Below are 51,837 nucleotides of genomic sequence, written 5' to 3' on the forward strand. Positions count from 1 at the left end.
CTTCACGAACAGGTCGTTGTCGGGGGGCGCGGGGGCGGCAGTGGGGGCGGGGGCAGCGGCGGCCATTGGGGTTTCGTGCTGGAGCAGGGCCCGCTGCACGGCCCGGCTGAAGCGGGCGTAGTCGAAGGGCTTCACCAGGTAATCGGTCACGCGCAGGTCGAAGGCATCGACGGCAAAATCTTCGTGGGCCGTGGTGAGGATGACGATGGGCGGGTCGGGCAGGATGCGCAACAGGTCGAGGCCGTTGAGCTGGGGCATCTGCACGTCCAGAAACAGCACATCGACGCGGTTGCCGGCCCGGAAATACTCCAGGCCCTGCAGCGCGTCATCCAGCGAAGAGACGAGCGGCAGCGAGCCGGTAAGCGAAATGTAATGTTCCAGCGTCAGCCGGTTTATCTCCTCATCATCAATAATAGCACAGGTAAGCAGCTTGGACATGCGAGGGTGGGTAAAATGAAGCGGCCAGGGAGGTGCCGCACCTGCACCTCCAAAAGTGCGCCAGAAAGGCACTTGCCGGGAAATGCAGCGGACTGGCTAAGCTAACCTTTTTGCCCGTATCTGGCAACCCTAAGCCGCTGATAGTGTTCAGCTGCGGCGGGCCATTTCGGCCGCTACCAGCGCCTGCACTTCGGGCCGCTCGTAGTCGACTTCGGCCTGAATGTGGGGCATCAGACGCTGCATTACCTGCTCCTGGGCCTGGCCGTTGGCTAGGGCTTCGGCGTAGGGCAGCTGCGAAAAGGTTACCTGCGAGTACAGCGGCAGCCACTGCTGTGGGTACTGGGCGGCCAGCTTGCCTTCAATCTTTTTCTGGAGCAGGAAGCGCGGGTCGGCTACCCGGTCGCGCATTTCATAGAAGTTGTACACGGCCAGATCGGCCATGGCATCGGTGTTGGGCTTGCGCGTGGTTTCGAAGGCCCGCATGATGCGCGGCCAGTCGGCGCCGTGCTCCTCGAGCAGCTCGGCCAGCGCGGCGCAATCCTCGAAGCCTGAGTTCATGCCCTGGCCATAGAAGGGCACAATGGCGTGCGAAGCGTCGCCGAGCAGCAGCACGTCGTCGGCGTGGCTCCACGGAAAGCAGCGCACCGTTACGAGCGAACTGGTGGGGTTGGCGAAAAACTCGGTTTCCAGGTCGGGCATCAGCGGCAGCGCGTCGGCAAAATGCTCGGCGAAAAACGTGCGCACCTGGGCCGGCGTCTGCAGGGCGGCAAACGAGGCGGCGCCTTCATAAGGGAAAAACAGCGTGCAGTTGAACGAGCCGTCGAGGTTGGGCAGCGCAATCATCATGTACTGGCCGCGGGGCCAGATGTGCAGCGCGTGCTTCTCGATGGGCCAGCTGCCGTCGGGCGCCGCGGCAATGGTCAGCTCCTTGTAGCCGTAGTCGAGGTACTGCTGCGAGTAGTTGAAGCGGTCGGTGCGCTGCATGGCCCCGCGCACGGCCGAGTAGGCCCCGTCGGCCCCGAACAGGCGCTGAAACGGTTGCGTGCGCGACTCGCCGGTGGTTTCGTCGCGCATTTCCAGCTGGCGCCGGCGCAAATCCACGCGCTGGCAGTGCTGGTCGAACTGCACCCGGATGCCGGGCTGCTGCTCCACCAGATCCAGCATGCGCCGGTTCAGGCCCGCCCTGGATACCGAGTAGATGGCCTGCCCGTCGCGGCCGTAGGGCTGAAACGTGAGCTCCCCGTCCACGCCGTGCATCATGCGGCCGCGCATGGCAATGGCCACCTCGCGCACGGCCTCGGCAATGCCCACGCCCTCCAGCGCCCGCCAGCCCCGGTCGGAAAGGGCCAGGTTGATGGAGCGCGCCTCTACTTTCACGTCGCCCCGCAGGTCGGGCCGGCGCTCAAATAGCTCGACCGTGTGGCCGTGCCGGGCCAGGTACAGCGCCAGCAGGCAGCCCACCAGCCCCGCGCCCATCACGGTAAGGGTTTCGGCGGGCGGCGGCAGGGTGGCGGGGGAAGAAGTCAGCATCGGAGAAACAGTAGGCGGGAAAAGCGAAACAAGACCCCGAAGGTACTCGATTGCGCCGGGATGCGGCCGCCAGACCGGCGCTGCCGCACGTGTTGGCCGAGCTATTCCGGGTGTTGAGCGAGAAAGTTCCGCCGCGCGGCTTTTTTTGAAATCCTGACGCCTGCTTCTCCCCGTACTTTGCATTATAAATTGATTCGGTTACCCTATTGTTGAGCTCCAATGCTACATGCTCCTGCTTTCCTCTTATACGATATAGCCTCCAAATTTGCGCGGCAGCGGCGGGCCCGTCAGCGCCAGCGCCTCATGCGCCTCACGCTAGTGTACAATCCGGCCCAGCAGACCGCCCGGACGCGGTTCCAGGCCTCTTTCCCCGAAGCCGAAAAGGCCCAGGCCGGCACCGGCACAGTAGTGCGAATCGGCGGTTACGTGGTTGGCGACGAACATTGCCCGTTGTTGTACGGCCCCACCAACATGCGCTACTGATTTGGGCCGCCGGAACCCTGTTCACCCCGTAATCACGCACGTGCTTTCCCGCCTGAATACTACTTTAGAAAAGTTCCAATCCTATAGTCATCAATGACTTGAAAGTAGGATATGCGGCATGCATACTATACTTTTGCACCCCCTTCTGAACGGAGGGGGTTTTTTGTTTTTTGTACTTCTTCGTATGCGTAACCCTTACTCATTTCTTTTACTGGTGCTGCTTCTGCTGGGCCAGGGCCTGCGTGCCCGGGCACAGGAGGCCACCGTGGGCGGCACCGTGCTCACCAACGAGGGCCAGCCGCTGCCCGGCGCCACCATCTTCATTCAGGGCACCTTTATCGGCACGAGCACCGGCCGCGACGGCAACTTCACGCTGAAAGCTGACTTCGGCGGCGGGCCCGTAACGCTGGCCGTGTCGTTTGTGGGCTACGTGACCCGCGAGGTGCTGCTCAGCCAGCCCGACAACGCCATCCGGGTGGAGCTCAAGCCCAACCCCATCCAAACCACCGAGGTGATTGCCTCGGCCTCGCGCAAGGAGGAGAACATTCTGCAGGCGCCCGTAACGGTAGAGAAAGTAACCTCGCAGCAGGTGCTGCAGCTGCCGCCGCCCGATGTGCAGGTGGGCCTCAACCAGTTCAAAGGCATCGATGTGAACGGCACGAGCATGCTGATGAATTCGCTCAGCACCCGGGGCTTCAACTCGCCCAAATCCGAGCGCCTGATCCAGCTTACCGACTACTTCGACACCCAGTCGCCTTCGCTCAACATTAACTCGGGCAACCTGCAGGGCCAGCCCGAAATTGATATTGAAAGCATCGAAATCATCCACGGTCCGGCCTCAGCGCTGTACGGCGCCAACGCCTTCAACGGCGTGCTGCTCCAGAACTCGAAAGACCCCTTCGTAACCGAGGGCCTGACGCTGCGCGTGCGCGGCGGCAGCCGCAGCCTCTTTGATGGGCAGCTGCGTTACGCCCAGCGCATCGGCCAGAAGTTTGCCTTCAAGATTACGGGCGCTTATCTGACGGCCAACGACTGGCTGGCCGACGACTACTCGGCCACCGACCGGCGGGTGGAGGGCCGCAACAACGAGCAGGGCTCGGCGCTGGGCTACGAGGCCGTGAACCGCTACGGCGACGTGGCCTTCACGGTGCCGGCTTCGTACCCGATTGCCGATCTGCGGGGCAAAACGCTGTTTATGCCCGGCTTCACCGAAAAAACGCTGGTCGGAAGCGACGACCAGGCCCGGTCGCTGAAGGTGCTGCCGTCGGTTTCGTACCTGCTCACCAGCTCGATTAAGCTAACGGCCGGCGCCAGCTACAGCGGGGCACGGCCAGCTACCAGAGCTCCAGCCGCTACCGGCTCAAGAACTTCGGTTTCAACCAGTACCACGGCGAAATCAAGGGTAGCCGTTGGTTTTTGCGGGGCCAGTCGGTGCAGGACTTCGGCAAAAATTCGTACGATCTGAACCTGCTGGGCTCGTTTATTCAGAACGCGCCCATTGCCACCGGGGCCGGCACCACCTACGCCCAGCGCTATTTTGGGGCTTACCTGAACGAGTACGGCGTGTCGCGCGCCAAAGGCCAGAGCGACGAGCAGGCCCAGCAGTCGGCCCTGGCGCTGGTCAGCCAGGGCCCGTACCAGCTCGACCCCAACTCGGCCGATTTCCGCAACCTGCGCAGCCAGATCATCGGCAACGCCACGCCCGGCCGCGGCGCCCGGCTCAACCCCAGCTCGCTGCTCAACGAGGGCAACGCCCAGTACAACTTCCGGCTAGCCGAAACGGCCGACCTGATTGTGGGCGCCGCCTACCGCAAGTTCCGGCTGGGCTCGGGCGGCAACCTGTTCAGCGACACCGAAGACCGGGTGCAGAACCACGAGCTCGGCGGCTACGCCCAGCTGACCAAAAAGTGGCTTGATGAGCGCGTGAAAGTGGCGCTGGCAGGCCGGGTCGATGATTTCAAGAACTTCAAGCCGGCCTTCTCGCCGCGGGCTTCGGTGGTGTACTCGGTGGGCGATGCGCGCCAGCATAACTTCCGCGCCAGCTTCGGCCGCGCCTTCCGCTCGCCCACCCAGCTCGACCAGTACATTCAGCTCGATGTGAAGCAGGTGTTGCTGCTGGGCAACGTGGGCAACGGCTTCCAGGGCTACCGCATTACCAACGGCCGGCCCGGCGAAGAACTGGATGTGGCCACCCTGAAGCTGGAGCGCCTGAGCTCGTACGAAGTAGGCTACAAAGGCGCCCTGACCGACCAGCTGGCCTTCGATGTGAACTACTACCGCAACTACTACAACGACTTCATCGGGGCCGTGCGCTTTATCGGCAACCGCGACGGCAGCCGCCCCACCGGCCCGCAGCTGGCGGCCGAGGCCGCGCGCACCACGCCCGAGTCGCCCTTCCAGGAGGCTACTTCGCCTACCCGCGTGCTGCAGGTCTGGACCAATGCCAACCAGGAAGTGCGAACTCAGGGTGCGGCCGTCAGCCTGACCTATGCCTTCGCGCCCTTCCTGAAAGTGGCCGCCAACTACACGCTCAACGTGCAGGACCGCACCGATGTGTCGGACGCCGACTTTCAGACCTATTTCAATACGCCCAAGCACAAGTACAACGTGGGCGCCAGCGGCACCGCCCTCACCCACCTGAGCTACGCGCTGAACTACCGCTGGGCCCAGGGCCACGAGTACGGCACGCCCTTCGCCGTGGGCCAGCTCGCCGACTACAGCGTAACCGACGCTTACGTAGGCTAACTTCGCCAAAATGGGCCTCACGCTGCAGGGCGGCGGTTCCAACGTCTTCAACAGCCACAACATTCAGGTATACGGCGGCCCGCAAATCGGCCGCCTGCTCTACCTGGGCCTGCAGCTGGATGTGAAGTAGAAGTGAGAGCTTAGAATTTAGAACTTAGAGCTTAGACGAACGTCATTCAGAGCGAAGCGAAGAATCTCGCGTGAGGCCGTTGGGAACTACCCTAACGGTTCGCACGCGAGATTCTTCGCTTCGCTCTGAATGACGTTTGTCTAAGCTCTAAGTTCTAAGCTCTCACTTCACTCCTCACTCCCCCACCAGGCGGAAGGTGAGGTTGAGGCGGGGGCCGACGGGGCGGACGGTTTTGGGCAGTGCGTGCAGCCAGTTCTGCTGGGTTTCGCCGCGCATCACCAGCAGGCTGCCGGCCGGCAGGGGCAGGCTCAGGGCCTGCGCGGGCACGCCGGGGCGGGGCTTGAGGCGGAAAGTGCGGGTGGCGCCCAGCGTGAGCGAGGCAATGACGGGCGCCGGGCCCAGCTCGGGCTCGTCGTCGGCGTGGTAGCCCATGCTGTCCTGGCCCGAGCGGTAGAGGTTGAGCAGCACGCTGTTGAAGCGGGCGCCGGTAGCGGCTTCGAGCTGCGCCCGCAAATGCTGCAGCGCCGGCAGCCAGGGCAGCGGCTCCAGGTGCAGGCCCGAGTAGCGGTAAGTCGCGTTGGGGTCGCCGTACCAGGCCGTCAGGCGGGGCTGCATCACTTCGCGGCCGAACAGCTTTATTGGCTCCTGCCGCCAGGCCACGGTGGCCGTCAGCTCGGCGAGCAAAGCCGCCGCTTCGGCCGGAGCCAGGAAGTGGACGTCGAGCAGCACTTCGGCGTCGGGCAGGGACAGGGGGCGCAGGGGCATAAGCGGAGGAGTTGCGGGCCCGCTACTGCTGCTTGAACATGCCTTCCAGCTCCTTCATCTGCTGCTGCACCTCGGGCGGCTGCTGCTTTTGCAGGTAGGGCATGGCGTACTGCAGCGCCAGTGAGAGCAGGAAGCACACGATAATGGGCGGCAGCATACTGCGGCTGCGGAAGGGCTCGGTGCCCACGTAGCGGGGCCAGAACCAGCGCACGTACACCAGAATGGCCGGTACATTAAACAGGAAGTAAGCCAGAATCGGCGACACGCCCTGCGACACCACCAGCACCGCCAGGTTGGTCATCAGCACCAGGTACACCAGCACGAAGACCACCAGCATCACCAGCGCCCGGAACCGTCGCAGCCGCACCAGGTTCATCCCCAGCAGCACCCCGCCCCCCAGCATTGTGGACATGGGCAGGATGGAAAACAGCGCAATGGTGCCGGGCGAGTATAGCGCCGGGCCGGTGGGAGCCGCCAACACCGGTGGCGCCTCGCCGCGGGCCACGCGGCGGGCCTGGGCCTGCTCGGCGGCTTCGGCGCGCACCTCGGCCTCGCGGCGCTCGGTTTGCTGCTGGCCCACGCGCAGCTCGGCGGCCAGCGCCTCGGCGTTGGGCTCGGGCAAGCCGCGCCGCTCCAGCTCCGTGAGGGCGGCCAGTACGGCTTCCTCGCGGTACTGGTAGCGCTGCTCCACGTACTCGCGCAGCTCGGCCACCGTTTTGCGGCTCATTTTCGCCGGGAAATCCTCTGCCATTGTATAGTGCTTAGTGCTTAGGGAATAGTGCCTTGCTGTTGGCGCCCGGTGTTTTGTTGGCAGTGCTCAGTGTCGCCTTTGTGCCTGCTGTTGAACAGCTTATCAGCTAAGCACTAACAACTCATTTGGCCCACTCGGCCAGCACCTCGCCCACCCGGTACACATCTTCGAAGGTATTGTAGAGTGGGGTGGGGGCCAGGCGGATGACGTTGGGCTCGCGCCAGTCGCCGATAACGCCCACGGCCATCAGGTGCTCGAACAGCTCGCGGCCGCCCTGGTGCACCAGTACTGAGAGCTGGCAGCCGCGCTGGGCGGGGTCCTGGGGCGTGATGATTTCGAGCCGCTCTTTGGGCAGATTCAGCCGCCGGATAAAGAACTCCAGGTAGCCCGTCAGCAGCTCGCTTTTGCGGCGCAGTGCGGGCATGCCGCCGGCTTCGTCGTGGATTTTGAGCGCGGCCTCGTGCACCGCCAACGACAGAATGGTGCCGTTGGAAAGCTGCCAGCCGGCCGCGCCGCGCATGGGCTTAAAGCCCTTTTTCATCTGGAAGCGCTCCTGCTCGTCGTGGCCCCACCAGCCGGCCAGCCGCAGCAGCTCGGGCTGCTCGGCAAACCGCTCGTGCACATAGGCGCCGGCCACCCCGCCGGGCCCCGAGTTGAGGTATTTGTAAGAGCACCAGCAGGCGAAATCCACATCCCAGTCGTGCAGCTGCAGCTCCACGTTGCCGGCCGCGTGGGCCAGATCGAAGCCCACCATGGCCCCGGCGGCGTGGCCGGCGCGGGTAATTGCCTCCATATCGAACACCTGGCCGGTGTAGTAGTTGATGCCGCCCATGATGATGGTGCAGAGCGAATCGCCCAGCTCCTCAATTTTGGCCACAATGTCCTCGGTGCGCAGCGTGTGCTCGCCGGGGCGCGGCTCCAGCTCCACAATGGCGTCGTCGGGCGCGAAGCCGCGCAGCTTCACCTGGGTTTCCAGCGCGTATTGGTCGGACGGAAACGCGCCGCCCTCCATCAGCACCTTGTAGCGCGTGGCGGTGGGCTGGTAGAAGCTGATGAGTAGCAAGTGCAGGTTGGTACTCAGGTTGTTCATCACTACCACCTCGTGGGGCTTGGCGCCCACCACGCGGCCCGACGGCTCCTGCAGCCGCTCGTGGAACGGCATCCAGGGCGAATCGCCCTTGAAGTGGCCTTCCACGGCCAGGTTCTGCCAGTTTTCGAACTGCACTTCGGCGGCGGCGCGGGCCGTGCGCGGTTGCAGGCCCAGCGAGTTGCCGCAGAAATACAGGCACTCGCCCTGCCCGTCGGGCGCGGGCGGAATCAGGAATTGCTGGCGGAAGTCGCGCAACGGGTCCTGGGCGTCGAGCTGGCGGGCGAAATCGAGGGTGGGTTCAAACGTCATCAAGGCAAAGATACCACCCTTCCGCCCGCCCGCCTAGTCGCCCGCCCGCAGGATTTTGGCCACTTACCGGGGTTGAGGCCTTTGCCTTACAGCACCGGCGCCTCCATATAGGTGCCGCACACGGCGCAGGTGCGCTTCTCGTCGGAGGCCCAGAAGCGGTCCATAATGGGCGGCAGCTGGGCCACGATGTCCGTTATTTCGGCGTACTCCTCGTACAGCTGGTGGCCGCAATTTTCGCAGTACCACTGGAAGCCATCCAGCTCGCCGGCCGTGCGGTAGCGCTCCAGCACCAGGCCTACCGAGCCGGCCGGCCGCCGGGGCGAGTGGGGCACGCCGCCGGGCAGCAGAAACATGCTGCCGGCCTTTATTTCGATGTCCACCGGCTGGCCGTCTTCAATAATCTTCACCACGATGTCGCCTTCGAGCTGCAGAAACAGCTCCTCGCCTTCGTCCACGTGGTAGTCTTTGCGGGCGTTGGGGCCGCCCACCACCATCACAATGAAATCCTTGTTGTCCTTGAACACCTGCTGGTTGCCCACGGGCGGGCGCAGCAGGTGGCGGTGGTCATCAATCCACTGCTGAAAATTAAAGGGCCGGGCGACGGGCATACGGTGAAATAGTGAGATGGTGAAGTGTGAGTTGGTATGCAGGAGGACTGCCAGCGTAAATAACGGGATTCCGGCTGGCTGGGCTGCCCGGAACTCGTGCTTCGATTACTAAGCGAGATAAAAACGACCGTGCTTTTAGCTGCCCCCGCTATCTTTGGCTGATTAGCCACCTGCCCGCCCTGCTTTGGTCCAGTTCCGTACGCTTTCTATCGTTATTCCGGTTTATAACGAGGCCCGCACCATTCACCAGATTCTGGATTTGCTCCGGGGCCTGCAGCTGGTCAACGACATTGCCAAAGAAGTAATTCTGGTTGATGATTGCTCCTCGGACCAGTCGATAGCCACGATTGAAGCCTACGCGGCCAGCTACCCCGAAATGGGGTTGCGGCTGCTGCGTCATGATGTAAACAAAGGCAAAGGTGCGGCGCTGCACACCGGCATCCGTGAGGCTACCGGCGACTACGTTATCATTCAGGATGCCGACCTGGAATACGACCCCGAGGAATACAACCTGCTCATCAAGCCCGTGCTCAAGGGCTTTGCCGATGTGGTGTACGGCTCGCGTTTCATGGGCGGCAACCCGCATCGCATCCTGTTCTTCTGGCACAGCATCGGCAACGCCGTGCTCACGTTCCTCTCTAACGCCTGCACCGACCTGAACCTGACGGACATGGAAACGTGCTACAAGCTGTTCCGGCGCGAAATCGTGCAGGGCCTGAAGCTGGAGGAGCAGCGCTTCGGCTTCGAGCCCGAAGTGACAGCCAAAATTGCCCGCGTGCCCAACATCCGCATCTACGAGGTGGGCATCAGCTACTATGGCCGCACCTACGCCGAGGGCAAGAAAATCGGGTGGCGCGACGGGTTCCGGGCCATCTACTGCATTCTTAAGTACGGTTTGCTGGGCGCCTAGCGACTAGTCAGCCTACTTGTAAAAACCATATTTATAATCCGCCGCCACAGGCCAGGTGGATTATGTTGTTGCTTGCCATAATATGCTACTGTCTAAACGCTATACCACGCGCATTCCCCTGTATCTGGCTATTGCCACCATGCTCGTGTTGCTCGTGCTTGCCTGGCACTTTTATGTGGAGCGAGTCGCTTATTACGACCTGGCTTACCATCTGTTTATTTATCTTGAATCCAAGAGCTTATTTATTCAGAATCGGCGCTTTGTAGCAATTGTCACGCAACTACCCACGCTGCTGGCTATAAAGGGGGGGCTGCCGCTGGACGCGGTTATGCGGCTGTATTCAGTGGTATTTGTTTTGTATTATTTTGGCATACTATTAATCTGTGCTTATTGGCTGCGGAATGAGCAAGTGGCCTTGGTGGTGGCCTTGGCCTTCGTGCTGCTATCGGCACGGGCATTCTATTGGGCGCAATCAGAGATGCCCCAGGGCCTGGTAATCCTGCTGCTGTTCTACGCCGGTATCTCCCGACAAGCCCCTTTACAGCGCCGGTTTAGCACCCTGGCGCTGGCCGCGCTGGTGCCCGTATTCATCTTCGCCCACCCGCTGCTGCTGTTGGCTTTCCTCTTTTTGTGGGCTTACGACTGGCTGCTGAACCGGCGCTTCGGCGATTGGGCTTACTATGGCATGTTGTTCTGGGGGCTGGCCATGTACGCGTTGCGCAGTAAGCTGATTCCGCCGGGTTCGTACGAAGAAAACCAGATGACCTTCGTGCCCAACCTGATCCGGTATTTCCCTACCTACCTGTCCCTACCCACTTTTGAGCGGTTCTGGCAGCTATGTCTACGTGACTACTTTACCCTGCCCTTGTTTTTGGGGGTGCTCACCGTATTTTATCTCAGGCAGCGCAACTGGTTGTCTACTTTGCGTTTAGCTTTGGTGTGGGTGTCGGCCGCCGGGTACATATTCATTGTCTGCGTGTCGTATCCCGAATACGTAGAGCCCACTTACCTCGACAACCTTTGCCTGCCGATAGCCCTGTTTGTGGCGGTGCCACTGGCGCTGGAAGTGTTACCGGCGCTGGAGCGAGCCTGGCCCCGCCGGGGAGGTATGGTGGTAGCCGGGCTCCTGGCCGTGCTGCTAGTGGGTCGGGTTGGTATATTGTGGTACCGTCACATTCCGTATACGGCCTATCAGCAATGGGTTAAGCAGTTGCTAACCTATACCCGCCAGTTTCCGGAGCGCAAGTTCCTCATGTACCCCGACAACATCGACCCTTACAAGCTACGGGCGGGCTGGCCGTGGTGGGCCATGGCCAGCGAAACCACGCTAATCAGTGCCCGCCACAGTCCCGATTCGGCGCAGACTGTTCATGTGGGCTGGAACATCGATGAGCTAGCCCAGGTGGGCTCCAAGCCCGGCGTACTGTTCGGCCCTTTCCAGACCCTGGCAACCACCGATATGCCAGCGGCCTACGTCCGTTTCCCCGCCACTACGGTATACCGCGTCCTTAACACGGCGCCGCCGCTCGACACAGCGGCGCTGCGCCCTTACATCGAGGCGCGCCAGCAGGTCCGGCTTCAATTGCTCGATTCGTTGCCCGCAACCTGGCGTACGGGCCGGCAGTACAGCGTGCGGGTGCGCATCAGCGTGCCCCTCGCGGCCCGGCCGCTGCATTCGAGCACGCGCCTGCCCCACCCCACGCAACTCCGGACGGCCTTCCTTAAACTGCACGATTGGCCTACCGACGTTGCCCCGGTAAGTACGCCGCTGGAGGTAGATGTATGGGAACCCTGGAACCAAACGCTCATGGTGGCCACTCCCCAGATTCCGGGCCGCTATACGTTCGAAGTCCGGTTGGTAAGCCGAGATTACCGCGACTGGCCCGTACAACTGCGAATGCCAATTGAAGTCCGGTAGCGGGCGCTGGGCGCTTACTTGGCCAGCCGGATGGTTACATCGTCCATAAAAGCCGAACCCGAGCCCTCACTCCGCCACAGATAGACCACCAGGCGGTTATCGGGCCGGGCGGCCTCGGGCAGAGTGATGGTATGCTCTATGTAGCGCCACTTACCATACTCGCGCACCTTGTCCGGCACGTCCACGGCTTCCCAAAGCAGGCCGTCGGTATTCGCGGTCGGCTGCTTGATTTCAACTACAAACTTGGGCGCCGACTGGCTGCTGGTAAGCAATACCCAGGCCCCCACGGTTAGCCGGCCGGGCCAGTCGGGAGCCAGCCTGCTAAGAGCATTGCTGTACCCCAGGCTGTACTCGTTGTTGGGCCCTACCATGGTGCTGAATTTCCCCGAGTGAGCCTGTTCGCGAGAAAGGGCAGCGGGCGTGGGGGTTGCCGGCAGCCAGCCATCCAGATTCTCAAAATCGGTGGAGGCCAGCACCTCGGAAGCCGGCGGTACGGGCGGATTGGAGGAGCAAGCCGTGAATAATCCTACGGACAGGAACAGCTGGCTGAGCAAGGAATATTTCAGCATACAAATGAGTTAGTTAGCAAGCAAAATGGAGGGATTGAACAGGTAGCCGCTACCAGGGTCCGGGAAAGCCTGGGCAATGGCCCACCAATCTCTCAGCGCACTACCCGACGAACTAGGATTCAGCGTTTCTGATAGAAGACGGGCTTGGAAGTCACACCCCAGTACTGGAGCATTTTACCTTGTAGTTCGGCTTGGTGATAATCGTAGAAAGGCTCCCAGCCCAGTACCGGACAGCTAGGCGACACGTACACTACCGGCTCGGTCGACTCGGCCAGCTGTTCCAGCGCCCACCGCTCGCAGGCATTGTTGCGAATCATGGGTCCCGGCCAATCTGCCTGCACAAATAAAAAGCTAAACCAGGCAATGCCCACCGCGTAGCCCACGCGCAGCCCTAAGCGCAACTCCCGCAACAGGAAGCCGGTAGATAATCCGTACGCGAACAGCAGCCCCAGCAGAATGGGCAGAATGGAGTCGCCGCGCACCAGAAAGGGCCGGTAGGGGCGGTAGCCGCCCAGGGGCAGCAGCAGCAGAAACAGCCCGCCAAACAGCGCTACCCACCCCAACGCGTGCAACACTTTGGTCCGGGTTCTGGAGGCCGGTGTTACAAACAGGACCAGCGAACAGTTGAGCAGCAACAACCACAGCAGCCATGGCAGGCCTTGCTGCAAGTCGAGCTCCTTCTCGATACCCTGCGGCAGGAGTTTGTACAACTCTTTCAGCGTGTGGGTATGCGTATTTTCGGAATTAAACTGCCCAATGTACAGAGAGTAAAGCACCAGCAGCCCCAAAATTACCAGCAGGCTCAGAGCCTGCCCCGACAGCCACTCGGGGCCGGTGAGCATAGCCCATTGAAAAGTACGGGACGCTTGCAGCCACCGGCGGCTCACGTGCCAGGCCCAGTGCAGGCCGATACAGAACAGAATCACCGCGACCGCCGCCAGACAGATGGGACTGTTAAACGCTACGACGGGCATTAGTAGCAGCAACAAGGCCACCTGCCAGGCGGGCAGGCGCATAGGCCGCTGCTGGCAGGCGGCCCGGTAGAAAGGCCAGAAAAGCAGCAGCACCCACACCAAAGGAAAAGCGTAGAAAAAAGTGTACGTAATGGCCCAGTTGGTAATGCCCATCTGCTCCGAAAAGCCAGCGGTTTGAAACAACGGAAACAGGAGTGCCATCGCCAGCCACCAGGTCGGGCTGTTTCGCTCCTTATCACCAACTCCCAGCTTTATGTAGGCCACCAGCGCCCCCAGTAGCAACAGCTGGGTGAGAGTGGTGAATAGCGCACTAGCAGCGTACAGACTACTGATGGACGAAACGCCTACGGCCTGCAACAGCCGCGGCATCTGTTTCCAGTACAACGTTAAGCTGGCGTGGGCAAAAAACCGGTTGGTACCCGCGTAAGACGCCTGCTGAAACAGGGCTGAGAAGCCAAATGGGTCGTGCATCACCTGGCTGTACCACGGAGCTGGAAAAATGGTGGGTACCAGGTCGCCATCAAGCGGAAAATGGTAGTTCTGCCAATAAGTTGCGAGGGAATCTACCAGTACTAGCAGCACTACCAATCCCGCCCAATAGCGCTTATTCATTAGCGGAAAACGGTGTTCTTAAACAGTGAGCCGCAGGTTTCGTGTGGTTGTCTGAAGCTTGGTAACCAGATAATTGACACACTTAAACAAAAGCTGCTACACCAGGCACAGTTAAGCAGCAGGCATCGTCATGCGGCAACTGCCAGCAATGGTGTCTTGCCGGACCTTAATCCGTTAGGGCAGTTAGCTCAATATCGTCCACATAAGCGGGGGTGGTAGCCTCGGCCCGCGATACGTACATGAAGATCTGCGAAGAATAGGTGGCCTCTTTGGGAAACTCAATTTCCTCCTCCAGCTTCACCCATTTGCCGTAACCGCCAACCTCTGTCAGCCGGAACTGCTTGCGGAACTGCTCCTGTCCCTCAACGGCATCTTTGAGCACAAATTCCAACTTGCCGCCCGATTGCGCATCGGTGGCGTACACCCAGGCACTCAGCTTTACCCCGCGCGGCCTAGTGCTGAGTACATTGCCCAGCATGGCCGTGTAGCCTGGGCTGAATTCGTGGTTTTGGTCAACGCCCAAGCTGTATTCTCCCGAATGAGCTTTTGCTTTGCTGAATGTATTAGGTCCGGCTACCCATCCTACCAGGCTATCAATATCGGAACGCATCAATACTTTGGCGTCAGTAGCAGCATCCTGCTTTTGGCACGCGACGAGTCCGGTTAGCGTCAGCAAGAGGAAAGTACGTTTCATAAAATGGCTTACAAAGAGGAGAGGGCTGGTTCGACGTGAAGCCATCTGCCGGTAAAAATAGCAGATGCCCCACCATTTTTGCGAAGAATGGAGCTGATTTTCAATTTCACCTGTGGCAAGCAGGTAGCAACGCCCTTGGTTGCTAAGTGGTAGCCCGGTTTTCACCCGGTCGTAACCACTTATATTCGTCCGATTTTATAGCCATCCACTTTCCTGATACCAGTCTGCCCGCACCACTTTTCTGCTGGCTGTTTGTCATTTATGCTAAATTCGGCCACCGCCCCACTCTGGGCGTCTTCGCTGGTCAGCCGCTTCCGCCGGTGGTTTTCTCGTCCCGAAAGCTACTTGCTGCTCCTGCTGCTGCTAGCCACATTTCCCCTCTATTACGAGTTGGGCCGCAACCCAGTCCAGCTCTACGACGAGTCGCGCGTGGCCGTTAACGCGGTAGAGATGACCCGTAACGGCCACTGGCTGACAACCTATTACGACGGCAGCCCCGATCATTGGAATACCAAGCCGCCGTTGCTGATCTGGCTGCAAGCACTGAGCTTTACAGCGTTCGGCTACTCGACGTGGGCGCTACGACTGCCCACGCTACTCGCGTCGATGGGAACGGTGCTACTGGTGTTTTTCTTTGCTGCCAGGGTGCTGAAGCGCCCGGTGGGCGGGTTGCTGGCCGGTATGGTGCTGGCAACATCCGCCGGGTACGTGCGGCTGCATGTCGCTCGCACCGGCGACTATGATGCGCTACTCACTTTCTGGCAGGTGCTGCTCTGGATCAGCTTTTTCTGCTATTTGGAAACCGAACATCGGCGCTACCTGGGGTGGCTGACGGTGGCTTTACTGGCGGCCGCCCTAACCAAGGGCCCAGCGGCCCTGCTCGGCCTGCCGGGGTTGGCCGCCTACGCTATCTGGCACCGCAAGCTGGGCTGGCTGCTCCGGCGTCCTGACTTATATATGGCCGCCGGATTGTGGCTTCTGGTTATGAGTGCCTACTTTCTGTTGCGCGAGCCCCTCGACCCGGGGTATTGGCAGGCGGTACAGGCCAATGACTTGGGTGGTCGTCTGGTTACGACGCTCGATAACCATCGTTATCCCTGGGACTATTATATACAGAACATCCGGGGGCATTATTTCACTGCCTGGCTATGGGCGATCTTCCCGGCTATCATTATCAGCCTGATCCAGCCCGAAGCTAGACTGAGGCGAATTACGGTGCTATTAGTCGCCTTCGTAAGTAGTTGGCTGCTGGTCATCAGCTACGCCCAAACCAAGCTTGACTGGTATGATGCACCCATTTACCCGGCCCTGGCACTGCTCATCGGCCTCGGGCTCAACACCCTCTACAAGCTGGTCCACAATTTAGGTGCGACTCACTTGTCGCGGGGCACTAGGTGGCTCTCTATGGTTGCACTCGCATGCGCAGTCTTCTACCTACCGTATCAGGCCATTACGCAGCAACTAATTACGGAGCGGCACAGCAATTTTGGCATTGGTGCTAACAGCGACTTGGGCCGCTACGTAACCCGGATAGCGCGTCAGCAGCCTCAGTACCCCGATGTAACGCTGCTAACCGACGGAATGGCTAACAGCATGATGCTGTATTACAAGGCTGAATTTGAGCAGCACCCCAAGCACCACTTAACGATACTGTCTGAAAATGAAATTGCTAAGCTTACACCCGGCACAGTGGTAGTGCTGTGTAACCCGGCCTTGCATGCGGCCCTTGGTCAGGTGTTCAATCTTGTAGAAATTGGCCAAAACGAGTCTTGCCAAACAGTACTACTGTTGCCGAAGTAGATACCCTAACCCTGGTTGTGTGCGTTAGCAAACCAGGAGCTGTTGTGCCTCGATTGGGTTGTGACTTCAACCAAGGTCCCTGTTAGTCAATCAGTAGCAATGGCGCGGGCCATCAGGTGGTCAGTTTCAGAACGTGTACCCGCACGATTGTATAGACCCCGACAAATTCTACTAGTTTTGCATCCTATGGATCTGATGTATGAAGGCAAGTATCACCAATTAGAAGAACAACACTGGTGGTTTGCCAGCCGCCGCGATGTGGTGTACGACCTTATCAAGAGCCTGCAACTAGCTCCTACGGCCGCTATTCTGGAAATTGGCTGTTCGGGTGGGCCCCTTATGCAACGCTTGCGGGCCACTGGCTACTCCGATGTGACGGGTATCGACGTCAGCGAATCAGCCATTGCCATGGCGCACCAACGGGGCGTACCCAATGCCAGCGTTATGGACGGCGCGGCCCTCACGTTCGCGGATTCCCGCTTCGACCTGGTCATTGCCTCCGATGTGCTCGAACACATCGAAAATGAAGCTACTGCCCTGCACGAGTGGAACCGGGTACTAAAGCCGAATGGACAGCTAATAGTGTTCGTGCCGGCTCATGCCTACTTGTGGAGCCATCATGATGTCGTGAATCATCATTTCCGGCGCTATTCGCGGGCCGGACTGGTAGCGGCGCTCGAACGGAGTGATTTCCGGGTAAATCGTAGCTCGTTTTGGAATTCGGCGTTGTATTTTCCAACGGCGGCGCTGCGCTTGGGTCGGCGGTTGCTTGCCTCAGCTACCACCATCACGCAGCCTCCCAACGGCGACCTGCATCACTTTAAAGGTCCAACCAATTCTCTGCTGTTGCACTGGGTGAAATTTGAAAACCGCTTGCTGCGTCATCTTAATCTGCCCATCGGCGTGAGCGTATTCGCCTTGGCCCGCAAGCCTGGCCCATAGTTACTCCACTTTCCCGTTTGCCAGCTTCCCGTGGACCTTTCCGTTATCATTCCCATTTATAATGAAGAGGCTAACATCGCCGCCTTGTACGAGCGACTGTGCGGGGTGCTTGATCCCATGGCGCTGCCTGGCGGCTACGAGTTCATCTTCATTAACGATGGTTCGCGTGATCAGTCGCTGGCGCTAATTCAACTGCTGGCCGCCCGCGATGAACGGGTGCATTACGTGGATTTCAGCCGTAACTTTGGCCACCAGATTGCCGTGACAGCCGGCTTCGACCGGGCCCAAGGCGAGGCGGTAGTCATTATTGATGCCGATTTGCAGGACCCGCCCGAACTGATTCCGGCACTCTACCAAAAGTTGGGCGAAGGCTACGAGGTAGTGTACGCCAAGCGCCGAAACCGCCAGGGCGAAAGTGCCGCCAAAAAGCTTACGGCCCGGGTGTTTTATCGGCTGCTGGCCAGTATCACCCATATTTCCATTCCTGTCGATACCGGCGACTTCCGGGTGGTTTCCCACAAAGTGGTGGAGGCATTACGCCGGATGCCGGAGCAAAATAAGTTTATCCGGGGGCAGATTTCGTGGATTGGCTACCGCCAGACGTTTCTGGAGTACGACCGGGCCGAGCGGGCCGGGGGCGAAACCGGCTATACCTACCGCAAAATGTTTAGGTTCGCCCTCGACGGCATTACGGCCTTCTCCGATGTGCCTCTAAAGATGGCCACCGTCAGCGGTTTCGTTGTATCGGGTTTGGCATTTGTTGTGATGCTATACACGCTCTACGCCCGCCTCGTCAGCCACGATTACCAGCCAGGTTGGGCCTCGTTGATGGTAAGCATCCTGTTTCTGGGCGGCGTGCAGCTGATTGCCGTGGGCATCATCGGCGAGTATATTTCGCGCCTCTCGGCCAACGTTCGTCAACGCCCGCTCTACATCGTGTCGGAGGAAAAGTAGAATAGGAAGCCGCGCCCAAAAGAAGCCAATGAGAAAAGTAGAAAGTCAAAGCCGTTGAACGTCCACGCGGGGTTTGCTCAACGGCTTTGACTTTCTCCTTTTCCCATTGGATTCAGTCCAGCCGGGCCAGTGTGCTTTCCAGGTCGGCCAGGGTGGTTTCCTGGAAGCGTAGCGTGTCGGGTGGGGCGCCGGCGGGCGTGGGCTGGCGGGCCAGGAAGGGCGCGCCGTTTTCGTAGCGCAGGCCCACCACGGTGGCCCCGGCCGGCGCGTTCATAAACTGGTAGCCACCCGACTGTGGGGCGGCGGCCAGCACCATGCGGCGGCCCGGCACGAGCAGACGCACGGCCGTTTCGGCGTTGGCCACGAAGGCGGGCACGAACAGCGGGGCGGCTTTGCCTACCCAGGCCCGGCCGGCAGCCAGCCAGCCCAGCCGGCTGGGCTGCAGGGCGTTGGGTGCATCGGCTAGTCCGGTGTCGTCGGTTGGCTCATCGGCGGCTTCGGCTACGGTGTTGTCGTCGGTCGTCGGCACAACGCCATCGGAGGCAGTGGCCTGGCCGGGGTCAAACGTGAAGCGGATGGGCAGCATCATCTTCACCTTCACGAAGCGGCCGTCCTGCTGGCCCGGAATCCAGCGGCCCGAGGTCTGGCGCAGCACCCGCAGCACCTCTTCGTCGCAGCCGTCGCCGAGGCCCCGCAGGATGTGCGGGCGCTGCACCCGGCCGTTTTCGTCCACCACAAACGAGGCAAACACCACGCCTTGGGTCTGGTTCTGCTGGGCCTGGCGGGGGTAGCGGATGAGCTTGTTGATGTCGGCCGGGCCCTGGCCGTAGCGGGGCATGCGCTGGGCGGTGGTCAGTACCTGGCTGGCGGCCGGGGCCGCCTCGCCCGCGGCCCAGCGCACGGCGCCGTCGGGGCCGGGCTGGCCGTAGAACAGCGGCGTTTCGCGGGTGCGGCCCTTCAGCTCCAGCTGAAAGTTGCGGCCCGTGGCCAGTTCCAGCGGCCGGCCCTGGGCCGAAGCGCGCACCAGTACGGCCCCACTAAGCTCCAGCGGCCGCCCCGATTCGGTTTCCGTCAGCAAATTCGACAGCAAAATCGAGGGGCCCGAGTAGCACTCCTTCAGCTCGACCCACACGGTGCCCGTGACGGGCTGCTGCCTGGCATCGACCAGCGCTCCGGCCGGAAACCGCACCACGGTGCCCTCCTGCCCGCGCACCTCGGCGGCCTTGCTGGGGTCAATTTTGAAATACTCGCTGGGGCGCAGCGTCAGGTCCTGGAGGCGGGGTTCGGCGGGCGGGGGCGGGGTTTCGTCCTGGGGCGGGCGCGAGGCGCGGTACACCACCAGTGGGGCGTGGCGGGCGGTGGGCCGGGCCACCCGGTGCCAGTCGCGCTGCACGGGCGCGGCGGCCAGCGGCGTGTCGGGCGAGTCATAATCCAGCGAATCGGCCAGGGCAGGGGCGGCAGTCGGGGCGGCGGGCGTTTCGGCCGGGGTATCGGGCTGGCAGGCCAGCAGGCCCGTACTTAGCGCGGGCAACAGGAAAAAGCAGCGTAGGAGGCGAGAGGACATGGGCAGCAGTACGCGGCAAAAGGGGGAAGGTGGCCGAAATTGGCATTTTTTCGCCACATTTTGCAGCTAACCCAGATTTAATTTCCGACTGCCCTACGGCCCGCTTCGGCCCGAACGCAAAACCCCGGCGCCGGCGCCCGGCCTGCTACGGGCGGCCCGAAAGCCGTTCAGCAAGCCGGCCGCCAACGCCGGGGTAGTAGCCCAAGGTGCCTGGCTTACAGGTTGTCGAGCACGAAGTTGGTCATCTGCCGGTACAGGTGCAGGCGGGTGTTGCCGCCGTAGATGCCGTGGTTGCGGTTGGGGTAGTACAGCGTCTGGAAGTCCTTGTTGGCCCGCACCATCGCGTCAACGAAGGCAATGGAGTTCTGGAAATGCACGTTGTCGTCGCCGGTGCCGTGCACCAGCAGCAGCTTGCCCTTCAGCTGGTCGGCAAACTGCACGGGCGAGTTCTCGTCGTAGCCGCCGGGGTTTTCCTGGGGCGTTTTCAAAAACCGCTCGGTGTACACCGAGTCGTAGTAGCGCCAGTTGGTAACGGGGGCCACCGAAATGCCCATCTTAAACACATCGGCGTTTTTGGTGAGGGCCAGCGCTGTCATGTAGCCCCCGAAGCTCCAGCCCCAGATGCCGATGCGCGACTTATCCACGTAGGGCAACGTGGCGAAGTAGCGGGCCGCGGCGGCCTGGTCCTGGGTTTCGAGCTTGCCCAGGTTGGCGTAGGTGCTCTTCTTGAAGGCCGAACCTCGCGCGCCAGTGCCGCGGTTGTCCACGCTCACAATGATGTAGCCTTTTTCGGCCAGCAGCTGGTGCCAGAGGTAGTTGGTGAGGGCAATGCCGCCACCCACGTCGTCCTTCACCGTCTGCGAGCCGGGCCCGCCGTACACGTACATCAGCACGGGGTACTTTTTGGCCGGGTCGAAGTTGGTGGGCTTGATAACCGAGGCGTTCAAATCCACGCCGTCGGCGGTTTTAAAGTTGATAAACTCCAGCTTGCTCAGGTTGTATTGGGCCATTTTCTGGCGTAGCGCGGCGTTGTCTTCCAGCACCTTCACCAGCTTGCCGCTTTGCCCGTCGCGCAGGCTCACCACGGTTGGGTCGCCGGCCGACGAGTGGTAATTGAGGTAGTACTTGGTGTCGGGGCTCAGGTTCACGGCATCCACGCCGCCGCCGGCCTCGCCGAGGCGGGTTTTGCCCTTGCCCTTCAGGTTGATGCGGTACAGGTGGCGCTGCAGCGGCGACTCCTCGGTGCTCGTGAAATACACCTCGCCCTTGGGCTCGTTGAAGCCTTCGATGCTGGCAATTTCCCAGTTGCCTTTGGTCAGCTGGCGCACCAGCTTGCCGTTCATGTCATACAGATACAGGTGGCGGTAGCCGTCCTTCTCGCTTGTAAACAGGAACTGCTTGCCGCCGGCCAGGTAGCGCAAATCGTCGTTCACCTCCACGTAGGCCGGGTCGCGGTCGGTGAGCACCACGGTGGCCTGGCCGGTGCGGGCGTCGGCGTGCAGGATTTCGAGCTGGTTTTGCAGCCGGTTCATGCGCCGGATGCTGAGCAGGTTGGGCGTCTGGGTCCAGAGGATGCGCGGGATGTACTGGTCGGCCACCGGGCCCACGTCCATCTTCATGGTCTGGCCGCCGGCCACGTCGTACACGCTCACGCCTACGGTCGAGTTCTTCTCGCCGGCTTTGGGGTACTTGAACCGGTAATCCTGCGGATAGAGCGGGCCCCACTCCTGCATGTTGTACTCGGGCACGGCGCTTTCATCGAAGCGGTAAAACGCCACCTGCCGCGAATCGGGCGACCATTGAAAGCCCTGGGCAAACTCAAATTCCTCCTCGTACACCCAGTCGGTGCCGCCGTTGATGATTTTGTTCAGCGCCCCGTCGGTCGTCACGGCCGTTTCGCGCATCGTGGCCAGATCGGTTGCGAACAGGTTGTTGTCGCGCACGAAGGCCACGCGCTTGCCGTCGGGCGAAAACGTGGCGTACAGCTGCTTGCCTTCGCCCTGGCTCAGCGGCACCAGCTGCTTGCCGGCGCGGTCGTACACAAAGAAGTACGACTTGCTGCTGCGCCGGTAAATGGGCTCGGTGGCAGTGCTGAACAGGATTTTGGTTTCGTCGGCGTTGAAGCTGTAGCCGTCTACGGGCAGCGCTTTTTCCTGGCCGGGCAGCTTCAGGTCGGTGCCGGCCACCAGCGTCTGCACGGGCTGGCCGGTCGTTACGTCGTGCTGCACCAGGTTGCCCTGCTTGAGCGAGGAGTAGTAGCGGCCGTCCTTCATCCAGTTGAAGCCGGGCACCGATTTGGCGCTGAACGTGCCCTTCTGCCAGATGTCTTCGAGCGTGATGTTCTGCTTTTGCTGGGCGTAGGCGGCCGGGGCGGTGGCGGGCAGCAGCACGGGGCTGGCGGCATTCAGCAGCAGGGCCAGGCCCAGAAATCGTAGGTTCATGCAGGTAGAGTTGATTATAAGAAAGAGAGCTGCAAGCTACAAGCCGCAAGCTACAAGCTCTAAGTCGGAAGCTATAAACCGAGACACACTTATCGGCCAGGAGTTGCGTTCAATGACTTGTAGCTTTCCTCTTGTGGCTTGCAGCTTGTAGCTTGCGGCTTGTAGCTCAAAAAAACTATGTGTTTTCGCCCCTTACTTCTGCTGGCCCTGCCCGTGCTGGCCGCTGCCTGCGAGCCGGCGCTGGAGGCCGGCCCGCGGGTGCAGTTCGTGGGCGACTCGCGCCTGACCACCAACTCCCGCCGCCTCACCACGCCCGCCGACACCTTCACCACCCGCCTCTACGCCAAGCAGGATGACAGCCCGCTGGAGCACCTGCGCATCACGGTGCTCTACACCCCCCGGCTGGAGTCGCTGAACTACAACGACTATCCGCCCGGCGGGCTGCCCAAAGACACGCTGGTGTACCTCGACTCTACGGGTTTTTCGCTCCCGGAGCTGGCCTTCCAGAGCACCCAGTCGGCGCGCACCACGGGCGGAACGGAAGACTGGCGCTACGAGGTGCTCGATGCCCAGGGCCGCACCGGCGCCCGCAGCCTGCACCTGTACCTGTTCCGCGCCGACTCGGCCACGGCCAGCTACCACAGCTACACCACCACGCTCACCTACACCACCGTGGCCGCCACCAAGGCCGCCGACGGCACCCTGCTCAGCCCCGCCACCACCAACGGCCGCCGGTTTCTGGCCCTGCGCGGGGGCCTCGCGCTGCCCGGCTACTCGGTGCGCCGCCAGCCCCTCAACCAGCAGCGCATCGACCTGATTTACCAGTTCGATAACGCCACCAGCACCGCCTCGCTGTCGTTGCCCACCGATAAAACCCTGAAGCTGAACTGGCCGCAACCCCGGGCCACCGAAATCCGCAACACCACCCTCGACAGCCTGGCTTTCCAGAACGCCAGCACGCCGGAATTGCTGCGCGCGGCCTTCAACGGCGGCAGCACCTTCGCCCGGCCCGAAAGCACCGGCCCGCTGCGCCGGGGCCAGGTGCTGGCCTTCCGCACGCCCGACGACAGGCCCGGCCTGCTGCGGGTGCAGCGCATCGGCACCACCACCGCCCACCAGCTGCAGGTGCAGGTGCGCGTGAGCCGCTAGTTCGTTGTCTTTATGAGTTCAGCAAAAAGCCCGGTCTCCTCGCAAGGAAACCGGGCTTTTGAGCCAATGGGCGGCGGGCTACTGACTAGAATAGGAAGCCGACCGTGGCAGTGATGGTAGTCTGCTTGTTGGTAACCTCCACAACGGGCGTATCGGTGCCGGAAGGGCGGTTATCGGCCCCGTAGATGGTGTAGGGCGTGTAGAGCGAGCGGCCCCGGCCATGTACGCCGGCCACATCGACGAAGAAGTTGTTCTGACGCACCCCCAGGCCGGCGGTAACGTATTGGCGGCTCTGGTCGATGGGGCTGTCCTGGTACGGGTCGCCGTAGTAAGCGTAGCCCAGCCGCGCCCGGAAAACATCAAATCGGGCCTCACCGCCCACCCGCAGGTTCACGGCGCTGCCCTGCAGGCGCTTGATGTCGTCGTTGTCGTAGCTGAAGTCGTAGTTATTGTTGTTGTAGTTGCTCAGGCGGGCCGAGGAGTAGTCGAGGTATTCCACGTCGCCGCTCACAAAGCCATACTTGCCCACTACCACGGCCACGCCGCCGGTGGCCTTAAACGGCGTCGTCAGGGCATATTCGGCCAGGTTGGGGTCGAGGTAAGAGCTGGCCGACTGCACGTTCTGGCCGTCCACGGCAATCGGCCGGTTGAAGCGGGCCTGCAGCGAGCTGTTGTAGGTTTCGTTGAACTGCATGTAAGTCGGCGTCTGCACCGAGGCCCCAATCCGCACCACGTCGGTGGGGCGGTAAATCAGCCCCAGCCGGAAGTTGATACCCCCGCCCGTCGTTTTCAGGTCGTCGCGCAGCGTTAGCGACTGAAAGGCGCTTTGCGGGTCGTTGGGGTCCACGGCAGAAGCTGTCAGCACGTTTTCGCTGGTGTAGCGGATGCTCGTCAGGCCGATGCCGGCGCCCACGTACAGCTTGTCGAGGTAGCTGGCGCCGTAGGCAAAATCGAACTGGGTGGTAGCGCCGCTGGTGCGCACGCTTTCGCCCTGGTCCAGGTCGCCGGTAAAGTAGAAATCCCCCGGAATAAAGGTGCCGAGCGAGTCGCGCTCAGTCAGGTAAGTATCGTAGGCCAGATCATCGAAGCCTGAGTCCTGGTCCTGGCCCAGGCGCTGGAAAATATCCTGGTTGCGGGCGGGCCGGCCGTTGTAGCGGAAGCTCTGGTTGTAGCTGGCCGTGCGCGTAATGCCAAAGCCAAACGAGCCGGCCCGCCATGCGCTGCCGTCGCCATCGGGCCGCCGCCGGGTCATCACCAGGCCCGCGCTGGCCACGTTCAGGTTGCTGCGCGAATCGGTCGAGGTATTGCCGAACGCCTTCGCATCGCTGTCGAGCAGGCTGAAGCCCGGCGAAAAGCTGAATTCGGAACGCTGGAACATGCCCAGGCCGGCCGGGTTCACGAGCACCGAGCCGTAGTCGCCGCCCACGGCGGCGCTGGCCCCGCCAATGCCCAGCGTGCGGGCCGTACCCACGGGCTGCGACTGTGAAAAGCGCAGGGCATCGGCCTGATATTGGGCAAAGGCGTGGCTGGCCGTTCCCATCAGGGCAACAGCAAGCCCGTATTTCAGGGTTTTCATACAGAAGAGAAAGTTAGGAGCCCCCGGCGGTCCGGCCCAAGCCGGACCGCTTCATATAGGGCAGATAAATATAGAATACCGGCAGTACGGCAGGTACTTAGCGCACCCGGCCGCGGCCACCGCCACCGCTATTGGATGGGCTGCTGCTGGGTGAAGGCGAGGAGGAAGGCGCCGAGTACGAGCGGCTCGGCTCGGAGTAGGAGCGCGAAGGCTGAGAAGGCTGCGAATACGACCGGCTCGGCTCGGAGTACGAGCGGGTGGGCGCTGAGCGGCGCTCAAAGCTGCGGCGCGGCTGTTCCGTGCCGCCCGAGCTGCTGTTGTTGTCGCCGCTGTAATACGTGGCGCGGCGGCTCCGGCCCGATTGCGGCTGGTCGGCGGCAGAGCGCTGCATTACCCGGCCACCAGTGGCCGGCGCGGCATTACTTGGGGCCGAGTTGTCGAGCACGCGCCAGCGGCGGGTGCTGTTTTCGGGCTGGCTGGCCGTAGTGGCCCCCGCTGCCTGCTGGCTGCCCATGTAGCGGCCCGTACGCGTTTCGGTAGTCGAATTAGCGGCCGGCTGCCCGGTGGCCGAGCTGCTGCCGTTGCCCACCGTTACGTCGCGTACCCGGCCGCGGCCATTGTACTGGCTGGCAGCGGGGTTGCCGGTACTGCCGGTAGCCGGCGTAGCAAAACGGCCTTCCTGCACCACGCGGCTCTGCTGCGCTGCCCGGTTACGGCCGGGGCTGGCCACGTTGCCCGAGCCGGCGGCCGAAGAATTGACCAGCCCGGCACCGTTGCCGGTGCGCGAGCGGCGCGGCCCGTAGGTATAGTTGCGGGCCGGGCGGTCGGCGCCCACGCCGTAGTAGCCGTTGCCGTAGTATCCACCACCGTAGTAGCCGTTGCCATAATAGCCGCCGCGGTAGCCGTATCCATAGCTATAGTATGGGTCGTAGCCATAGCCATAGGGCCGGTAGTAGGGGCGACCGAAGCCGTAGCCAAAACCGATGTTGATGGTCAGGCCCCCGTAGCCGTAGTAAGGGCGGTAGAAGGGGTCGTAGAACGAGTAGCCGAAGGGCGAGTACGGCGAGTAGGCAATGATGGGCGCCCCGTAATAAAACGGGTCGGCGTAGGGGAAGCTGTAGTAGCCCAGGCTGCCGCCGCGGTAGGTGCTGTAGCGGGGCGGGGAGGAAGCGTAGTAGTCATCGTCGTAATACTCGCTGTTGGTGCTCCGGGTGGCGCTGCCGCTGTAGTCGGGGTTGGGCACGTCGCCGGGGGTGCCGGTTACCTGCCGGGAAACCGGCACGGCCACGGCCGTTACCTTGTCGGCCGACGAGTAATACATGCCGTCGTTTTCGGTGGTGGCCAGATTAGACGAAACGGCGCACCCTCCCAGCGTCAGCAGGGCCAGGGCGGGTAAGATAGTGGGAAGGTGCTTTTTCATGATGCCTGCGCGTAAAGTTGGATTGAGCAAGTGAAGGAAACCGGGGCCCAGAGGCCGACGGACCGCCAAAGCCCAATTCCTCCGGATTTTATAACGTAATTTCGCCCCGAAACGGTGCCTTTTTCTTAGGACAAATCTTGTACCAGAAATCGGAACTTTTTCATCCTTTTTCCCAAGATACTCCCAATATGAGCAAAAGTTTGCCCAAGCGTAGCGAAGATTATTCGCTCTGGTACAACGAACTGGTAAAGCGGGCCGGGCTGGCCGAGAATTCGGCCGTGCGCGGCTGCATGGTGATCAAGCCCTACGGCTACGCCATCTGGGAGAAGATGCAGCGCACGCTCGACGACATGTTCAAGCGTACGGGCCATGAAAACGCATATTTCCCGCTTTTCGTGCCCAAGAGCCTGTTCGAGGCCGAAGAGAAGAACGCCGAGGGCTTCGCCAAGGAGTGCGCCGTGGTTACCCACTACCGACTCCAGACCGATCCCGACAAGCCCGGCAAGCTCCGCGTCGACCCCAATGCCAAACTCGAAGAAGAGTTGATTGTTCGCCCCACCTCGGAGGCCATCATCTGGAGCACGTATAAAGGCTGGATTCAGAGCTACCGCGACCTGCCGCTGCTCATCAACCAGTGGGCCAACGTGGTGCGCTGGGAGATGCGCACCCGCCTGTTTCTGCGCACCGCCGAGTTTCTGTGGCAGGAAGGCCACACGGCCCACGCCACCGAAACCGAAGCCGTAGCCGAAACCCGCCAGATGCTCGACGTGTACGCCCAGTTCGCCGAAGAGTGGATGGCGCTGCCCGTCATCAAGGGCGTGAAAACCGAGAACGAGCGGTTTGCCGGCGCCATCGACACGTATTGTATCGAGGGGCTGATGCAGGACGGCAAGGCCCTGCAGGCCGGCACCTCGCACTTCCTGGGCCAGAACTTCGCCAAGGCCTTCGACGTGCAGTTCCAGACCAAGGAAGGCGGCCTGGAGTACGTGTGGGGCACGAGCTGGGGCGTGAGCACCCGCCTGATGGGCGCGCTCGTAATGGCGCATTCCGATGACGAAGGCCTCGTGCTGCCGCCCAAGCTGGCCCCCATTCAGGTGGTAATCGTGCCCATCTACAAATCCGGCCAGCTGGAGGAAGTGATGGAGCGCATCCGGCCCATGCAGATGGGGCTGATTGAGCGCGGCATCTCGGTGAAAGTGGATGACCGCGACACCGAGCGCCCCGGCTTCAAGTTTGCCGAGTGGGAGCTGAAAGGCGTACCCGTGCGCCTGGCCGTAGGTTTGCGCGACCTGGAGGCCGGCACCGTGGAGGTAGCCCGCCGCGACACCAAGGAGAAGATGACCCTGCCGCTGGCCGACATCGTCAACAGCGTCGACCAGCTGCTGGCCGATATTCAACAGAACATCTACCAGCGGGCCCTGCGCTTCCGCGAAACCCACACCACCCGCGTCGGGAGCTACGAGGAGTTCAAGCAGGTGCTCGACACCACCGGCGGCTTCGTGCTGGCCCACTACGACGGCACCTCCGAAACCGAGGAGCGCATCAAGGAGGAAACCAAAGCCACCATCCGCTGCCTGGCCCTCAACGAGCCCGACGAAGACGGTGTGTGCATGATTACCGGCCGCCCCTCAGTGCGCCGCGCCTACTTTGCGCGAGCCTACTAAATCACTGATTTTCGCTGATTAATCGTGATTGCGCTGATTTATTAATCACTGATTGCCGTTGATTTTCCGCTGATTACGCTGATTTTTATTGGTATTGTGACAAATAACAAAGCAGGCCCGCCATTTGGCGGGCCTGCTTTGTTATTTGTCACAATACGCAGTACCAAATACTCAATACTCAAATCAATACTCAATCCGCACAACCTCGACTTCCTCCTTTTTCGGGCCCAGCTGCAGGGTGATGCGCTGGCCGGATTTGGCGCCCTGCACGGCGCGGGCAATGGGGGCCACAAAGGCAATTTTGCCTTTGGACACGTCGGCTTCATCGACGCCGACGATGGTGAAGCGGCGCTCGGGGCCTTTGCTGCTGGTGGGGCGCAGGGTTACGGTAGCGCCGAAGCGGACTTCGTTGGCGGGTTGGGTGACGGGGTCGACGAGCTTGGCGCTGGCCAGGCGGTCGGAGAGAGCGGCGAGCTGGCCATTGAGCAGCGTGAGGCGGCGGGTGCGGTCGGCGTCGTTGTCGTGGTTGGCCTCGGCGGCGGTGCGGGCGGCTTCCAGCTCCGCCAGCTCCTGGCGCAGCTGCTCCAGGCCGGCGGGCGTCACGTAGTTGGCCGAGCCCGGCGGCAGGGCCGGCCGGGGCGGAATAATCGGGGCTTCGAGGGAGTCGTCCTCCTTGGTAAATGCGCGGCTCATACCGGACTTAACGCGGGGCCGGGGCCGGGGTTGCGGGGGCATAGTGCCGGCGCGCCGGTTGCTGTGGGGTTTGTGCGTATCTTTTCCCCATCCAAACTACTTCCCTTTCGCTATGGATTGGCTTACGATTGCCCTGCTGCTGTTTTTCGGCGTCGCCTTTCTGGTGGTCGAAATTATCTTTATTCCCGGCACTACGGTGGTGGGGCTGGTGGGCTTTGCGCTGCTGGCCGTGGGTATCTGGTTCAGCTACCGCGACTTCGGCAGCACCACGGGCCACATCCTGCTGTCGGCCTCGGCCGTGTTTGTAGGGGCGCTGGTGTATGTCGGGCTGCGGCCGCGCAACCTCGAAAAAGTCGCCCTCAACCAGCAAAACCACGGCCACGTGCTCGATGTGCGCCACGCCGATGTAGCGCCCGGCACCGTGGGCCGCACCCTGTCGGCCCTGCGCCCCGCCGGCACCGCCCTCTTCGCCGACGACCGCCGGGAGGTAACCACCCGCGGCGAGTTCGTGGAGTCCGGTGCCGAAGTGCTGGTCATCGGTATCGAGCACAACCGCATCGTTGTCCGGCAAGTCGCCTGATTTCAATGGGCAGTTGTCAATTATTAGTTGTCAGGAAGAACGTCATTCAGAGCGAAGCGAAGAATCTCGCGTGCTGACGTTGGATTACTGTTGCAACGTCGGCACGCGAGATTCTTCGTCCCTGCTCTATACGCAGCATGCTCTGAATGACGTTCTTCCTGACAACTAACAGCTAACAACTATCAACCAAAAGCATCACCAACCTCCTGTTCCCTATGGATCAATTTCCCTTCTTTCCGCTCATTGTGGGCGGTATCGTTTTACTGGTATTCCTGTACTTCTTCCCGATCAGCCTCTGGATTACGGCGCTGTTTTCGGGGGTGCGGGTAAGCCTGTTTCAGCTCGCCTTTATGCGGGTGCGCAAGGTGCCGCCGTCGTTGATTGTCAACTCAATGATTACCTCCACCAAGGCCGGCTTGGCCCTCACGGCCAACGACCTGGAGACGCACTACCTGGCCGGCGGCAACGTGCCCAGCGTTATCAAGGCCCTTATTTCGGCCGATAAGGCCAACATTCCGCTGTCCTTCAAGCAGGCCACGGCCATCGACCTGGCCGGGCGCGACGTGTTTGCGGCCGTAACCACCAGCGTAAATCCCAAGGTGATCAACACGCCCAACGTGGCCGCCGTGGCCCAGGATGGCATCCAGCTCATTGCCAAGGCCCGCGTAACGGTGCGCGCCAACATTGCTCAGCTCGTGGGCGGCGCCGGCGAAGAAACCATTCTGGCCCGCGTGGGCGAGGGCATCGTGACCAGCATCGGCTCGTCGCTCTCGCACAAGGAGGTGCTTGAAAACCCCGACAAAATTTCCAAGCTCGTGCTCAGCAAAGGCCTCGATGCCGGCACGGCCTTCGAAATCCTATCCATCGACATTGCCGACATCGACATAGGGGAGAACATCGGCGCCAAGCTGCAAATCGACCAGGCCACGGCCGACCTGAAAGTGGCCGAAGCCAAGGCCGAGGAGCGCCGCGCCATGGCCGTAGCCGTTGAGCAGGAAAACCGCGCCAAAACCCAGGAAGCCAAGGCCCGCGTAGTCGATGCCGAAGCCGAAATTCCGAAGGCCATGGCCGAAGCCTTCCGCTCGGGCAACCTCGGCATTATGGACTACTACAAGATGCGCAACATCCAGTCGGACACCGACATGCGCGACTCCATCGCCAATCCCGGCGCCACCGGCAGCAGCAGCAAACCCGGCCGCGACGAAACCCGGATGAGCTAATTCTGAGCTGCAAGCCGCAAGCTACAAGCGGCAGGCTGACGTTCGAGAGTAAGTAGCATTTCAGTCACAATAAGGCCCCGCGCTCGGTTGAGCGCGGGGCCTTCTTATCCCTAGCCAACATAACGTCAGCCTGCCGCTTGTAGCTTGCGGCTTGCAGCCCTCAATACCTACTTTTTCGTAATCCGGAACTCGACGCGGCGGTTGAGTTTGCGGGTTTCCTCCTGGTCGTTGCTGGCGACGGGCTTGCTGCCGCCGAAGCCCTCGGTGCTGATGCGGCTGCTGCTGATGCCCTTCTGCACGAGGTACTTCTTCACTTCGTTTACCCGGTCGAGGCTCAGCTTCAGGTTCAGCTGCGGGTCGCCCTGGTTGTCGGTGTGGCCTTCGAGCCGGATTTCAATCTGCGGATAATCCTTCAGAATCTTCACTAGGCGCAGCAGCTCGGGGTAGGAGTTCTCGCGCAGGTAATACTTGCTCTGGGTGAAGAAGATGTTGTTGAGCTTGATGGTCTGGCCCACGGCAAAGGGCACCAGGTACAAGTCCTGGTTGACTTCGGAGTACTTCTGGCGGTCGGTTACGTCGAGGTTGTCCGATTCGGCCAGGTAATCCTTGGCCTCGGCGCGGTAGCCGTACTGCGTGCCCGAGGGCAGCACAATAGTGTAGGAGCCATCGATGGGGCTGGTTTCGGCCACCCCGATTTCCTCGCCCGTGAGTAGGTTTTCGTAGCGGATGGTGGCCGCCACCGGCTTCTTGGAGCTGGCGTCGAGCACCCGGCCGCGCACCAGCGTCACCACTTCGGGCCGGAAAGTAGGCTTGAGCGAGATGCGGAAAATGTCCTTCGAGCCGCCTGTGCCGTTGCGGGCCGACACCAGGTAAGCATCCTCGCCGGCGGCCGACACCGTGTAGTAGGCGTCGAAATCGGGCGAGTTGACGGTGGGGCCCAGGTTGCGGGGCTTGGTCCAGTTGGTCCAGGAATCGTCGAGGCGCTTGGAGTAGAAAATGTCGCTCTTGCCGTAGCCGCCGCGCCCTTCCGAGGCGAAGTACAGCGTCTTGCCGTCGGCCGCCAGGAAAGGGGCGAAGTCGGCCTTTTTAGTGTTCACGTTGGGCCCCAGGTTGCGCGGGCGGCTCCAGGTTTTGCCGCCCTGGTTGAGGAAGCTCACGTACAGATCCTGCTCGCCCTGCCCGTCTTTGCGGTCCACGGCCATCAGCATCACCTTGCCCGAAGTGGCCAGGAAAAAGTCGACGTGCTCGGCGTCGTCGTTGTAATAATCTTCAATATCCACCTTCTCGGGCTTGGTCCAGCCCGTGGCCGTACGCCGGCTCAGGCTCGGGCCCTTGGGCACAATGGTACCGTCGGGCTCGTACACGCCAATCACCAGCAGCTGCTGGCCGTTGGCCGACACCGAGGCCACACCGTTGGGGTCGCGGGGGGTGTTGATGGGGCTGCCGATGTTTTTGGCCGCGTTCCAGGCCTTCTTTTCGGCGTTGCCCAGGGTGCTGTACCACACGTCCTGCGCGTCGGAAGCGCCGCCCGAGTTCTGCGGGCTTTCCTGGCGGGCAAAGAACAGCGTGCGGCCATCGGGCGAGATAACCGGGTGCGTATCGACGTACTTGGAGTTGACGTTGGGCCCCAGGTTCACCATGGCCGAGTCGAAGCTCACGGCGCTGTCCTCGTTCTTGAACTCCTTTTTCACCATCGTATCCACCACGTCGGCCACGCCGATGGCATCAATCTGGTTGACGCCGTTCACGGCCTTGGTATTCATGGTAACCACCACGCCGATAGTGCGGTAGGTGGCTGCCGGGAAGGTGGCCTGCAGTGTGCGGAACTGCTCGGGAATAGGACCGGGCGTGTCGTTTTTGTACACTTCGTGCTTGCCGCCGCGCGTATCAACCAGCTCGATTTTGGTGATGGCGCCGGGGTTGAAGTTCTCCACCACCGACACCTGCCGGGCAATAACCGACTTGCTGAAGCGCACTTCAATCGACTCGCTGCTGCCCGTTTTCTTCGGAATCCAGGCCTCGTTGCTGGCCTGGCCCAGGGGCGTGGCGTTGGGCTCGCCCAGCACTTTTTCGGGCGAAAATGGCTCTTTGCCCTCGGCTTTCTGCGAAGAAACCGCTACCACTTTTGAAGCCCACACGGCGTGTTGCGCCCGTGCCAGGCCACTACCGCCCAGCAATAAGCTTCCCAGGAGTAGTATTCTCTTACCGTTCATAAGCGCGCAAGTCAAATCGGAGCCGACCGGCGGAACAGGGCCACCGGTTGCTGGTTGAATTCAGGATTTTTACAAGACGCCAGAAGGGCGCCGGAAGTTTCGCCGGCACCCGTAAGCGGGCACAAAGATACTCCTTTCCCCCTCCATCAGGGCTCCCCGGACCCGCGAAAATCCAAAATAGAGGTCAATTTCTGCCCCGCATTCGGTCAGCGACCCATTTGCCCGGCTATATCCCGGGTTGAACTCGGCCAGACCAGCATTGCTGTAGCTGGTCAGCCCTATGGCTCATGAAAGCCAGCGGGCAAGCCGGAGCCAAACCGGACCTGGTTTTTCGGCGGGGCGGCCGGCAGCAACAGCGGCCGGTTTTGAGTAACTTGCCGCCCCATCCATTGTCTCCATTTTCATTCAGCTTTACTTGTATGGAAGCGCAACTGCTCAACGAAATTCCGTCCCTCGATCTGGCCGACTTCCGCTCCGGCGACCCCGAGCGCAAGGCCCGCTTTGTACAGCAGCTCGGCGAGGCGTACCAGAACATCGGCTTTGTGGCCCTCAAAAACCACGGCCTCAGCAACGAGCAAACCGACAAGCTCTACACCGACGTAAAAGCTTTCTTCTCGTTGCCCGACGATGTAAAGCAGCAGTACGAGAAGCCCGAGCTGGCCGGCCAGCGCGGCTACGTGAGCAAGGGCAAGGAGCACGCCAAGGGCCGCAACACCGGCGACCTGAAGGAGTTCTACCACGTGGGCCAGGAAGTGGACGATGCTTCCGACCCCATCGGCGCCGAGTACCCCGACAACATCTGGCCCGCCGAGGTGGAAAGCTTCGCCGACACTTCCCTGCTGACTTACCGCACCCTCGAATCGGCTGGTAAAGACGTACTACGCGCCATTGCCCTGTACCTGGAGCTGCCCGAGAACTACTTCGACGACAAGGTGCGCAACGGCAACTCCATCCTGCGCCCCATCCATTACTACCCCATCGAAAACCCCGACGAGGTGCCGGCCGACGCCGTTCGCGCCGCCGAGCACGGCGACATCAACCTGATTACGCTGCTGATGGGTGCTTCGGCCGACGGCCTGCAGGTGCTGCGCCGCGACGGCGAGTGGATTGCCATTACGGCCCTGCCCGACCAGATTGTGGTGAACGTGGGCGACATGCTCCAGCGCCTGACCAACGGCGTGCTCAAGAGCACCATTCACCGGGTGGTGAACCCGGCGCGCGAGAAAATGAACTCCTCGCGCTACAGCGTGCCGTTCTTCATGCACCCGCGCTCGGAAATGAGCCTGGCCGCCCTCGAAAGCTGCGTGACGGCCGACAACCCCAAGAAGGAAGCCGACATCACGGCCGGCGAGTTCCTAAATGAGCGCCTGATTGAGCTGGGCCTGAAGAAGAAGTAAGGCTATAACAAGCCGATTAGGATTTTGAATACCGCGAAGGGTTCGGATAGAAGCTGTTGACTGACAGTGGCTTCTACCCGAACCCTTCGCGGCGTTCGGGCCGGTTGCTACTGCCCGCATGGGCTTTATAACGGCCAACCTTTATCTTGGTCAGCCTTCACCATTGCCCCGCGCCTTTCCGCCTTGCCTGCGCCCACCCCCGCCGATAGTACGCTGGCTCCGCCGCCCGGCTCACCGCCGCCGGTGAAGCGCGGGCGCAACCTCATCTTTCTCAAGGATGTGGCGGCGCTGGGCCTCACGGCTTTCGGCGGCCCGCAGGCCCACCTGGCCATGATGCTGCGCCTGCTCGTGGATAAGCGCCGCTACCTGAGTGCCCCCGAGCTGCTGGAGCTAATGGCGCTATGCCAGATTCTGCCCGGCCCGTCCTCCACCCAGATTATTACGGCCATTGGCTTCCGGCTCGGCGGCCCCAACCTGGCCTACCTCACGCTGCTGGTCTGGATGCTGCCGGCCGTCACCATCATGACGGTGGCGGGCCTATCGGTGAGCTACTTGGATAAGGCGCTGGTGATGCGGCTGGTGCAGTACGTGCAGCCGGTGGCGGTGGGCTTCGTGGCGTATTCGGCCTACACCATCGCCCGCAAAGTCATTCATACCAAAACCGCCGTGGGGCTGCTGGTGCTGGCGGCCCTGCTGGTGTATGTGGTGCAGGTGCCCTGGCTGATGCCCATTCTGCTGCTGGCCGGCGGGCTGGTGACCACTTTCCGCTACCGCAAAATGCCCCGCCAGGACAAGCTGCCCATGCAGATTGAGTGGGCCAACTTCGTGCTCTGGCTGGGCGTGCTGATTGGCGCCGCCGTGCTGGGCCAGTACACCCAGCTGCTGCCGGTGCGCCTGTTCGAGAACTTCTACCGCAACGGCAGCCTCGTGTTTGGGGGCGGGCAGGTGCTGGCCCCGCTGCTCTACACCGAGTTCGTCGAGTTCAAGCACTACCTCACGTCGGAGGAATTTCTGTCGGGGCTGGGACTGGTGCAGGCGCTGCCGGGGCCTAACTTCTCATTTGCCGCCTACATCGGGGCGCTGGCCATGCGCGGGCAGGGCGGCAGCGGCCTGAGCGGGCAGCTGCTGGGCGCACTGGTAGGGGCGGCGGGCATTTTCATGCCCGGCACGCTGCTCATCTTCTTCCTGATTCGGTTCTGGGACCAGCTCAAGCGCTACCGCGTAGTAAAAGCCTCGCTCGAAGGCATCAACGCCGTGTCGGCGGGCTTTGTGTGGGCCGCCACCTTTCTGCTTTACCACCCGCTGCCCGATACGCCCGTAAATCTGGGCCTGATTGGCGCCACGTTTCTGCTGCTGCTCTGGAATAAAGTGCCCTCCTATATTATTGTGGGCGCGGCCCTGGCCGCCGGGCTAGTGTTCTAGCCGGCTGGCTGGGGTACTGCTGGCCCGCATTTTGTGGGCGCCCGTCCCGCCAAGGGGCAAACCGTACGAGCCAGGCGCTTAATCCAACGGACTGTAGCGCCGGCCGTATTTATTTCAATAGCTTTAGCTGAACGACTCTCCGATCCAGTGAGGCGTTTTTTTACGCCTCTAACCATCAGGCATATTTGCGTATGCACATATAGGTTTTAGCCTTCTTGGAAAGCTATATACCTTTACTTCCTGAATCTACCATTTCCCACCGCATGGACCAGTATTCCTACATCGCCAACGCCAATGGCGAGTTCATCGACCAGCTGTACCAATCGTACAAAAACGACCCGGAATCGGTTGATTTCGGCTGGCAGAAGTTTTTCGAAGGCTTCGACTTCTCGCAGAAGTTCCCCGACGGCGACATGCCGCAGGCCGATGGCGAGGGCGCTATCCTGACGCCGGCCAGCACCAACAACGCCCCGCCCATCCGCTCCGTCGACCGCGAGTCGGGCGACAAGCAGACGCAGGTGCGCAACCTGATTTATGCCTACCGCAGCCGCGGCCACCTTGTGGCCAACACTAACCCGGTGCGCGAGCGGAAAGACCGCAAAGCCTACCTGCAGCTGGCTGATTTCGGTCTGAGCGACGCCGACCTCGACACCGTGTTCAGTAGCGGCAACGTCATCGTCGGCCTCGATGACAACGCCACGCTGCGCCAGATTCTGGAGGCGCTGAAGAAGATATACACCCGCACCATCGGCTTCGAGTACACCTACATCCGCGACCCGAAAGTGCTCGACTGGTTCCGCGACAAGGTGGAGCGCGAGTCGCTGAGCTTCAAGCCGACCAAGGAGTTCAAGAAGCGCATCCTGAGCAAGCTCAACGAGGCCGTGGTGTTCGAGAACTTCCTGCATACCAAGTTTTTGGGGCAGAAGCGCTTCTCGCTCGAAGGCGGCGAAACCACCATTCCGGCCCTCGACGCCATCATCCGCAAGGGCGCCGAGCTGGGCGTGGAGGAAGTGATGATTGGCATGGCTCACCGTGGCCGCCTGAACGTGCTGGCCAACATCATGGGCAAGACCTACGAGCAGATTTTCTCGGAGTTCCAGGGCACCGCCGTGCCCGACCTGACCATGGGCGACGGCGACGTGAAGTACCACATGGGCTATAGCAGCCAGGTGGACGTGGACGGCCGCAAAGTGAACCTGAAGCTGGCGCCCAACCCCTCGCACCTCGAAGCCGTAAACCCGGTGGTGGAGGGCTTCGTGCGCGCCAAGCTCGACCACGGCTACGGCAACGACTTCAACAAAGTAATGCCCATCCTCATCCACGGCGACGCGGCCCTCTCGGGCCAGGGCATCGGCTACGAGGTGACGCAGATGTCGCAGCTGGAGGGCTACCGCACGGGCGGCACCATTCACTTCGTCATCAACAACCAGGTGGGCTTCACCACTGATTTCGAGGATGGCCGCTCGTCGATTTACTCCACCGACCTGGCCAAGATTATTGATGCGCCGGTGCTGCACGTGAACGGCGACGACCCCGAGGCCGTGGTGTTTGCCGTGCAGCTGGCCACCGAGTACCGCCAGGAGTTCCACGCCGATATCTTCATTGATATGGTGTGCTACCGCCGCCACGGCCACAACGAGTCGGACGAGCCCAAGTTCACCCAGCCCACGCTTTACAACCTCATCAGCAAGCACCAGAACCCGCGCGAAGTGTACAACGCCGCGCTGGTGGCCCGCGGCGACGTGGATGCCGAGCTGGCTGACGAGCTGGACAAGGAGTTCCGCGACACCCTGCAGGCCCGCCTCGATTTGGTGAAGCAAAAGGCCCTGCCCTACAACTACCAGGCCCTCGAAAACGAGTGGCGCAGCCTGCGCCGCAGCACCCCCGCCGATTTCGAGCAGAGCCCCGAAACCGGCATCAGCGAGGAGGCCATAGCCCAGGTGGGCCGCGCCCTGACCACGCTGCCCGAAGGCTTCCGGCCCCTCAAGCAGATTGATAAGCTGATGGAGGAGCGCCGCAAGATGTTCTTCGAAACGCGCGTGCTGAACTGGGCCGCTGGCGAGCTGCTGGCCTACGGGTCGCTGCTGCTTGATAAGCACATTGTGCGCGTAAGCGGCCAGGATGTGCAGCGCGGCACGTTCTCACACCGCCACGCCGTACTCCACGACGCCGAAACGTCGGCGCCCTACAACTCGCTCAACCACATTGCCGACGACCAGCAGACGCTGCGCATCTACAACTCGCTGCTGAGCGAGTACGCGGTGCTGGGCTTTGAATTCGGCTACGCGCTGGCCAACCCCACCGCCCTGGTGGTGTGGGAGGCGCAGTTCGGCGACTTCGCCAACGGCGCCCAGACCATGATTGACCAGTTCGTGGTGAGTTCGGAAAGCAAGTGGCAGCGCATGAACGGCCTCGTGATGCTGCTGCCCCACGGCTACGAGGGCCAGGGTCCCGAGCACTCCAACGCCCGCCCCGAGCGGTTCCTGCAGCTGGCCGCCGAAAACAACATCATCGTGGCCAACCTGACCACGCCGGCCAACTTCTTCCATGCCCTGCGCCGGCAGCTGACCTGGGAGTTCCGCAAGCCACTCATCGTCATGTCGCCCAAATCGATGCTGCGCAACCCGCTGTGCGTGTCGCCGGTGGAGGATTTCACCAGCGGCCGCTTCCACGAGGTGCTCGGCGACAACTACGCCGAGGCCAAGAAAGTGAAGCGCGTGCTGCTGTGCTCGGGCAAAGTGTATTTCGATTTGCTCGATGAGCAGCAGCAGTCGGAGCGCCGCGACGTGGCCATTGTGCGCCTCGAGCAGCTGCACCCCTTCCCGCAGCAGCAGCTGCAGGCCGAGCTGGCCAAGTACCCCAAGGCCAAGGTGTACTGGGTGCAGGAAGAGCCCGAAAACATGGGCTACTGGAATTACCTGCTGCGCTTCATGCGCCGCGAGCTGGAAGATGTGGTGTCGCGCAAGCCCTCGGCTTCGCCGGCCACCGGCTACAACAAAGTGCACCTGCAGGAGCAGAAGGAAGTGGTAGCCCGCGCCTTCGACAAGCCCCGCGAAGCCGTAGCCGACGAGGTAATCGAAGAAGTAAACGCCATTGCCAAAAAGCAGGACTAGCTAATTTGAGCTGTTAGCTGATGGCTATTAGCTGTTAGCTTCCGTTCAAAAGCAGCCGCTTAGCTTTAACTCTCACTCCCGAAACCCTTCAAATCCCCCCACCTATGGGTCTGGAAATTAAAATCCCCGCCGTTGGCGAATCCATCACCGAAGTAACCATTGCCAAGTGGCTGAAAGCCGACGGCGACACCGTGGAGCGCGATGAAATCATTGCCGAGCTGGAGTCGGACAAGGCCACGTTTGAGCTGCCCGCCGAGCAGGCCGGCGTGCTCCGCATCAAGGTAGCCGAGGGCGAAACCATCGACATCGGCACCACCATTGCCGAAATCGACGGCGACGGCGCGGGCGCGGCGGCTCCGAAAGCGGCCCCAGCCGCCGGCGCTACGGCCCCGGCCGGTGCTACCGACCCGGTAAGCAAGGGCGAGGAAAACCCGCAGGCCAGCGACCAGGCCGGCTACGGCGGCAGGCCTGAGGGCGGCGCGGCCGGTGCGGCAGCCAGCAACGGCGGCCAGAGCGGCGGCGGCGCGACGGTGGAAATGAAAATCCCGACCGTGGGCGAGTCCATCACTGAGGTAACCGTGGCCAAATGGCTGAAGGAGGATGGTGCCAGCGTGGAGCGCGACGAAATTATTGCCGAGCTGGAGTCCGACAAGGCTACGTTTGAGCTGCCCGCTGAGGCCGCCGGCACGCTGCGCCACGCCGCCAAGGAAGGCGAAACCATCAATATCGGCGCCACCATTGCCCGCATTGAGGGCGGCAGCGGCGCGACTTCGGCCAGCGCCCCCAAGGCCGATGCGCCGAAAGCCGCCGCGCCGGCTGCTTCGGCCAACGCTGCGGCCGGCACCGGCAACAGCTCCTACGCTACGGGCACGCCTTCGCCGGCGGCCGGTAAAATTCTGGGGGAGAAAGGCATCAGCGCCGCCGATGTATCGGGTACCGGCCGCGACGGCCGCATCACGAAGGAAGACGCCCAGAACGCCTCGGCCAAGCCCGCCGCGGCTCCGGCCGCTCCGGCTGCCAAAGCTGCCCCGGCTCCGGCCAGCAGCCAGCCCACGGCCGGCAACGCGCCTTCGGGCAACCGCAACGTGCGCCGCGAGCGGATGAGCAACCTGCGCAAAACGGTGGCCCGCCGCCTCGTAACGGTAAAGAACGAGACGGCCATGCTCACTACCTTCAACGAGGTGAACATGCAGCCCATCATGGACCTGCGCACCAAGTTCAAGGACCGCTTCAAGGAGAAAAACGGCGTGGGCCTCGGCTTCATGTCGTTCTTCACCAAAGCCGTGTGCGTGGCCCTGAAAGAGTGGCCCGCCGTGAACGCCCAGATTGACGGCACCGACATCGTGTACAACGACTTCTGCGACATCAGCATCGCCGTTTCGGCTCCCAAAGGGCTGGTGGTGCCGGTTATCCGCAACGCCGAGGAGCTGAGCTTCGAGGGCATCGAGAAGGAAGTGGTGCGGCTGGCCACGCTGGCCCGCGACAACAAGCTGACGCTGGAGCAGATGACCGGCGGCACGTTCACCATCACCAACGGCGGCGTGTTTGGCTCGATGATGAGCACGCCCATCATCAACGCCCCGCAATCGGCCATCCTGGGCATGCACAACATCGTGCAGCGCCCGGTAGCCGAGAACGGGCAGGTGGTAATCCGCCCGATGATGTACCTGGCCCTGAGCTACGACCACCGCATCATCGACGGCCGCGAGTCAGTGTCGTTCCTGGTGCGCGTGAAGGAGCTGCTCGAAGACCCAACTCGTTTGCTGCTGGGCGTGTAAGGACCACGGATTAGCGTGGATTTTAGCGGATTTCACGGATTTTGTAGTCCTGCAACAGCCCGAAACAGAACGAGGCTTGCCAATCGGCAAGCCTCGTTCTGTTTCGGGCTGTTGGATGTAGAAAGCCGATTCGTGTTCGCGCCAGTCTGCGCCGATCACAAAATCCGTGAAATCCGCCAGAATCCGCGCTAATCCGTGGTCCTAGTCGACGGGTAGCTCGCGGTTGCGCAGAGCTTTGAGGCGGGTGGCCATCTGGTGGGCCAGCTGCTTGGCCTGCTCGGCTTTGGAGCCGGCGAAGTATTCCTCGACGGTGGAAGAGAACAGTTGCAGCCAGTGCTCGATGTGGGCGCCGCCGCGCGGCATCACTACCTGCTCGGGCAGCGGCTCGCCCTCGGCCGTGCCGGCACCGAGCAGCGTGCTGCTCCAGTAGCGATACTGCGACGTGAGGTAGTGGGGCCAGTGAATGCGGGCCGCGGCGGCGAAGCTGGCGCCCAGCAGCGTGTCGTTGGTGGCCTTGTGGCAGAGCGAATCGACCAGCGTTTTGATGTCGCCTTCGGTACGAATGTCGGGACGGGTAACGGACGTTTTCATAGGCCAGGAAGAAAGGGTGGGTGGGCTCTGGAATACGCAGCGAATTTACGCAGGTTGCCTGATATTCGCCGCTAAACCGGGTGCCTTTTTACCTGTATCCTGTTTTTGTTGCATCGGGTAGCCACGCACTGCCGACCCAGGGCTTTCGGCCTCCTGAAAATCCTAAGTGAGTAATCGTAAATAACTGAGTAACAGTTGCGCTACCAGCGTGCCCAAGCGTAGGCGTCAGGCCAGCTTGCGGGGCTGCGGCTGCTTGCCGCCCAGCACCACCAGGGCCACGGCGGCCACAATCAGGGCGGCACCGCCCAGCATGCCGGTGTTCAGGGTTTCGCCCGCAAACAGCCAGCCCAGCAGCAGCGCCACCACCGGGTTGACGAAGGCGTAGGTGCCCGCCAGCGCCGGCTCGACTACCTTCAGCAGCCATACGTAGGCCGACAGTGCGATGATGGAACCGAAGACCACCAGATACGCCAGCGCCCCCCAGATTTTAAAAGGTACCTGGTCGAGGTGGAAGGCCGGGGCCTCGCCGTGCAACAGCCCGATGATGAGCAGGTAGAAGCCGCCGCACAGCATCTGCATGCCTACGCCGATAAAGGGCGAGCCGCTGACGGGCTTCTGGCGGGAGTAAAGCGAACCGACGGCCCACATAAACGAGCCCACCAGCACGGCGCCGATGCCGAGCAGGGCGTGGCCGGGAATCAGGACCGGGGCCGTGCTGTCGGTTTTAAGCAGCAGTAGCAGTCCGCCCACGCCCAGCACTAGGCCCAGCAGCACCTTGGCGTTGGGCCGGCGGGTGAGGCCCGAAGCCCAGCCCAGCAGCGCCAGATACATCGGCACCGCGGCCACCAGCAGGGCCGTCATGCCCGACGGAATATACTGCTGGGCGAACGTGGTGCCGCCGTTGCCGAATACCGGCAGACACAGCCCCATGATGGCCGCCCGGCCCCAGTCCTGCCGCGAAGGGGCGGGGGCGCCACTTAGCCGCAACGCCCCGTAGAGCAGGCTGCCGGCTATAGAATAGCGCATGGCCGAAAGCAGAAACGGTGGCCAGACGCCCAGCGCGATTTTGGTGGCCAGGTACGTGGAGCCCCAGATAAGGTACAGAGCCAGCAGCGCCAGCAAAATGAGCGAGCGGGGAGAGGTAGGCGAAGGTGCCGGCATAAAGCGAAGAGAAAAGCTGCGCAAAATTACGCGCCTTTTGGCTGGCGGCTTCCTGCGGAACATGGCCGGGCGCCTGACGTTGCGCCCCGCGTCGGCGCAACGTCGGGCGCCCGGCCGGGTCTGTAGGTGCGGTTGTTCGGCTGCCTGCTTGAACGGTGTAGAGATGCATAGTTGCGTCTCGTCGTTGCTGACGCCTGCCATTGTGCCCCGCCGTTCAACGACGAGACGCAACTATGCGTCTCTACATCGTTTTTGACGCCTGCTGTTCCGCCCTGCCGTTCAACGGCGAGACGCAAAGGGTTGCGTCTCTGCACCGCTTCACGATTCCATTTCCTATGTCCCGCTTCCTATTCCTTTTGGCCCTTTTACTAGCCGCCGCTCCAGCCACCAAAGCTCAGCTGTTGCAGGAGGGCACGCCCACCGGTTTCAGCCGCGCCGATTCGCTGCGGGGCGACTACAACTCGCCGTTGCGGGCCTGCTACGATATCAACTACTACCACCTCGATGTGCGGCTGGATGTGGCCGGGCAGGCCATCCGGGGCTCCAACGAGTTCCGGTTCACGGCTACGCGGGACTTCACGCGGCTGCAGTTCGACTTGTTTGCCAACCTGGCCGTGGAGAAAGTGGAGTACCAGGGCCGGCCGCTGCCGTTTACCCGCGAGTTCAACGCCGTTTTCGTCACGTTTCCGGAATTCATCCGGCAGGGCCAGCAGGCGAGCTTCACGGTGTACTACGGCGGGCAGCCGACTGTCGCTAAGAACGCGCCCTGGGACGGGGGCGTGGTGTTTGCCGAGCACGGCGCGGGCCAGCCCTGGGTGGCCACGGCCTGCCAGGGCGTGGGCGCCAGCATCTGGTGGCCCTGCAAAGACCAGCAGGCCGACGAGCCCGACTCCATGCTCATTAGCGTAACGGTGCCCCGGGGTCTGACCAACGTTTCGAACGGCCGCCTGCGGAGCACCACCAAGCTGAAAGGCGGCGCCACCCGCTTCGACTGGTTCGTAGGCAACCCCATCAATAATTACGATGTGGCCCTGAACGTGGCCAACTACGCGCACTTTCAGGATACCTACGCCGGCGAGAAGGGCCCCCTGACGCTCGACTACTGGGTGCTGCCCGAGAATCTGGCGCAGGCCAAAAAGCAGTTCGGCGAAAACGTGAAACCCATGCTCAAGAGCATGGAGTACTGGTTCGGGCCCTACCCGTTCTACGAGGACGGCTACAAGCTCGTCGAAACGCCCCACCTGGGCATGGAGCATCAGAGCGCCGTGGCCTACGGCAACGAGTACAAAAACGGCTACCGGGGCCAGGACCGCTCGGCCACCGGCTGGGGGCTGAAATGGGACTTCATCATCATCCACGAAAGCGGGCACGAGTGGTTCGGCAACAGCCTCACGAGCAAGGATATTGCTGATATGTGGATTCACGAGGCTTTCACGACCTACTCGGAGGCCCTGTTCGTGGAAAGCCAGTTCGGCAAGGATGCCGCCCGCCAGTACATTCACGGCCAGCGCCGCAACATCCGCAACGACGGCCCCATCATCGGGCCCTACGGCGTCAATCAGGAAGGCTCGTCGGATATGTACGACAAGGGCAGCAACCTGCTCCACCTCATCCGCACGGCCTACGTGCCCGACGATGCGAAGTGGCGCGAGCTGCTGCGGGGCCTCAACCGCACCTTCTTTCACCAGACCATCACCACGAAGCAGGTAGTCGACTACTTCAACCAGCAGACCGGCCAGAACCTGACGCCCGTCTTCGACCAGTACCTGCGCCACGCCGGCCTGCCGGTGCTGGAGGTGCGCTTCCCGGCTACCGGCCCGCCGCTGGCCCGCTGGGTGGCCGCTGCGCCTGGTTTCGCCCTGCCCGCCCGCCTGCGTGTGCAGGGTACCGCCGGCTTCGTCGCCCTGCCCCTGACTACCACCTTCCAGCCCGTAAACCTGCCGGGGCTGACCAGGGAGAACCTGGAGCTGGACACGGAGAACTTCTATATAGGAGTGCTGGCGGAATAGAACGGTTATATTCTTATTTTAATACCTCCTGCTTTCAATATGGGAAGCGGCCAGACTGCTTGTGCATTGCCGGAAACGTATCGTTTATAAAGGTGTTTTCATGTAAATGCCTAAATTTGAGTAACGGATAGAACTATGCTGGGCCGAAGATTGTCTGTTCGGCGTGATTTTTTATTGCCTCTTGCTGCCTGACCAGGCTTCAGGGTATTGGTGAATTCAGGTTATTGATTGCACTATTTATGTAAATAGTGTGACGGGCTGAACGTGGCGGATTTATAAACTGATTAGATGACTGCACCTATAGTCCCGAGCAACTGTCAGCAGTGCCCGCATTACCAGCAGTCGTTGCTGGGCGCCTGCCACCATACCGAGCTGGCGCTGGTGGAGGGGGGCAAAATGCACCAGTTTTACCGCAAGGGGCAGCTCATATTTGCGATGGGCGCCCGGGCCGTGGGGCTCTACTGCGTGTACGAGGGCAAGGTGAAGGTTTCCAACCGTAGCGCCGATGGCAAGGAGCAGATTATCCGGCTGGCCCGCGAGGGCGACGTGCTGGGCTACCGCTCGCTGATGAGCGGCGACATCTGCACCACCGCCGCCACGGCCCTCACCGACTGCATCGTGTGCCTGGTGCCACGGCCCGACTTTTTCAGCCTGCTGGCCCAGAATCCGCAGTTTTCGCAGGCGCTTTTGCGGCTGCTGGCCCGCAACCTGGGCGACGCCGAGCAGCGGCTGCTGCACAGCGCCTACAAGCCCGTGCGCGAGCGGGTGGCCGGGGCGCTGCTGCTGCTGCACGCGGCTTTTCGGCCCGCCGCTGCTTCCGCCGCCTATTTCAGCATTCCCGTTTCGCGCGACGACTTGGCGGCCCTCAGCGGCACAACCAAGGAAACCGCCAGCCGCCTGCTCTCCGAATTTCGGCAGGAAGGCCTGCTGACCACTCAGGGCAGCCGCATCAGCATCCGGGGCCTGGAAAACCTGCGCGAAGTAGCCAGCCTCTACGACTAGCCGCGGACTTCGCGGCCCAGCCTGGGCCCTGCATCAACCCGCAAAAATCAGCCGGCCGAAACCGTTTTTCGGGCCGTTGCGTAGCTCCCCAGGTGGCCCCGGCCGCCTGGGGAGCGGCTTTTTGCGGGCAGTGGGAAGAAGGTGGGGTAAAGTTGGATTATCCTAATCCCAAAATGGTGTCCCATAATGTATGGGCCGGGAAAAGTTTAACCATAAACATTTCCGGGGGTAAGCGCCGTCATTTCTTTTCGTCGGTTAATAAGGGACTTTTGTAGGGCAAGCCACCCTGTTCATCGCCGCTGCCAGCGGTTGGGCAGGTGGTTGAATTGGAGACAGCGCGCTACCGTAGTGCCGGCCACCGTGGGCCCGCGCACCCGCATTACGGCAGCTTCCGCCCGACTCCAGATCAATCCGGCTTTTCACTTCCACAGTTCCTCTTCCCCTGCATCAAAATGGCTTACTCCGTAAACAACCCCGCTGGCAAAGTAGTCCAGGATATCATCAACGACCTGCCGGCCCTGCTGGCCGTGGCCGTAGTTGATGTGAATTCCGGCATGAGCCTGGCCTCGCATTCCAACGCCGCCGGCATCAACCCCGATACGGCCGCGGCCTACAACACCGAAGTGGTAAAGCAGAAGCAGAAGGCCATGGCGGCCCTCAAGCTCGCCGGCGAATCGATTGATGACATCCTCATCACGCTCACCAACCAGATTCACCTGCTCAAGCTCACCGAAAGCAACAAGTTTATCTACCTGGTCGTGAGCTCGCGCGACACCAACCTGGCCATTGCCCGCGAGGTACTGCGCGCCCACGCTCCGTCGCTCAACTAATTCCGGCTGCCGCGACGCCCGTTGCGGGGCTGCCGGCCGCTGGCCCACCCCGCAACGGCGCCGCTGCGCACGGCCGGCCTTTTCCGGCCGCCGGCCCCCTGGGTCGGGCGGCGGACTCGCGGCGCCCCGGCTAGCCCTGGCGCCATGAACATCCCCTTTCTACATCATCTGCAAAGCCTGACCGGCCCGCCCCTGAACAAAATTGTGGGCGTGGCCCCGGCCGGACCGGGCCGGGCCAACGCCGAAGGCTTGCTCCGGCGCGTGCTCGGCGGCCTGCCCGAACTGGTGGCCGCCGCCGTGGGCGAGGTGGCCGACGGGCGGCTGCTGGCTTCCTACACCAGCAGCAAAGACTTCGACCCGGCCAAAATCATCGGCTTCAACGCCGCGGTGCTCCGCCAGCAGCAGCAGGCCCTGAAGGCCCTCGGGCTGTCGGAGCAGCAGGAGCAGCTAACCGAGCTGCTCATCACGCTGCGCCGCCAGCTGCACCTGCTGCGGCTGCTGCCCGATGGCAAGCGTTTTCTGTACGTGGCCGTCGACTGCCACGACACCAACCTGGCCATTGCCCGCGAAGTAATGCGCACCTGCGACACCTGACGAGGCGGGGCAGTGGGCATCTTCCGCGGCAGTTGTCTCACCTTCTAACCCCTAACTGCTTTGGTATGAAACTTACTGCTTCTCCCTTCGACCCCCAAACCGGCGACCTGCTGCCGGTGTACCGCGACGCCTACCTGCGCGGCGACCTGAGCAAAGCCTCGGCCCAGGCCGTGGAGGCCTACCTGCACCGCGACGCCGGCCAGGCCCACGAAACTCTTACGCGCTGGCAGCACCTGCGCGCCGCCGACGATGCCGAGGCGGCCCCCAGCTGGGTGCACCGGCAGCTGGCCCACATCCGGGCCGAGCCCGTGCGGTTCCGGCGGCGGGCCGGCAGCCTGGTGGCTTCGGCCGTGCTGGTGGGCACCATGGTGTTTGCCGGTACGCACCTGCCCTCCGAGCACACGCCCTTCACTGAAAACCTGCCCACCGAAGCCCTGGCCGCCAACCTGGCCGGGGTCGAAGCCAACGTAGCCGAAGCCAGCCTGGCCCGGCGCATGGTAACGGTGCGGGGCCGCATCGTCGACGAAAAGGGCGCGCCGCTGGTAGGGGCCACGGTGCTGCAGCCGGGCACCAGCCGCGGGGTATCGACCGACGCCCGGGGCGAGTACGCGCTGGTAGTGCCCGCCGGCACGGCCCTGCGCTACGGCTACGGCGGCTACCACGACGCCGACCTGAGCGCGCAGCCCGACGGGGCCGCCGCCGACGTGACGCTGCGGCCCCGTGCTGCCGCCAAACGCCATTGGTGGTCTTTCTAAGCTGCTAAAAGAGCACAAGCGGCCCCGTGGCGAACCGGCTCCTGCTGTCGGTTTCTGCCTCCCGCTTGCGCAGTTCTGGCTTCCGGGCGGGGTAGTGCCGGCCGGAAGCAGGTTAAGGCGAAGTGCTGCCGCATGTGCTGCCCGGAAGGTTGCAGGCCGCCCGGGCGGCCTGGAAGTGAGGCGGTGCTTCGCTGCTTTCGGGCCGGTCTGGTCCCTTTACGGCTCCTCTGCCGGCTTCGGCCGGTGGGGGAGCCGTTTGTGTACATGAACCCGCTTGTCATTCTGAGCTTGCGAAGGACCTATACAGGAGCTATTGTTTGATGGTAGCCTCTGTATAGGTCCTTCGACACTGGCTTGATACGCCACATGCTCAGGATGACAGGCACCTTCCGAACATCAAACTCACCATTTCACCAAATCACTATTTCACCTATTCCCCGCCGCAACCGCTACCTTTGCGGGCAGTTGATTTCCACTGCTATTTTCTGACTATGAATCAGTACGACGTTACCGTCATCGGCTCGGGACCGGGCGGCTATGTGGCCGCTATCCGTTGCGCCCAGCTGGGCCTCAAAACCGCGCTTATCGAGAAGTACGACACGCTGGGCGGCACCTGCCTCAACGTGGGCTGCATCCCCAGCAAGGCCCTGCTCGACAGCACCGAGCACTACCACAACGCCCACAGCACCTTTAAGGAGCACGGCATTGAGCTGAGTGATTTGCGGGTAAACATGCCCCAGATGAACGACCGCAAAAACGGCGTGGTGAAGGCCAACACCGACGGCATCGTGTACCTGATGAAGAAGAATAAAATCGACGTGCTGCACGGCCTGGGCTCATTCGTCGATAAAACGCACATCAAAATCGTGCCCACGGGCGGCGGCGAGGAGCAGCAGATTGAAACCAAGAACGTCATCATCGCCAGCGGTTCGAAGCCCACGGTGCTGCCCTTCATCAGCCAGGACAAGGAGCGCATCATCACCAGCACCGAGGCCCTGAATATCCGCGAAGTGCCCAAGAGCTTCGTCGTGATTGGCGGCGGCGTGATTGGCCTCGAAATGGCCTCCATCTACGCCCGCCTGGGTTCCGAAGTAACCGTTATCGAGTACACCGACGCGCTGGTGCCCACCATGGACTCCAGCATCGGCAAGGAGCTGAAGCGGGTGCTGGGCAAAATCGGCATCAAGTTTCTGCTGGGCCACAAGGTAACCGGCGCCACCCGCGCGGGCGACACCGTAACGGTAACCGCCACCAGCCCCAAGGGCGAGCAGGTGCAGGTGCAGGGCGACTACTGCCTGGTAGCGGTGGGCCGCTCGCCCTACACGGCGGGCCTGAACCTGGAGGCTGCCGGCATCGAGATGGAGGAGCGCGGCCGCATCAAGGTCGATGAGCACCTGCAAACCAACGTGCCCGGCATCTACGCCATCGGCGACGTGGTGCGCGGCGCCATGCTAGCCCACAAGGCCGAGGAAGAAGGCGTATTCGTGGCCGAAACCCTGGCCGGCCAGAAGCCCCACATCAACTACCTGCTCATTCCGGGCGTGGTGTACACCTGGCCCGAAGCGGCGGGAGTGGGCTACACCGAAGAGCAGCTGAAGGAAGAAGGCCGGGCCTACAAAACCGGCAACTTCCCCTTCCGCGCCTCGGGTCGCGCCCGCGCCTCCGGCGACCTCGACGGCTTCGTGAAGGTGCTGGCCGACAAAACGACCGACGAAATCCTGGGCGTGCACATGGTGGGCCCGCGCATCGCCGACCTGATTGCCGAAGCCGTCACGGCCATGGAGTTCCGCGCCTCCGCCGAAGACGTGGCCCGCATGAGCCACGCCCACCCCACCTACGCCGAAGCCATGAAGGAAGCCTGCCTCGCCGCCACCGAGAACCGGGCCATCCACATGTAATCACGTCTTGCAAATGCATGAAATAGCCAGAACTGCTCAATGGCAGTTCTGGCTATTTTTGTGTCCCTGAAACTAAAAATAAGCAAGAAATACTGAAGAATAGCGTTTGCCTCACCCCACTTCAATGGATTACAGACAGTGAAAAAGATGCTAGCCGGAAGTATAGGCGTGTTGGTGTTTGTAGCCTGCCGCCCCGCAAGGCCATTATTTGTCGAAGATGGGGTGGGACATTATTACTTTCAGGATAAACGCACCGGCCAAACTATTGGCGGGCACTATACTGGCTTATATAGTCAACTCTCAGACAGCAAGCCGCAGCCTTTGCCCCGCCGGGTGCTGATAGAAGCATGGGACTCTACCCAAAGAGGCTTACCGTGGCTGTTAAATGCCTGGGGGGAGCGAACAGTGCGCGCTTTTTTCTTCGACAATGGACCCGATTATGTAGCGCAAGGCTTAATGCGCTACACAAATGATAGCGCCCAAGTGGGGTTTGCGAACCGACGCGGTCGAGTAAAAATACCCGCACAGTTTACCATTGCACACCCCTTTCAGCATGGGTACAGCATTGTTGGACAGGGTAGCCACCAAGAGCCGTTGTATCCGGGTGATACGGAACATATGGTATGGCGCGGCGGCAAGTGGGGTATCATCAACCGACGCGGGCGTGTTGTTGCGCCTTTGCAGTATGATGAATTGAGCCCCGTAAGAGAAAATACAAAGTGGTTAGAGGCCGTGAATGGGACAGATGTTTTCCTTATAAACCGAAAGGGCCGGCGGTTATCAGCCCGTTCCTATACCCGCTATGGTCAGCGGCCTGATACAACCCAGACTTATCCGTTCCCGCCTGATAGCAAAAGCGAATGGTGACGGAAAGCAGTTGGTATTGTATTTATGTGTAACCGACTGGTACTGAAAGATGCAAAAGCGGCCGAAGCTCCCAGGAGCTTCGGCCGCTTTTTGTAGTAGGGTACCGGGACGCGGCGCAGCCTTATGCCAGCACTTCGTACACGATGGGCTTGAAGGCGTAGTTGTTCGACATTTCGGCCGAGCAGGCCGTCATGCCCACAATCAGGTCCATTTTGGCTTCGATGATGACGTAGTCGCCGGCGCGGCTTTTGGGCGGCAGCACGTCCACGCGGCCCGTATCGCCATCAACGGTTACGTGCATAAACACATTGAAGCAGATGGGAATCTGGTCGGGCGTGATGCCGTAGGGGGCCAGCGCCTCGCTCAGGTTGCCGAAGCAGCCGCGGTGCGGGTGCTCGTGCCCGTAAATGATGCGGAAGGTATCGGCCGAGCAGGGTGTGAGCAGGAAGTCGTGGCGGCCCACCGTGTCCTCCACCATCTCAAACATCACGTTGCTGCGGTTGGAGTAGAACGGGTGGCCGGTGGTGAGGAAAATCGTTTCGGCGTAGTCGATGGTGCGGCCCGAGGACAGGTACTCGGCGGGGTCGTGCTGGTTGAAGCACACGAAATCCGATACCTGCTCGCCCTGCGGGTCGGTGATGCGCAGGCGCTGGCCTTTGCGCAGCAAAAAAGCCGTGCCGCTGCGCGGGGCGATGGTATGCGGGGTTGCGGGGTCAGACATCAATCAGGTATGAGGGTTTAGAAAAGGGCATTTCCACGTTTCGTCGTAGGCTTTGCCCGTATATTGGTACACTTCCGAGGCCTGGCCGTAGTTCTGCAGCATGGGGTTCACCGAGCCCGAATACGCCGCGTCGCGGGTCCGGATGGTGTCGCGCAGCTTGTCGTAGCGCCCGTTGGCCCTGATTTGCTCGAACTGGTTGTGCGCGTTGAACACGATGGTGGGGTACTTGAACTGCCGCGCGGCCCGGCTGCTGCCGGGGTGCAGCCCCACCACAAAGAACGCCTCTTCTTTCAGACTGAAGCTGAAATCGGGCGAGGCCGGGTCGGGCACCACGCGCGGGTCGTGGCTGTAGCGCCGGGCATCGAGGTTGGCCAACGACTGCAGCCGCTGCCAGAACAGCTCCTCGAACATGGCCTCGTCGGGCGCCGTGGGCCCGCGGAAGATGACGGCCGCGCTGTGGTAGAGCTTCTCGGCCTGCCGGTAGGTATCCACAAAGCCGTAAATAAAGTCGAGAATGGCCGCGTCGTCTTTGGGGCAGGCCATGTGGTCGACTACCAGGCACTGGAGCTGGTTCCAGGTGAAGGCAGTTTTGGCGGCTACGCAGGGGAAGTCTTTGTTGGTGATATAATCGAAGTATTCCTGTACTTCAATCGGGCGTTCTATAGCAAACCCAAGTTGCGGGGTATAGCGGGGCCAAAAAAAAGGTCTGTTCGGCTTGAACAGCCTAGGTTTGAAGTATTCGACCCCTTCAAGCCCTGCCGACCATGCGCGAACAGACCGTTGCAATGTACTGTGTTCTCGATGATTTGATTCGTTTTACGCGTCCCGCCGGCAGCCCGCTACCGGCTTCGGGCCGCCGTTTGACCGATGCGCAGGTGCTGACCACGGCCCTGGTAGCGGCCCGCTTTTTTGGCGGCAACCTGGTGGTGGCCAAGCACTACATGGAGCAGCATTGGG

General features: G+C 61.8%; 42 protein-coding genes and 1 pseudogene (1 of these 43 cut by a window edge). 24 read left to right on the plus strand and 19 right to left on the minus strand.

From position 1 onward, the window contains the following. Positions 1 to 438: the 5' portion of a LytR/AlgR family response regulator transcription factor gene (locus tag H145_RS0104630; RefSeq protein WP_019946970.1), read on the minus strand. 294 nt of this gene lie to the left of the window's left edge; only the first 438 of its 732 coding nucleotides appear in the window; the start codon lies at positions 436 to 438; its stop codon lies beyond the left edge, outside the window. Positions 439 to 585: 147 nt separating this feature from the next. Beyond that, entirely contained in the window at positions 586 to 1,968 is a 1,383-nt protein-coding gene (locus tag H145_RS0104635; protein WP_019946971.1) for an FAD-dependent oxidoreductase, read from the minus strand. A gap of 219 nt (positions 1,969 to 2,187) precedes the next feature. Between H145_RS0104635 and H145_RS0104640 the strand changes: the two genes are divergently transcribed. The 3 genes from H145_RS0104640 (at position 2,188) to H145_RS0104650 (ending at position 5,196) form a co-directional block, all read left to right on the plus strand. Beyond that, positions 2,188 to 2,451: a hypothetical protein gene (locus tag H145_RS0104640; RefSeq protein ID WP_019946972.1), complete on the plus strand. Its 264-nt coding sequence runs from the start codon at positions 2,188 to 2,190 to the stop codon at positions 2,449 to 2,451. Between the two features lie 214 nt (positions 2,452 to 2,665). Beyond that, on the plus strand, positions 2,666 to 3,916 hold the full coding sequence (locus tag H145_RS0104645) for a carboxypeptidase-like regulatory domain-containing protein (RefSeq protein ID WP_026351253.1): 1,251 nt from the start codon (positions 2,666 to 2,668) through the stop codon (positions 3,914 to 3,916). Then, positions 3,868 to 5,196, plus strand: a complete 1,329-nt coding sequence (locus H145_RS0104650; RefSeq protein WP_019946973.1) for a TonB-dependent receptor plug domain-containing protein — start codon at positions 3,868 to 3,870, stop codon at positions 5,194 to 5,196. The genes H145_RS0104645 and H145_RS0104650 overlap by 49 nt, the downstream gene beginning before the upstream one ends. Positions 5,197 to 5,500: 304 nt before the next feature. On the opposite strand, the gene H145_RS0104660 is transcribed toward H145_RS0104650, so the two are convergent. The 4 genes from H145_RS0104660 to H145_RS0104675 all read right to left on the minus strand — a co-directional run bounded on the left by H145_RS0104660 (position 5,501) and on the right by H145_RS0104675 (position 8,849). Then, positions 5,501 to 6,091: an alpha-ketoglutarate-dependent dioxygenase AlkB family protein gene (locus H145_RS0104660; RefSeq protein ID WP_019946975.1), complete on the minus strand. Its 591-nt coding sequence runs from the start codon at positions 6,089 to 6,091 to the stop codon at positions 5,501 to 5,503. Positions 6,092 to 6,113: 22 nt separating this feature from the next. Then, positions 6,114 to 6,818 carry a hypothetical protein gene (locus H145_RS0104665; protein WP_019946976.1) on the minus strand — a complete coding sequence of 235 codons (705 nt, stop codon included), beginning with the start codon at positions 6,816 to 6,818 and terminating at the stop codon, positions 6,114 to 6,116. Between the two features lie 145 nt (positions 6,819 to 6,963). Next, positions 6,964 to 8,241: a kynureninase gene (gene kynU, locus H145_RS0104670; RefSeq protein ID WP_019946977.1), complete on the minus strand. Its 1,278-nt coding sequence runs from the start codon at positions 8,239 to 8,241 to the stop codon at positions 6,964 to 6,966. A gap of 86 nt (positions 8,242 to 8,327) precedes the next feature. Further along, on the minus strand, positions 8,328 to 8,849 hold the full coding sequence (locus H145_RS0104675; protein WP_019946978.1) for a 3-hydroxyanthranilate 3,4-dioxygenase: 522 nt from the start codon (positions 8,847 to 8,849) through the stop codon (positions 8,328 to 8,330). A 184-nt stretch (positions 8,850 to 9,033) separates the two neighbouring features. Here H145_RS0104675 and H145_RS0104680 point away from each other — a divergent pair, with 184 nt between their 5' ends. Further along, entirely contained in the window at positions 9,034 to 9,759 is a 726-nt protein-coding gene (locus H145_RS0104680; RefSeq protein ID WP_019946979.1) for a glycosyltransferase family 2 protein, read from the plus strand. A gap of 82 nt (positions 9,760 to 9,841) precedes the next feature. Then, positions 9,842 to 11,677, plus strand: a complete 1,836-nt coding sequence (locus H145_RS0104685; protein ID WP_019946980.1) for a hypothetical protein — start codon at positions 9,842 to 9,844, stop codon at positions 11,675 to 11,677. Between the two features lie 14 nt (positions 11,678 to 11,691). On the opposite strand, the gene H145_RS0104690 is transcribed toward H145_RS0104685, so the two are convergent. The 3 genes from H145_RS0104690 to H145_RS0104700 form a co-directional block, all read right to left on the minus strand. Continuing rightward, complete coding sequence (locus H145_RS0104690) at positions 11,692 to 12,246, minus strand: carbohydrate binding domain-containing protein (protein WP_019946981.1); 555 nt, start codon at positions 12,244 to 12,246, stop codon at positions 11,692 to 11,694. Positions 12,247 to 12,365: 119 nt separating this feature from the next. After that, positions 12,366 to 13,832, minus strand: a complete 1,467-nt coding sequence (locus tag H145_RS0104695; protein WP_157541176.1) for a hypothetical protein — start codon at positions 13,830 to 13,832, stop codon at positions 12,366 to 12,368. Between the two features lie 166 nt (positions 13,833 to 13,998). After that, positions 13,999 to 14,526 (minus strand): hypothetical protein, encoded by a 528-nt coding sequence (locus H145_RS0104700; RefSeq protein ID WP_157541180.1) that lies wholly within the window; start codon positions 14,524 to 14,526, stop codon positions 13,999 to 14,001. Positions 14,527 to 14,787: 261 nt separating this feature from the next. Between H145_RS0104700 and H145_RS0104705 the strand changes: the two genes are divergently transcribed. From H145_RS0104705 to H145_RS0104715, 3 genes are all read left to right on the plus strand, one after another. Further along, entirely contained in the window at positions 14,788 to 16,326 is a 1,539-nt protein-coding gene (locus tag H145_RS0104705; RefSeq protein WP_019946984.1) for an ArnT family glycosyltransferase, read from the plus strand. A gap of 186 nt (positions 16,327 to 16,512) precedes the next feature. Further along, positions 16,513 to 17,268, plus strand: coding sequence for a class I SAM-dependent methyltransferase (locus H145_RS0104710; RefSeq protein WP_019946985.1), 756 nt, complete (start codon positions 16,513 to 16,515; stop codon positions 17,266 to 17,268). A gap of 30 nt (positions 17,269 to 17,298) precedes the next feature. After that, positions 17,299 to 18,222, plus strand: coding sequence for a glycosyltransferase family 2 protein (locus H145_RS0104715; protein WP_019946986.1), 924 nt, complete (start codon positions 17,299 to 17,301; stop codon positions 18,220 to 18,222). Between the two features lie 112 nt (positions 18,223 to 18,334). Here H145_RS0104715 and H145_RS22545 read toward each other — a convergent pair whose 3' ends face one another. Both H145_RS22545 and H145_RS0104725 read right to left on the minus strand, forming a co-directional pair. Then, on the minus strand, positions 18,335 to 19,786 hold the full coding sequence (locus H145_RS22545; RefSeq protein WP_083937677.1) for an energy transducer TonB: 1,452 nt from the start codon (positions 19,784 to 19,786) through the stop codon (positions 18,335 to 18,337). 215 nt (positions 19,787 to 20,001) lie between these two features. Further along, positions 20,002 to 22,227: a S9 family peptidase gene (locus H145_RS0104725; RefSeq protein WP_019946988.1), complete on the minus strand. Its 2,226-nt coding sequence runs from the start codon at positions 22,225 to 22,227 to the stop codon at positions 20,002 to 20,004. A 177-nt stretch (positions 22,228 to 22,404) separates the two neighbouring features. Here H145_RS0104725 and H145_RS0104730 point away from each other — a divergent pair, with 177 nt between their 5' ends. Next, positions 22,405 to 23,376 carry a hypothetical protein gene (locus H145_RS0104730; protein ID WP_019946989.1) on the plus strand — a complete coding sequence of 324 codons (972 nt, stop codon included), beginning with the start codon at positions 22,405 to 22,407 and terminating at the stop codon, positions 23,374 to 23,376. Positions 23,377 to 23,461: 85 nt separating this feature from the next. Here the strand turns inward: H145_RS0104730 and H145_RS0104735 are convergent, their stop codons facing one another. Beyond that, positions 23,462 to 24,952: an OmpP1/FadL family transporter gene (locus H145_RS0104735; protein WP_019946990.1), complete on the minus strand. Its 1,491-nt coding sequence runs from the start codon at positions 24,950 to 24,952 to the stop codon at positions 23,462 to 23,464. Between the two features lie 97 nt (positions 24,953 to 25,049). Then, on the minus strand, positions 25,050 to 26,372 hold the full coding sequence (locus H145_RS0104740) for a hypothetical protein (RefSeq protein ID WP_019946991.1): 1,323 nt from the start codon (positions 26,370 to 26,372) through the stop codon (positions 25,050 to 25,052). Between the two features lie 188 nt (positions 26,373 to 26,560). On the opposite strand from H145_RS0104740, the gene proS reads away from it, so the two are divergent. Continuing rightward, complete coding sequence (gene proS / locus H145_RS0104745) at positions 26,561 to 28,036, plus strand: proline--tRNA ligase (RefSeq protein WP_019946992.1); 1,476 nt, start codon at positions 26,561 to 26,563, stop codon at positions 28,034 to 28,036. 183 nt (positions 28,037 to 28,219) lie between these two features. On the opposite strand, the gene H145_RS0104750 is transcribed toward proS, so the two are convergent. Further along, the gene (locus H145_RS0104750; protein WP_019946993.1) at positions 28,220 to 28,729 is read right to left on the minus strand and encodes a GreA/GreB family elongation factor; all 510 of its coding nucleotides are present in this window, start codon (positions 28,727 to 28,729) and stop codon (positions 28,220 to 28,222) included. A gap of 112 nt (positions 28,730 to 28,841) precedes the next feature. Here H145_RS0104750 and H145_RS0104755 point away from each other — a divergent pair, with 112 nt between their 5' ends. Both H145_RS0104755 and floA read left to right on the plus strand, forming a co-directional pair. After that, on the plus strand, positions 28,842 to 29,309 hold the full coding sequence (locus H145_RS0104755; RefSeq protein WP_019946994.1) for an NfeD family protein: 468 nt from the start codon (positions 28,842 to 28,844) through the stop codon (positions 29,307 to 29,309). A gap of 215 nt (positions 29,310 to 29,524) precedes the next feature. Continuing rightward, the gene (gene floA / locus H145_RS0104760; protein ID WP_019946995.1) at positions 29,525 to 30,529 is read left to right on the plus strand and encodes a flotillin-like protein FloA; all 1,005 of its coding nucleotides are present in this window, start codon (positions 29,525 to 29,527) and stop codon (positions 30,527 to 30,529) included. Positions 30,530 to 30,696: 167 nt separating this feature from the next. Here the strand turns inward: floA and H145_RS0104765 are convergent, their stop codons facing one another. Then, positions 30,697 to 32,667 carry an OmpA family protein gene (locus H145_RS0104765; RefSeq protein ID WP_019946996.1) on the minus strand — a complete coding sequence of 657 codons (1,971 nt, stop codon included), beginning with the start codon at positions 32,665 to 32,667 and terminating at the stop codon, positions 30,697 to 30,699. Positions 32,668 to 33,161: 494 nt separating this feature from the next. Here H145_RS0104765 and H145_RS0104770 point away from each other — a divergent pair, with 494 nt between their 5' ends. From H145_RS0104770 to odhB, 4 genes are all read left to right on the plus strand, one after another. Further along, positions 33,162 to 34,139 carry an isopenicillin N synthase family dioxygenase gene (locus tag H145_RS0104770; protein WP_019946997.1) on the plus strand — a complete coding sequence of 326 codons (978 nt, stop codon included), beginning with the start codon at positions 33,162 to 33,164 and terminating at the stop codon, positions 34,137 to 34,139. Positions 34,140 to 34,322: 183 nt separating this feature from the next. Further along, complete coding sequence (chrA, locus tag H145_RS0104775) at positions 34,323 to 35,561, plus strand: chromate efflux transporter (RefSeq protein WP_019946998.1); 1,239 nt, start codon at positions 34,323 to 34,325, stop codon at positions 35,559 to 35,561. Positions 35,562 to 35,824: 263 nt separating this feature from the next. Beyond that, entirely contained in the window at positions 35,825 to 38,674 is a 2,850-nt protein-coding gene (locus H145_RS0104780) for a 2-oxoglutarate dehydrogenase E1 component (protein ID WP_019946999.1), read from the plus strand. 104 nt (positions 38,675 to 38,778) lie between these two features. Further along, complete coding sequence (gene odhB / locus H145_RS0104785; protein ID WP_019947000.1) at positions 38,779 to 40,452, plus strand: 2-oxoglutarate dehydrogenase complex dihydrolipoyllysine-residue succinyltransferase; 1,674 nt, start codon at positions 38,779 to 38,781, stop codon at positions 40,450 to 40,452. 201 nt (positions 40,453 to 40,653) lie between these two features. Here the strand turns inward: odhB and H145_RS22550 are convergent, their stop codons facing one another. Further along, a complete protein-coding gene (locus H145_RS22550) occupies positions 40,654 to 41,043 on the minus strand; it encodes a group III truncated hemoglobin (protein ID WP_019947001.1) in 390 nt (129 codons plus the stop codon). A gap of 225 nt (positions 41,044 to 41,268) precedes the next feature. Continuing rightward, complete coding sequence (locus H145_RS20000; RefSeq protein ID WP_019947002.1) at positions 41,269 to 42,204, minus strand: EamA family transporter; 936 nt, start codon at positions 42,202 to 42,204, stop codon at positions 41,269 to 41,271. A 356-nt stretch (positions 42,205 to 42,560) separates the two neighbouring features. Here H145_RS20000 and H145_RS0104800 point away from each other — a divergent pair, with 356 nt between their 5' ends. The 7 genes from H145_RS0104800 (at position 42,561) to H145_RS23210 (ending at position 50,159) form a co-directional block, all read left to right on the plus strand. Beyond that, positions 42,561 to 44,213, plus strand: a complete 1,653-nt coding sequence (locus tag H145_RS0104800) for a M1 family metallopeptidase (RefSeq protein ID WP_240471660.1) — start codon at positions 42,561 to 42,563, stop codon at positions 44,211 to 44,213. 288 nt (positions 44,214 to 44,501) lie between these two features. Beyond that, positions 44,502 to 45,215 (plus strand): Crp/Fnr family transcriptional regulator, encoded by a 714-nt coding sequence (locus H145_RS20005; protein WP_083937679.1) that lies wholly within the window; start codon positions 44,502 to 44,504, stop codon positions 45,213 to 45,215. A gap of 452 nt (positions 45,216 to 45,667) precedes the next feature. Further along, positions 45,668 to 46,045 carry a hypothetical protein gene (locus tag H145_RS0104810; protein WP_019947005.1) on the plus strand — a complete coding sequence of 126 codons (378 nt, stop codon included), beginning with the start codon at positions 45,668 to 45,670 and terminating at the stop codon, positions 46,043 to 46,045. Positions 46,046 to 46,189: 144 nt separating this feature from the next. Continuing rightward, on the plus strand, positions 46,190 to 46,639 hold the full coding sequence (locus tag H145_RS0104815) for a hypothetical protein (protein WP_019947006.1): 450 nt from the start codon (positions 46,190 to 46,192) through the stop codon (positions 46,637 to 46,639). A gap of 65 nt (positions 46,640 to 46,704) precedes the next feature. Next, on the plus strand, positions 46,705 to 47,394 hold the full coding sequence (locus tag H145_RS0104820; RefSeq protein WP_019947007.1) for a carboxypeptidase-like regulatory domain-containing protein: 690 nt from the start codon (positions 46,705 to 46,707) through the stop codon (positions 47,392 to 47,394). Between the two features lie 491 nt (positions 47,395 to 47,885). Further along, positions 47,886 to 49,292: a dihydrolipoyl dehydrogenase gene (gene lpdA / locus H145_RS0104825; RefSeq protein ID WP_019947008.1), complete on the plus strand. Its 1,407-nt coding sequence runs from the start codon at positions 47,886 to 47,888 to the stop codon at positions 49,290 to 49,292. Positions 49,293 to 49,439: 147 nt separating this feature from the next. Next, on the plus strand, positions 49,440 to 50,159 hold the full coding sequence (locus tag H145_RS23210; RefSeq protein WP_240471661.1) for a WG repeat-containing protein: 720 nt from the start codon (positions 49,440 to 49,442) through the stop codon (positions 50,157 to 50,159). 121 nt (positions 50,160 to 50,280) lie between these two features. Here the strand turns inward: H145_RS23210 and H145_RS0104830 are convergent, their stop codons facing one another. After that, positions 50,281 to 50,880 carry a DUF1989 domain-containing protein gene (locus tag H145_RS0104830; protein ID WP_019947009.1) on the minus strand — a complete coding sequence of 200 codons (600 nt, stop codon included), beginning with the start codon at positions 50,878 to 50,880 and terminating at the stop codon, positions 50,281 to 50,283. 3 nt (positions 50,881 to 50,883) lie between these two features. Beyond that, a complete protein-coding gene (gntA, locus tag H145_RS0104835; RefSeq protein WP_083937681.1) occupies positions 50,884 to 51,666 on the minus strand; it encodes a guanitoxin biosynthesis heme-dependent pre-guanitoxin N-hydroxylase GntA in 783 nt (260 codons plus the stop codon). Here gntA and H145_RS23965 point away from each other — a divergent pair. Beyond that, positions 51,645 to 51,837: pseudogene (locus tag H145_RS23965) on the plus strand (IS982 family transposase); the annotation flags it as partial. The gene gntA and the pseudogene H145_RS23965 overlap by 22 nt on opposite strands.

Source organism: Hymenobacter aerophilus DSM 13606 (assembly GCF_000382225.1).
In the GTDB taxonomy this organism is placed as follows: Bacteria; Bacteroidota; Bacteroidia; order Cytophagales; family Hymenobacteraceae; genus Hymenobacter; species Hymenobacter aerophilus.

What these genes read in the sequence shown, in the direction of transcription:
- lpdA (WP_019947008.1), top strand. Translation starts at nt 47,886, where the DNA reads ATGAATCAGTACGACGTTACCGTCATCGGCTCGGGACCGGGCGGCTAT.
- H145_RS0104705 (WP_019946984.1), top strand. Translation starts at nt 14,788, where the DNA reads ATGCTAAATTCGGCCACCGCCCCACTCTGGGCGTCTTCGCTGGTCAGC.
- H145_RS20005 (WP_083937679.1), top strand. Translation starts at nt 44,502, where the DNA reads ATGACTGCACCTATAGTCCCGAGCAACTGTCAGCAGTGCCCGCATTAC.
- H145_RS22545 (WP_083937677.1), bottom strand. Translation starts at nt 19,786, where the DNA reads ATGTCCTCTCGCCTCCTACGCTGCTTTTTCCTGTTGCCCGCGCTAAGT.
- H145_RS0104700 (WP_157541180.1), bottom strand. Translation starts at nt 14,526, where the DNA reads ATGAAACGTACTTTCCTCTTGCTGACGCTAACCGGACTCGTCGCGTGC.
- H145_RS0104780 (WP_019946999.1), top strand. Translation starts at nt 35,825, where the DNA reads ATGGACCAGTATTCCTACATCGCCAACGCCAATGGCGAGTTCATCGAC.
- H145_RS0104735 (WP_019946990.1), bottom strand. Translation starts at nt 24,952, where the DNA reads ATGAAAACCCTGAAATACGGGCTTGCTGTTGCCCTGATGGGAACGGCC.
- H145_RS0104830 (WP_019947009.1), bottom strand. Translation starts at nt 50,880, where the DNA reads ATGTCTGACCCCGCAACCCCGCATACCATCGCCCCGCGCAGCGGCACG.
- H145_RS0104810 (WP_019947005.1), top strand. Translation starts at nt 45,668, where the DNA reads ATGGCTTACTCCGTAAACAACCCCGCTGGCAAAGTAGTCCAGGATATC.
- H145_RS0104695 (WP_157541176.1), bottom strand. Translation starts at nt 13,832, where the DNA reads ATGAATAAGCGCTATTGGGCGGGATTGGTAGTGCTGCTAGTACTGGTA.
- H145_RS22550 (WP_019947001.1), bottom strand. Translation starts at nt 41,043, where the DNA reads ATGAAAACGTCCGTTACCCGTCCCGACATTCGTACCGAAGGCGACATC.
- H145_RS0104660 (WP_019946975.1), bottom strand. Translation starts at nt 6,091, where the DNA reads ATGCCCCTGCGCCCCCTGTCCCTGCCCGACGCCGAAGTGCTGCTCGAC.
- H145_RS0104675 (WP_019946978.1), bottom strand. Translation starts at nt 8,849, where the DNA reads ATGCCCGTCGCCCGGCCCTTTAATTTTCAGCAGTGGATTGATGACCAC.
- odhB (WP_019947000.1), top strand. Translation starts at nt 38,779, where the DNA reads ATGGGTCTGGAAATTAAAATCCCCGCCGTTGGCGAATCCATCACCGAA.
- H145_RS0104770 (WP_019946997.1), top strand. Translation starts at nt 33,162, where the DNA reads ATGGAAGCGCAACTGCTCAACGAAATTCCGTCCCTCGATCTGGCCGAC.
- H145_RS23210 (WP_240471661.1), top strand. Translation starts at nt 49,440, where the DNA reads ATGCTAGCCGGAAGTATAGGCGTGTTGGTGTTTGTAGCCTGCCGCCCC.
- floA (WP_019946995.1), top strand. Translation starts at nt 29,525, where the DNA reads ATGGATCAATTTCCCTTCTTTCCGCTCATTGTGGGCGGTATCGTTTTA.
- H145_RS0104730 (WP_019946989.1), top strand. Translation starts at nt 22,405, where the DNA reads ATGTGTTTTCGCCCCTTACTTCTGCTGGCCCTGCCCGTGCTGGCCGCT.
- H145_RS0104710 (WP_019946985.1), top strand. Translation starts at nt 16,513, where the DNA reads ATGGATCTGATGTATGAAGGCAAGTATCACCAATTAGAAGAACAACAC.
- H145_RS20000 (WP_019947002.1), bottom strand. Translation starts at nt 42,204, where the DNA reads ATGCCGGCACCTTCGCCTACCTCTCCCCGCTCGCTCATTTTGCTGGCG.
- H145_RS0104665 (WP_019946976.1), bottom strand. Translation starts at nt 6,818, where the DNA reads ATGAGCCGCAAAACGGTGGCCGAGCTGCGCGAGTACGTGGAGCAGCGC.
- kynU (WP_019946977.1), bottom strand. Translation starts at nt 8,241, where the DNA reads ATGACGTTTGAACCCACCCTCGATTTCGCCCGCCAGCTCGACGCCCAG.
- H145_RS0104740 (WP_019946991.1), bottom strand. Translation starts at nt 26,372, where the DNA reads ATGAAAAAGCACCTTCCCACTATCTTACCCGCCCTGGCCCTGCTGACG.
- H145_RS0104750 (WP_019946993.1), bottom strand. Translation starts at nt 28,729, where the DNA reads ATGAGCCGCGCATTTACCAAGGAGGACGACTCCCTCGAAGCCCCGATT.
- H145_RS0104690 (WP_019946981.1), bottom strand. Translation starts at nt 12,246, where the DNA reads ATGCTGAAATATTCCTTGCTCAGCCAGCTGTTCCTGTCCGTAGGATTA.
- H145_RS0104725 (WP_019946988.1), bottom strand. Translation starts at nt 22,227, where the DNA reads ATGAACCTACGATTTCTGGGCCTGGCCCTGCTGCTGAATGCCGCCAGC.
- H145_RS0104755 (WP_019946994.1), top strand. Translation starts at nt 28,842, where the DNA reads ATGGATTGGCTTACGATTGCCCTGCTGCTGTTTTTCGGCGTCGCCTTT.
- H145_RS0104685 (WP_019946980.1), top strand. Translation starts at nt 9,842, where the DNA reads ATGCTACTGTCTAAACGCTATACCACGCGCATTCCCCTGTATCTGGCT.
- H145_RS0104640 (WP_019946972.1), top strand. Translation starts at nt 2,188, where the DNA reads ATGCTACATGCTCCTGCTTTCCTCTTATACGATATAGCCTCCAAATTT.
- proS (WP_019946992.1), top strand. Translation starts at nt 26,561, where the DNA reads ATGAGCAAAAGTTTGCCCAAGCGTAGCGAAGATTATTCGCTCTGGTAC.
- H145_RS0104815 (WP_019947006.1), top strand. Translation starts at nt 46,190, where the DNA reads ATGAACATCCCCTTTCTACATCATCTGCAAAGCCTGACCGGCCCGCCC.
- H145_RS0104820 (WP_019947007.1), top strand. Translation starts at nt 46,705, where the DNA reads ATGAAACTTACTGCTTCTCCCTTCGACCCCCAAACCGGCGACCTGCTG.
- H145_RS0104635 (WP_019946971.1), bottom strand. Translation starts at nt 1,968, where the DNA reads ATGCTGACTTCTTCCCCCGCCACCCTGCCGCCGCCCGCCGAAACCCTT.